Source organism: Cohnella luojiensis, from assembly GCF_004564235.1.
Taxonomy (GTDB): Bacteria; Bacillota; Bacilli; order Paenibacillales; family Paenibacillaceae; genus Cohnella; species Cohnella luojiensis.
The window spans coordinates 57,672-115,342 of the sequence record NZ_SOMN01000004.1; the positions used below are offsets into that span (position 1 = coordinate 57,672).

Below are 57,671 nucleotides of genomic sequence, written 5' to 3' on the forward strand. Positions count from 1 at the left end.
ATAGGAACGATTGCTGTCAAAATACGTGGTCTGGTACGGAATTCGCGCATGCATCGTTTCCGGAGCGGCCAGCAAAGCCGTCGCTGCCAGAAGCAGAAAAGCAAGCAATCTCTTCATTTCCCGACTTCCTTTGCTGGTGGAATTACTTGAATGACTTTGCATTACTTGATTCCGGAATGGATCATCGTCTCGAGCACCTTCCTCTGGAAGAGGAGGAAGATAATCAGATTCGGGATGAACATCAGCAAGCCCGCGGCGGCGGCCACGTTCTGCCCCGCAACGCTGTTCTGCAAACCGCTGAGCAAGCTATTTACATAGAAGGCAAGCGTTCTCATCGTCTCGTCCTGCATGAACAAGGTCGATGTCTCCACGTCCCCCCACACGCCCTGGAACGTGAAGATTGAGATCGTCGCGATCGCAGGCACGGCTAGCGGCAGCACGATCTTGGTGAAAATGCCGATGTGGCTTGCCCCGTCGATCCTCGCTGCCTCCATCAGCTCCCCGGGAATTTGGGAGATAAAACCGACGAGCATGAACACCGCGATCGGCGAGGCCAATGAAGGCAAGATGTGCCCGAGGTAAGTATTGTGCAAATGAATGCCGCTAATGATCAGGTATCTTGGAATGCCTACCGTCTCCGGAGCGAACATCAAGGATAACGTTATTAGGGACAGAATCAACTGCTTAAAATGAAATTGATATTTCGCGAGCACGTATGCGGCCATCGTGCTTACGACGATGACGCTGATTAACGTGAGCGCCACGACGAACACGCTGTTGAACACGTAACGGCTGAAAGGAACGGTTGCGTTCGTGGCGTGGAGGAATAACTGCTCGAAATTGCTTCCCGTCGGATTCTGCACGAAAAATCTCGGCGGAAACAGGAACAGCTCATTCGTCGGCTTGAAGGCGTGATTCAGAATAAAAACGATCGGCAGCGACATGAACGCGGCAAGAGCGGTAAAGACGGTAACCAGGATGACCTGGAACGGCGTTATTCTTCGAAGACGTCGAATCATCGTTCTACAGCTCCTCCTTCGACCCGAACAGCCGGTAAGCGAATCTCATGGCGAAATAGCTGACGAGCAGTAAAATGACTGAGATTGCGGATGCGTACCCGAGCTCGAAGCGGATAAAAGCGTAATCGTCGATATGGTTGATCACGAGATGTCCGGCATATTGCGGCGTGATCGGCAATCCCGTTAGTTGGGTCGAGATGCTCCCCGCCTTTAACGTCGTGACGATCGTCATGACGGCGCTGAACAGCATCTGCGGTTTCATCGACGGAATCGTGATAAAAAACACTTCTTGCAGCCGGTTGGAGATTCCGTCGATGCGCCCGGCTTCGTACAATTCCCGGTTTACCGTCTGGAGCCCGGCCAGCATCGCGAGGAAGCCGACGCTAAAGCTGATCCAAAGCGAGACGATGATCATGACCTTGAGCAAATATTCGGGCTTCTGCAGCCAGACGATCGGATTGTCGATCCAGCCCATCTGCAGCAGAAAGTTGTTAAGATACCCGACCCTGTCCCCGCTGAAAGCGGCGATCCATACGACGGATAGCGCCACGGCCCCCGCCATCGAAGGGGCGTAGAACGCTAGCGTGTAATAATCGCGGATTTTGATCGGAAGCTGGTGAATCAGCCAAGCAAACAGAAACGCTAGCAGGTAGCCGCCGGGTCCGACGATCAGCGCGAACAGAAAGGTGTTCGGAAGCGCCTTGGTTAGGAAAATAATATCTTGCGTGAACAAGGCGATATAGTTATCGAATCCGATGAATCTTAGAGATCCGAAGCCGTCGTAAGACGTAAACCCGAGCGTCGCGGCCATGACGACCGGAATCACGATGAACACCGCGAAGCAGATCAGGAACGGCGCGAGGAACAGGTAGCAGAAGCTATCGCGGCGAATTTCCGCCCAGAACCTGTTCCATCTTAAGCGAATGGAAGAAGGCGTCCCCGCTCGGGTCAAACCGGGAGTAAGCTCGGTATTCATCGCTCGGTTTCCTCCCATTCGTAGGGCTCTTGAATTTGCGGAATTCGCAGATCTTCATTGCCGGAGATGCCGAAATCCTTCTGTCTCCGGTTCATTTCCCTCTGAAGGGACAGCTGCGCTTTCTCAAGCGATTCCTGTGCGGGCATTCCGTCGAAAACGGTTCGATTCCACGCGAATTCCATCTCGCGGTTCAGGAAGTAATATCCCGGAACGTAGGGCATGTTCTTCGCCCATCTTGCTTGCTCCCTGAGCCCGAGCAGATCGTCGTTCGGCCAGGATAAGGTCTTCATGGCCTCGACGTTAGCCGTATTCCATCGGAACTCGATGCCGTAGAACGATTCGATATCCTTCGCGTACCGGGCTTGAACGTCTTCGGAGGTCCACCACTTCAGGAATTCCCAAGCGTCGTCCTGCCGCTCGCTTTTCTTCATGATCATAGCCGCCGATAAGCCTTGCGGCGACCATCTAGCCACTTCTCCATCGGTTTGCTCGATGCCCGGAAGCGGAGCGATCATCCAATGCCCGGTAATCTCCGGCGCAGCGACGAGCAGCTGCACGTACGTATTGAAATCGGCGACCCCGATAGGCAAATCCCCGTCGCGGAAATGCTGGAAGAAGGCGGGGATATCGATCGGCAGGTTGTATTTACGGAACATTTCGGTCCATTGCTTGAATGCTTTTTGTCCGTTATCGCTCGTCAGATTCGCTTTTAAGCCGCCCGGAGAATAGACTTCGGCTTCATTCTGGAAGAACATCGTCGCGAAATCGGCCTTCGGGAAATTCATCGTCATGCCGTTTTCTTGCAGCGTCGGCAGAATATCGAAGACGTCCTCCCAAGTGTCGGGTACTTTAAGGTTCAAGTTTTCGAAAATATCCGTCCTGTAGAAGAGCATCTGAAAGTTCTGCACCTCGGGAAGGCCATAGGTTCCTCCGTAGTAGGCCAATGCCCGCCCGACGCCGGGTATGAACCGTTCCCATACTTCCCGGAAGCCGGGAAAGGAAGACAGATCCTGCGCGGCGTCCCGCATCGCGAAATCCGCGGGTGTCGCTTCCCCGATGCCGAGCGCAACGTCCGGCACGTCTCCCGCCGCGTTGCCTAGCACGAGAACATTCGGATTGGGCATCAGGTTGATATTCACTTCGATTCCCGTCCTGGGCGTGAAATCCTGATCCACCATCTCTCGCAGCAGATCGACGTAATCGCGTCCCCTCTGCACCCATATCGTCAGCGCTTCTTCCTTGTTGTGCTTGCGGGTATCGTAATCCATGTAGAACGAGCGCCCGAAGTCTACGATCGAATAAGGCACCCGCGATAGAACCGTCGGCTCCTTCAGTCCCGTAACGGTATCCGGAGTACGAACGACGATGTAATCGAACAGGAGCGGTTGTTGCGTAAGGGTTGCCATCCATGTTCCGATATTGTTCTGGATCGTCGCGAAGTCGTTGATCTTGTTCGGAATGTCGTTCACGTCCTCCAGCAGATCCTCGAGAATCGTAACGGACACCCTGATCGCTTCCGACAGATCTGAATTCTTCCGGTTTAATCCGTTGATATAATCGCGTATCGCCGACAATCGCTCTATGAAGCCTTTCATTTTCTCTTCGATATCCGGATCGAATTTGACCATGTCCCACGTTCTCGTGGAATCCATGTTCGCGTCGAAGGCGTTTTTGCTGTAATTGCCCGTAATCAGCCTCACGTGCCTGTCGAAGTCCGCCAATTGGTCCAACGTATCCTTCAAGGCCAACGTCACCGGTTGGAGCTCCGAGGAGTCGGCCGTCATTCGAAGCGCGTGGTCGCCTTTTGTTAAATAGAACTTATACGGCTTTCCTTGAGAATCGGCAATCGTCGTAATGAGGAACTCTTTGTGGTAATCCAATCCGAAATGGTACATCTCCGAGAACGGCGTCTCGCCGTCGATTTCCAAGGTACGGTACGCCCGGAAGCCGTTGCGGTAATTCTGGAAATTCTTCAAGTCGATCTCGTACCACCCGTTCTTCGGAACCGAGAATTGCCATTCCACCCACTCGCCCGGCAATCGCCACCTCTGACCTCCGAGTACGTTATAGGTGATGCGTCCCTTTGGATCGGGAGAGATATACGGCTCCGACCAATGTTCCGTTTGGATGGCCAAGCTGGACTTGCGCTTGAAATTCTCCGCCTCGATGACGGTATACCATTCCGGTTGCGCAGCGAAGACCGGATGCGCCGCTTCGTAGTCCGCATAGGAAGCGGCGGGCTCCGTCTTTGGCCGGAATGACAGGTTACGCAAGGCAACCGGCTCTCTCTCTCCGATCAGGCGCAACGTATGCTCGCCTTGCTCCAACCGGTATAGAAGAGGCTCCGATGATACCGAAAAATCGGATAACGCTTTCGTCGACCAGCCGACGAGCTCCGTCTGCTGAGGACGGATCTGCATGCCGATCTCGTTGCGGTCATACGGGTACTTCGCATCTTTCCATAGCCGTTCGAGCTCGAGATTTTCCGATTCCTGGAAAGGATAGCGACCGTCGATCTGCACTCCCCGAACGACGGAGGCGTTTCCTCCCTCTAGCGGCTTGTAATCCACTTGCAGCTCATACCATCCGGCGGCTGCAGCGTTAAATGTCCACTCCACCCACCCCTGGGAGTTGCTCCAATGCAGCGATGGTCCTTCCGTGTCCCCTTGAATGGATAACTCAGCCTCTTTGGCGGCATTGGAGTAGTCGGCCACCGCAATATCGATCGGCTGACCGGTATCCCGCTGCCCTGCATCAGGGGATTCACCCATCAGCTTCGCGTAAGGCTGCGTTTCCTTGTCATCCTCATAAGAAAGCAATTCCGATGCGCTTACGTTCGATGCGTAGATCGCGGGCTCCGAACCGGAAATCCAGCGAATAGTGCCGAATAGGATAACGGCGGCCAATAAGAGTCGTAGGACGAGGCGAGGATAGTTAATCTTCCTCATTCCTCATCTCCTCCATCCGCCAATGAAATCCCCGTGTTTTCGTCGAAGAAATGCAGCTTGCTCATATTGAAACCGATTGCAGGTTTATCTTCGTTGCGGTAAGCCGTTCCCGGATCGGTTCTCGCGATGATCTTCGACTCGCCGACGGTCACGTAAACGTAGGAATCGGCTCCGGTAACCTCGGTCATCTGCACGGCCGAGGTGACGAATCCCTTCTCGTCATCGTCGGGTTCCGGCGTCTTCAGCAAGACGTGCTCCGGACGAACGCCCAGAACGACGTTTCGGACCGCCCGGTTCATCCGGTCGAATAGGCCATCGTAAGCACTCGGCAGCAAAAGCTTCATCCGCTTGTTGTTGAAGTAATAACGGCCTTCCTCGCGGGTGACGCTGCCTTCGACGAAGTTCATTTGCGGCGAGCCGATGAAACCGGCGACGAACAGGTTGGCCGGTTCGTCGTAGAGCCGCTTCGGAGGAGCGACCTGTTGGATCACTCCATCCTTCATGACCACGATTCTCGTACCCATCGTCATCGCTTCCACCTGGTCATGGGTGACGTACACCGTCGTGCGCTTCAAGTCGCTTTGCAATTTAATGATTTCCGCGCGGGTCTGGGCTCTCAGCTTGGCATCCAGATTCGAAAGCGGCTCGTCCATGAGGAACACTTGCGGTTCCCGGGCGATAGCCCTTCCTAACGCGACGCGCTGCTTCTGTCCTCCGGACAGCTGGCTCGGCTTGCGATCCAGCAAATGCGAGATCTCCAAGATCTTGGCTACCCGGTTTACCCTCAATTCGATTTCGTATTTCGGCGTCTTGCGCAGCTTCAGGCCAAGCGCGATATTCTCATACACCGACAGGTTCGGATATAACGCGTAATTCTGGAATACCATCGCGATATCGCGGTCCTTAGGCGAGACGTAATTCACGAATTTATCGTCAATATACAATTCCCCGCCGCTGATCTCCTCGAGACCCGCGAGCATGCGCAGCGTTGTCGATTTTCCGCATCCGGAAGGACCGACCAGCACCAGGAATTCTCCTTCTTCAATGGAAAGGTGGAAGTCGTTAACGGCTGGGCGCGACTCCCCTTTGTATTGTTTGAACACATGGTTGAACGTGATGCTTCCCACCTATTCTCACCTCTCGCTTTTTCTTTCCATACCTTGCCTTCATTCATGTTACCGCACTCCCAAGCGGGCAAAACAGGAGTGAAACTTGGCTTTTGCAGTCAAATATTAGCCTCTCGGACGCAAACGGCCTTGGTAGATTCGAAGAGTTCGGAACAAAGCTTTTTCAGCACTCCCGAAGCTGCTTTTTCACGGTCGAACATTGGTTAGGAGCTCACGCTAAAAAGCCGCCCTGTGCTGGACGGCTTGATCTAAATAAGCGTTTCTGGTGCGGATATTTGTTTAGTCGGAGGCACTTTTGGCGAAATAAGCGTTCCTGGCGCGGGTATTTGGTTAGTCAGTGGCACTTTTGGCGAAATAAACGTTCCTGGCACGGGTATTTGGCTAGTCAGAGTCACTTTTGGCGAAATAAACGTTCCGGGCGCGGGTATTTGGATTCCCAGGCGCTTTTGCTAACCCGGGAGCCTCTAAACAAAGTTACTGATGACTTGTCGGATGATTTACCGTTATCGGAATCTGCCCTTTGAACAGCCTGTTAATGTCCCCAGCCAGCCGGAGGTAGAAATCCGACGAGACGGCCACGCCGTCCGCGTCCAAGGTTAAGAAATATTGATCGGTCGGAATCATCGAGCTATTCTCCGCAGCCTTGGCGATGGCAGTACCTTCGTCATACTCGTCGAACATCGCGATATATCCGGTATTAATGCCTAGATTCTTCATGTTGTAAGCTTGCCTCCACATGAAATCGCCGTGCAACCGCGGGATCTCGTTCCTCTTTTGCCCCTTCATGTTGGACCATGCGAAACCCGGCCAGATAACCGGCTGATAGACGATATTACGTTGCTGCGTATAAGCAAAATCAGGCCCGTATTGATTCATTGAGTAATTGTCCACGTCGCTGATTCCACCAAGCCCGAAGCGTCCTACGAACCAGGGTGATAGCATGTCTAAGGATTCATATATGCTCATGAAGCCTGGCTTGGAATCGTTAATCCCCGTCCTCCAGTACGTCGGTACTCCACCGATGACGTATAGCCCTTGGTTCTTGAACCAACTGATAAGATCCGCATGCTCCGCCGCCGTACCGATGCGGTCATTAAAGCCTATGCCCCAGATGCAGACGACGGTTTTCCCGTTCTGCTTGGCATACGCGGCAGACCCCGTCAAGTTCATATTGTTAACGATATTCGTCGTCCAATCGTGCTTTATTGCGTTCACCCAATTGCCGGCGTTCATTCCCGTAATGTCGTACATCACGTAAAATTTGCGGTTGTAGATCTCCGCCGCGTTCTTGACTTTGATAGCTACGCTGTCCCGGTTCGTCTTCCAATTGTTCGGCGTATCGCTTTCGTCCGCTCCGAAACGCTGCAAGGCGGCCCCGTCGATGTTATACGTCTGCATCCATTCGAAATGCTTGTTGACCGTTTCCTGGTCGTAGGAGGAGAATAGTTTCGACTGTGTCCCGTTTCCGAAGTTCGCGAGATTCGTCTGATAGAGCTTTGAATACTCCCTGAGATCAGGATAGAGCTCGAAATTCACGTTTGAGTTCGCGGTCGGAATGTTGTTGTCCTTAGACCAATGAACCCAACCGTTATTCGGGGACCCGTCGCCGACCGCGTTAAACCAGCCTTGGTACCCCGCGAAGATTTTGCCGACCACGTCTCCTCCGGTAACCGGAGGGGTAGTGCCGAACTTAAACCAATTCACGTTGAACAAGTTGCCTGCCCCTCCCGTGAACTTAAAGTAAACGTTGTGGATACCCGTCGCGTTGGCTACGGCGCAGGTTACGGTGACCCAGTTTTGCCAGCCGCCCGTTCCCGGCACGGGGCAAGTTCCCGCCAAGGTACCGCCTAAGCTGTCCAGCCTGACCTCGATATTCCCCCCGCTAGCGTTACTGGCGACGCGAGCTTGCAACGAAGTAGCTCCGGCGCCGAAATCGATGCCGTTAAAAAGGACGTAGTCGCCGTTATCGATCCATCCTATATTCTGACCTCCCTCGCTGGAGGCTTCTGTTTGGATGCCGGATTGACTGTTATAGGCCTCCGCTTCGATCTGGCTGAAGGCTGACAGACCGCTGGCGAATTTGAACCATAGGATGTTAAAGAGGTTGCCGCTACCTCCCGTGAATTTCAGATACAGAGTATGAACTCCAGTTGCGTTGCCGCTTAAGGTGCAGGTTTGGGTCGTCCAATTCTGCCAGCCTCCGGTTCCGGGCACGGCGCAAATGCCTATGACCGTTCCGGTTAAGCTATCTAGCCTGATCTCGATATTCCCCCCGCTTGCATTGCTTGCGACGCGCGCCTGGAAGGATGTCGCCCCGCTTCCGAAATCGACGTTGGTAAACGCGATATAATCGCCGTTATCGATGAACGCGACGTTCTGTCCTCCTTCGCTGGAAGACTCGAGCTGGATTCCGGACTGGGAGCTAAACTCCGATGCGGCGGTCTGGTTAAACGCCGAAGCGGCGGAGGCGACGGACGGCGAGAACGTAAACTGGGTAAGAAGAAGAACTGCCATTAACAGCCAAACGACGATAACGTTTCTTTTGGATCTAGGGTTAAAGGTTTGCATAAATGAATACCCTCCTCGGTTTGATAATTCTTGCATTTCGGGAAAACGTATTCCGAAACGAACGAATGACGACGCTCCTCCTCTCCCTCCCTAATGATTGCTTAAACCGGTTGCAGCACTATTTTCCTCTCACCTCCCTTCCTGTTCCCTGATTTCATGAAAGGGCTTTCATAAATCTACTCACCATTTGGAACAATCTTATAATTACTCTCCCCCAGTGCGATATGAGACGATCTTATAATTTACCATGGAATTCCTATCCATTTTCCCGAAATTCTCCGCTCGCCAAGATCGCACCATAAAGTTTGCTATTCTCTCATTGTCCCGAACATGGCCGCTCCCTTACACTTACCGCGTATATCCTATTTCACCCAAAGAAAAGAGGCACCCCCATGAACACGCCGAAACGGGTTATCCACGTCATCTCCCATACCCACTGGGACCGGGAGTGGTATATGCCTTACGAAGCCCACCACGTTAAGCTCATCCAGACGATGGACGCGTTGCTCGAAACTTTCGAATCGGATCCGGAATTTCGCAGCTTCTATCTGGACGGCCAAACCATCGTTCTGGAAGATTACTTGCAAGTGTATCCGGAAAAAAGAGAGCTGCTGCAACGATTATGTAAAGAAGAGAAAATTTCGGCGGGTCCTTGGTACGTACTTCAGGACGAATTTCTGACGAGCAGCGAAGCCAACGTCCGAAATCTTCAGATCGGCCATCGCGACGCCTCGGGCTTCGGTCCGGTTTCCAAGTTGGGTTATTTCCCCGATTCCTTCGGAAACATGGGGCAGGCTCCCCAGCTTCTTAAGCAGGCCGGCATTAACAACGCCGTATTCGGCCGCGGAGTCAAAGCAACGGGCTTCAACAACCAAGTCGGCGAGGATTCCAATCTGGAATCCCCATTCTCCGAGTTGATCTGGGAATCGCCCGACGGCTCGCAGGTGCTCGGCATATTGTTCGCCAACTGGTACAACAACGGCATGGAAATTCCCGTTGATCCCGCGGAAGCCGAATCTTATTGGGAGCATCGGATCGAGAGCGCTTCCCGGTACGCTTCCACGCCGCACCTGCTGCTCATGAACGGATGCGATCATCAGCCCGTTCAGACCGATCTCTCGGAAGCACTTCGGGTCGCCCGCGAATTGTATCCGGAGCATGAATTCATTCATTCCAACTTCGACGATTACATTAATGATGTTCTTTCTTCCCTTCCGCCTAAGCTGAGCGTGACGCGCGGAGAACTCCTGGGGCAGAAGACCGACGGTTGGTTCAGCCTGGTCAACACGGCATCCGTTCGGGTCCCGATCAAGCAATTGAACCAACAAAATCAGACCCTCTTGGAGAAAGTCGCGGAACCTTTGGCTTCCCTTGCTTTCGGAGAAGGCAAATCTTATCCGCACGCTCTGCTACATTATTCATGGAAAACGCTCATGCAGAACCATCCTCATGACAGCATCTGCGGCTGCAGCGTCGACGAGGTATACCGCGAGATGGAGATCCGGTTCGCCAAGAGCATGGAGGTGGCCAAGGCTATCGTTCAAGAAAGCGCAAGGCACCTTAGCGAAAAGGTCGATACAACCGCCTTCGAGTCGTTCGGGTGCGATGCTTCGCCTTTCATCGTCTTTAATACGAGCAGTTACGAGGGATCTTCCGTCGTGACGTTGGAAATCGAGTGGTCCAGGCGATATTTCAAGCAAAGCGAGAATCCGGTTCAAGTAGCGGAGGAAGTTCGGCTTAGAACGCATGCGGACGGTTTCCTCATCAACCATCTGGGTGACAGGGTCGACTTCGAGGTCGAGGACTTGGGGGTGAGATTCGGTTATGACTTGCCGGACGATAAATTCAGGCAGCCATATATGGCCAGAGCGTTGAAAATTACCTTCGAGACGGGACTTCTACCCGCGATGGGTTATGCGACTTTCGCCTGGATTCCCGATTCCGATCATGGACGGATAGATAACGGAGGTTCGCTGGTTACGGGGCCCGCGACGATCGAAAACGACAGCCTTCGGGTTACGGTGGAAGCCGATGGCGGAATTACTTTGCTCGATAAGGTTAGCGGCCAACTCTTCGAGGGATTGGGGCATTACGAAGATGTCGGGGACGTCGGCAACGAATATATTTTTAGGCAGCCGGACGACGACATCCCCTTAACGACGAAGGGAAAACCCGCTCAGGTTCGGATCGTCGAGAACGCTCCGTACCGCGCAACTCTGGAAATCGCGCAAACGATGGAAATCCCGGAATCCGCGGACGAATTACTTGAGCAAGAGGTCCGAACGATGGTATCCATCCTCGACCGAAATTCCGGGCGTTCTAAGAAACTCGTCACTCTGAACATCGTTACTAGGGTTAGTTTAGAGCGATTAGGCAAAGGCGTCCGCGTAAGCGTCTCGTTCGATAACCCGGCCAAGGACCATCGGATTCGCGCTTTGTATCCGACGGACGTTCGGGCTTCGACACATTTCGCGGATTCGATCTTCGAGGTCGCCGAACGAGAGACCACACCTACCAAGGAATGGAAGAACCCGAGCTACTGCCAACACATGCAAGCTTTCGTAGACGTTCATGGGGATAACCGAGGACTGACGATAGCAGGAAAAGGCTTAAACGAATACGAAACGTTGCTTGACGGACGGAACACGATTGCCGTTACGCTTCTTCGGGCGGTCGGCGAGCTAGGTGATTGGGGCGTCTTCCCGACTCCGGAAGCGCAATGCCTTGGCGCGTATTCCGCGGAATGGACGATCCTTCCGCACCGTGGACACGACCGCATAGACGCATACCGGGAAGCTCACCGTTTCGCCGTCCCCTTGACTCCTTGCCAAACCGGCGTTCACTCAGGGATCCTTCCTTTTCGTTACGAGTTCCTGCAATGGGATGGGGAAGGCGTTCTGTTTTCCAACCTGAAGACGAACGAGGAGCGGGGAGATTGGATGGCGAGATGGTATAACGTTACCGGAGCGACTAGCGAAATACGAATTTCGGCGTCTAAGGACGGAAAGACATACCTTAGCAACATATTGGAAGACGAAATGGATGGAGAATTGAACGGGGCTGTCACCGTAACTCCCTATCAAATCGTGACCGTCAGGTTTCGGATTTAAGAGGCGAGGGCAGTTTATTAGCCTTGGCGAGAGTTAGCGTGGATGTTCGGGTGCGGCGAGGGCAGTTTATTAGCCTTGGCGAGGGTTCGGGTGAATGTTCGGTTTCGGCGAGGGCAGTTTATCAGCCTTGGCTAGAGTTCGAGTGGTTGTCGGGTGCGGCGAGGCCTTGGCGAGGGTTAGCGTGAATGTTCGGTGAGGCGAGGGCAGTTTTTTGCCTTGGCGAGGGTTCGGGCGGATGTTCGGGTGCGGTGAGGGCAGTTTTTTTGCCTTGGCGAGGGTTCGGGCGGATATTCGGGTGCGGTGAGGGTAGTTATTTAGCCTTGGCGAGGGTTCGGGTGGTGTTGGAGTACAGTGAAGGCAGTTTATTAGCCTTGGCGATAGTTGGGGTGGATGTTTAGGTGCGGCGAGGGCAGTTTATTAGCCTTGGCGAGGGTTGGGGCGGATGTTCGGGTGCGGTGAGGGCAGTTTTTTTGCCTTGGCGAGGGTTCGGGCGGATATTCGGGTGCGGTGAGGGTAGTTATTTAGCCTTGGCGAGGGACTGCCCTCCTCGGTCCCTAAAGACCGAAAGAAACAGCCCCTTTCCATAAACATAACTCTTGGTTAAGCCCCCTCTTTCCCCCTCGCCTCTTCTTCCCCGGCGGAATCCAAGACCGGATGCCGGATCGTGATTTTCGTCCCTAAACCTTCTCCGGTTTCGATGAGCAGCTTGTAATGGTTTCCGAAATAGAGCTTAAGCCGATCGTTTACGTTTCGAAGACCGACTCCTTGCCGCCTGGTTCCTCCTCTGCTTGCATTCTCGGAGTCGAGCTGCGTCAGAACCGTCTGGGGAATGCCTTTGCCGTTATCCGTAATATCGATGACGATATCCCCGTCTTCCACGTACCCGGATAAGATGACTTTTCCCTTCTCGAAATTATCCCTAATGCTATGTTGGATCGCATTTTCCACCAAAGGCTGCAGCAACAGCCTCATGAAAGGAAGAGCCAGCACCTCGTCGTCGAAAAAGTAAAGAACCCTGAGCGGCATCCCCATGCGCGCCTGTTCGATTTGCACATAAGCCTTCACCTGTTCGACCTCCCGGCCGACCGTCGTAATGTCCTTGCCTTGGTTCAAGCTTAACCGAAGAAGGTTGCCCAACGCGGACACCATTTCCCCGATGTCCGTGCGCCCATGGTTTTCGGCTTTCCACCGAATCGATTCCAGCGTATTGTACAGGAAATGCGGATTAATCTGGTGGCTCAAGACTTGGAACTCCAGCTCCTTCTTGTTTCTCTCGGACCTCGACTTTTGCTCGATCAACCCTTCTATTTTCTTCGTCATGCTACCGAACCCGCGGTAAAGCCACCCAATCTCGTCTTTACGCCCGGATAGGGGCACCTGATATTCGAAATCTCCCTCCTCGAGCTTCCTCATTAGGCGGACAAGCCGAACGACAGGGTGGGTGAAATTAAGCGTGATGTAGATGACAACCAATACGGAGCAGACAAGATACACGGCAAGGAAAAGAATCAGCAGCCGGTTCATCGCCTTCATGGGATGCGTCAACGTATGCAGCGGAGTCAGGCTGACGATGGTCCAGGGCTCGCTGTCCATTTTCACGTAAGTGATCAGCATGTTGTCGCCGTCCATCTCGAGCGTCTCCGCGCCTTGGGGGGAATTCTCGCGTATTTGCAGATATTTCTTAGACGGGATGATCGCGCCGGTCCATTCGTTATCGAACGAATCGAACAATACGTTCCCGTCCTGCCCTACGACGAGGAATTTCTGTCCGACCATGCTCTCCGAAGGGGAGAAAAATCGCTTAAGATGGTCCTCCGCCAAATCCGTTACGACCAACCCCCGAGGCTCCCGGTCATAAAGCCCCGTGAACCTCTTGACATAAGAAAGCAAAGGTCTCCCGTAGAGACCTTTTTTCGGCATCGATAAATGCCAAGTAGGAACGACGCTTGCCTTCGCAGTCCGGAACCATTCCTCTTCGCCGATTTGCGACGGCAGTCCCATCGTATTCATGTAAGTCGGATAGAGGGAAGGATCGAGCGGATAAACGCGTACCCTCAACGCGTCGATTTGCGGCATCTTCGCGTATACCAATCCCAGCATGTTCACCGCAAAGATCTCTTCCTCGTCGCCGTTGCTTGGCTCATGCTCCAACCAATCCTGCACAGACTTGTTTCCGATCACGTTGTTGATTTGATCGTTAAGCTGTCCGAGATACGTCTCGAAGTTCATCTTGGCTTGCTGCAAATAACTCATCGAGAACGTCGCGTTCGCGTTCTTGATCCCTTCGATCGATTTCATGTACGAGTAATAAGCGAAAATAATGAACGGAACGATCGTAATGGCAAAGAAAATCAAAATCATCTTGTTGCGGAACGAGGACGCCAGCCCCAAGGAAATCTTAATCATCAACGATTCCCCTTTGCTTCCTGAACTCTTTGGGCGTTAGTCCGGACTGCTTCTTAAAGAGCTTCGTGAAATGGACGGGATCCTTGTATCCCACTTGATATGAGATCTGGTAAATTTTGTGCCGCACGTCTCCTAGCATTTCCTTTGCCTTCGTGATTCGCACGTCCGTTAAATATTCGAGAAAGGTCATCCTTTTTTCCTTCTTGAAGAGCTTGCTTAACCAAACCGGCGTTACGTGAACTTCGTCTGCCACGGCTTGAAGGGAAAGGTTATCCGAGTACCTCTTGCGAATCATTTTCTCCGCTTCCAGCACGATCTGACCCGGAGACGCCGCAAGCTTGCGGAAATCCGATGCCATGTCCAGCAAGTACAGCTCAACCTTCGCCCTTAGCGACTGCAAATTATCGAACTGCTCCAATTGCTCCCAGATGGAGATCGGATTCCGTTCCCAGCTTCTGTTCGGCCATCCCGCCGCGGAAGCGCCCCGGAAAATTCCCATCAACCATTTGAAACTTTGCTGATGGATGTCCTTGAGGCTGCACAGCCCCCAAGCCTGAACCATCTCTACGAATTTATCCATGGAAGACCTTATATCTTCGTCCGAACCGTACCTCACGAGATCGAGAACCTCATTTGGCTCCATCAGCGATAGCTCCGTCCGCTCGCCGTCGAACTCGAAACCATGCTCCGTAAATATTCGATTTCCTCCGTACACGACCTTTTGGTCCAGCAGCTCTCCCGTATCCAGGAACATCTCGTGTACGCGCTGCAACTCACGCTGTTCCGTGCAAATTCCAATGCTTGCCTTCACCTTCACGAATTCATTGATTCTCCGGAGGCTGATCTGGGCTAACGACTTGCTTAAGGCGAGCTGATCTTGCTGCCTGCAGCTAAGGACGGCTACCCAGCGGGAATGGGAATCGTTAAATAGCGCAAACGGAAAAGGAAACTCTTCGGTAAGCGTTTGGTTAACAACATTCCCGATTCCGAACAGGACAAGCTCCTTCTCGTTCAAGTAACCTCTCTGATTCGTGATCGCCTTGAGGTCGTCAACCTCGACGATCATGAGCAGGATCGGCTGCTGCGTCATCCAATCGAGCTTCAACGCCTGCAACCGATGCGCGATCCGCGTCTCGCGATAAGGATCGTACTCGTGCTCTATGATCTCGCGAAGCAATTCTTCGCGTAATTTCGGGACCGCTAGCTGGTTTTGGTTTTTGAGCTGTACTTGATTGAGTTTATCCATTCTATCGCGAAGGATTTGGTCGGTCGCTTTGCATATGATGCGCCCAAGCTCTTCCGTATTGATCGGCTTAAGGATATAATCCATCGCCCCGAGCTGCATGGCCTGCTTGACCAACTCGAAATCATCGTATCCGCTAATAACGACGGCTTTCCAAGGATAATCGTCCACGCGGCACAACGCACCGAGAAATTCCAGCCCGGACATTCTGCTCATTTTAATGTCGGTTACGATTAGATCCGGCTTCTTCTCGAGAGCGATCGCAATCGCGGTGTCCCCGTCACCCGCGGCGAATACTTCGTCGATCCCGTACTCGCCCCAAGGAATTCGTTTACGCAAGCCTTCCCGAATCTCGAACTCGTCGTCAACGATAAGCGCGCGCAACATACCATCATTCCTCCTGCCGTCTTGGAAAGAAATCGCTTACAAGAATAATCATAACCGAATCCGGTTTAAGATTGTACGGGGGCAATCTTAAACTTTTTGGTTATTCTTTAATCTGCTCCCATGAGAACTCCGGCTTCCATTCCAGAATATTTTTGGCGAGCTCGTTGCTTACGAGCGCTTCCCTTCCGGAAAACGTCCGGCGTTGATCCGTGATTTCGGGGTAGAACTCGGCCAATAATCGTTCGGTAGGCCGATCGCTAAGCGTATCGTCGCTCGTTATATTCAATGTACGGTGGCCGCCAGCTTCGCTGCGAAGCGAAGCTATACAAGCCTGGACGGCGTCCCTGATGTCGATATAGCTCCATAGAATGCGCTTGTAGTTCTCTGGTTTGCTTATGGAGGAAAGCGAATACTCCTTCGGCGTCAAGATCAAGGAGAATCTCAAAGAGAAAATTTGCATACCCGTACGGCGATGGAACATTTCTCCCGTTTGCTCTCCAACGATCTTGGACAAACCGTAGCACTCCTGCGGCAATGCCGGATGCTTCTCGTTCACGGGCACGTAGTTCGGCGAGAAAGGCTTGGGCGCCCAACAGAAGCCGTACGCGGATTCGCTGGATCCGGTCACGACTTTCTTAATGCCGAGAATGGATGCCGCTTCCAGTACATGAAAGGTTGAACTGACGTTGTTCGCGAATATGTAATCGTTCGTATATCCTAGCGGAGCCGGAATCGCGGCCAAGTGTATGACGGCATCCGCTCCGTTGATCGCTCCGACGACTTGCCCGAAATCGGATAAATTAACTTTGATCTGCTTGCATTTTAGTTTGTCCGACGTCTTCTCGTCCAAAGATACGACTCGAAAGCCTTGACGAACAAGCTCCTCGACGACCCACACTCCCAATTTCCCGCTGCCGCCCGTGACCGCGATCGTTTGCATGACGCAATCCCCTCTCTTGCCGAATCTCATTGCGCTTTTATCATAATTCCGGAAGTCATCATGAACAAGGGGACGATATTAAATAAACAAGTCGGATATTAGCCATTATTTAAAAAAGAGCCCGAAGGCTCTCCTCAGTTAGGTTAGATTAGGTTTGATGGACGAAAGTCAGCTTAAGACCCTGCGGATAATCTCCGAAATGCTCCCCGAACAAGTTGAGCCCCCTAACGTTGGCCGCATCCTCCCGAACGCCGATGCGGACGACGACCGGCCGGCTAAAATGCAGGTCCAACTCCTTCAATGACACGGCAGAAGACGCTTGATCGTTAACGCTGCTTCCCTCGGGGCCGACCTTCCATTCCGTTATTTTCCCGTATTGCGTCATTCCGAGCCATCGGCTTGGCGTGAGCACACCTTTGCGGTCTCCGAAGTCGCTTGGACTCGTCCACTCTCCGACAAGGCTCCTGTTAATCCATACAGCAATGTCCGAAGGCCATTCCATGTGAAATCCAGGCGCCTCCGAGCAAAGCTCCGCGCTGAAGCGCAATTCCTTAAGCTCGACCCCGGGCGGAACCGGGTTGGGAAAATAATACTCCACGTAACCCGAACCTCCGAACCAAAGCAGCTCCGCGCTCCCTCTCTGGGGATCATAGAATACCCTAGGATCGTCCGGGCAGCCGATCATGTCATCCGGACCTAGCAAACCGCATGGAGAATCTACCTTGCAAGACGTATACATCCCGATCGCCATATGAATTTCTTCTGCGCCGTGAAGGCCTTCTCCCGGCTTCATCGGAAGGTCGAACACGATCGTGTCATAGGTTCGATAACAGATCTTCTCCCGGTTAACGCCCTGCTTCGATTCGACCAAGCCGGCGGACTCGAGCACCTGCACGTTAATGGTGACGGTCGGCTGTGCCACGCCCAATTCTTCTGCCAGCTGGGAGATGCTCATCTCCCGATCGCCGAGCGCTTCTATGATTCTGAGCCGCAAATCTCCCGCCAACGCCTTGGCGGTCTCCTGCACATTCATCTTCGCTATTCTTTTGATATTTTCCGGTACTCCGTTCATCCATTGCCCTCTCCATTCGCTAACCCAATTATTCTATTATATCAGGTATATGAAATTCATAAACAATATTGCGTTAATCATATACATATTATATTATAACTATAATAATCATTATGATTACACTATATACGAAGGATGTGTCGAGATGGCTCTTACAGGCAGCGCTTCACCAACGGTTACGATCCCAAGGCCGGAACACCCCCGACCGGATTGGCAACGCTCCAGATGGATGAACCTGAACGGAGAATGGGACTTCAGGTTCGATTTCGACGACGAAGGTCAATCGGAACGGTGGCAGAACGGAGAATCATCCATAGCCGGCGCGAAGATCAACGTTCCCTTCTCTTGGGTAAGCCCGCTATCGGGAATCGGCGAGAACCGGAAGGGCATCGCTTGGTATAGCCGTAACGTGAAATACAATGAAATCGTTTCCGGAGAAAAGCTGTTCCTGCATTTCGGGGCGGTAGATTACAGCACGATCGTTTGGGTGAATGGCCAGCAGGTCGGTACCCATACCGGAGGCTACGGCGCATTCTCCTTCGACGTCACGAATGTATGGAAAGCCGATGCCGACAATCGGATCGTCGTTCGCGCGGAGGATCAGGATCATGCCTATCAAACGCGCGGCAAGCAGGGTTACGGCGAAACCCGCGGCATCTGGCAGACGGTTTGGTTGGAAACTAGGTCGCCAAACTATATCGAAGCTGCGCGTTTCATCACGAAACTGGACGGCACGATCGAGATTACGGGCACTGTTCAAGCAAGCGGAGCAGCGGATGCGACGTTAAGCTTCGAGTTTGACGGAGGACGCGTACGGCATGCAGCCGCGCTTCGGCTGACAGCAGGCGGCAACTCGTTTAGCGTTACTTTCCAAGTCGAGGGGCCTCGTCATTGGAGTCCCGAAGATCCGTTCCTGTATGAAGGAACGATCACTCTGAAGGCGAACGGCTCATCGGATTCGATCGCAACTTATTTCGGAATTCGCGAGATCGGCTCCGGCCGGTTCGATGGCAAAAGCTATCGCTGGATTACGCTGAACGGTAAGCCGGTTTACTTAAGCGGAACGCTGGATCAAGCCTTCTATCCGGTCGGGCATTTTACCGCGCCTTCCGACGAAGAGCTTCAGGATGAAATCTGGCGACTCAAGAGATTGAACCTCAATTTCGTTCGCATCCATATTAAACCCGAAGAACCCAGAAAGCTGTATTGGGCCGACAAGCTTGGCATCTTGGTCATGGAAGACATGCCTTGCTTCTGGGGCGAGCCGGATGAAACCGCGCGCACTGCGTATGAAGCGGAAGCCCGGGAAATCCTTAATCGCGATTACAATCATCCGTCCATTATCTCTTGGGTCGTTTTTAACGAAACATGGGGATTATTCACCACCCGCGACGAAGTAAGGAGTTTCCTCCCCGAAACGCAGGAATGGGTCCGACAGACTTATCGTTGGGCCAAGTCGGAAGATCCGACGCGTTTGGTCGAGGATAACTCCCCATGTAACTGGGATCACGTGGAATCTGATTTGAATACCTGGCATTTCTATAAAAACGGCTACAAGATTCTGCGCGAGCATGTTCAAGAGGTGGTGGATAAAACGTTCCCGGGCTCCGATTTCAACTACATCGGAGGCAATGTGCAATCCGACGCCCCGCTTATGAACAGCGAATGCGGCGCGGTGTGGGGAATCGAAGGCAGCGCTGGGGACAGCGACCTCGCTTGGCAATACCGCTACATGATTAACGAATTGCGTCGCCATGACAAAATGTGCGGATTCATCTTTACGGAATTCCACGATGTCGTCAACGAATACAATGGGTACTACCGTATCGACGGTTCGGATAAGGACTTCGGCTATGATGCATTCGTTCCGGGCATGTCGGTCGCGGACCTACACTCTCCCGATTTCATCGTCATCGACGCGCCCCCTTGCGAAACGGTAAAAGTCGGACAGCAAGTCGAGATCGCCTTGCTGCGTTCCAGCTATTCCGATCGCTATCACGGGCAGTCCTTGCAATTGGAATGGGAGCTATGGCACGATCAATTCGGCAGCAAAGTCGTGACCGCGCAAGGGTCGCAATCTATCGTTTGGGGTGGATATGGCGTCGTTGCATTGGATGCCGTAAAAGTAAACATGCCGGCACTCGACTCGGTAGCCGTGTTCGCGGTCGCTTTACGGGACGGACAAGGAAAAGCGATTACCCGCAATTTTATTACTTTCGACGTTCGCAGCGGGGATTCCAACGGCTCTTACGATCTTGAAGGCCAATGGTTATCGGTGCCTGTCCATCAATATTCGCGCCAAGAATGGTCGTACGCATGGCATGCGCTGAACGATAACAAGATTAACGGCGGCTCGGAAGGTTTCGTGGAATACGAAATCAAGCTGCCCGCCGAGGCTGTCTCTAACCCACTAAGCAACCTTGAGATCGTCTTCGAAGCAGGCGCTAAAGTCATTCTGGTTAAAGATAGGGAAAAATCGGTCGAGAAAGCGATCGATCTGGATTTCATGAGCGGCTACACGCCCGATCCGGAGTTAAACCCGAGCACCTACTATATGACGGACGACAACAAGAAGCCGTCCCGAGCCACAGTATCGATCAACGGCGAGTTGGTTGACACTCTTAATCTGCTAGACGATCCGGCGGATAGCCGCGGCGTGCTGTCCTGGCATTATCAACAGAGGGATACCAAACTCGAGGAAGCCGGATCTTACGGTTATTTGTATAAGGTTTCGGTACCTAGCCGACTGATACCGTCCATTACCCGCGCGGGCGGATTCAACCTGCGGCTTGAAGTGGGCGATGAAATCCCGGCGCTAACGGGCGGACTTGCGCTATATGGTCGCAATGCGGGCCGTTATCCGATCGACCTACTCGTTCGATACTGGTAAGCTGTAATAAAGGGGACCGTTGGAAATTGACGGTCCTCTTTTTTGCACGTCCTCCCACGCTATCCACTCCAACCGGCACTTTTGGCGAAATAAGCGTTTCTGGCGCGGGTATTTGGTTGGCGGGAGGTACTTTTGGCGAAATAAGCGTTCCTGGCGCGGGTATTTAGTTGGTAGGAGGTACTTCCGGCGAAATAAGCGTTCCTGGCGCGGGTATTTAGTTGGTCGGAGACACCATCCTTCGATTTTAAACGGCATAGCCGCTCTATTTCCCCTCAAAGTACCTCGTACGTCGATTTAAAGCGGCGCAGCCGCTCTATTTCCGCCCAAAGTACCTCATCCGTCGATTTAAAGCGGCGCAGCCGCTCTATTTCCGCCCAAAGTACCTCATCCGTCGATTTAAAGCGGCGCAGCCGCTCTATTTCCGCCCAAAGTACCTCATCCATCGATTTAAAGCGGCGCAGCCGCTCTATTTCCGCCCAAAGTACCTCATCCGTCGATTTAAAGCGGCGCAGCCGCTCTATTTCCACCTAAAGTACCTCATCCGTCGATTCATAGGATTCGGACTCATATTGGTCTTCTTTTATCTCGTATTCTTTATCTGCTTGCTCCGCCGCCTCCGGAAGAACCGCCGCCGCCTCTGCCGCCGCCGCGGAAACCTCCTCCTCCCGAGCCGCCCCTTCTTCCAAGCAAATTGATTATGGAGAAGGTAATCATGCCGCCCGTAAACTTGAAATCAAGGAAGATAAGAAAAGCGACGCCCAGCCCCAGCAGCACCTTTATATAGCCTGGCATGCCGGCGAAAAAACCGCCGCCGCTATTCCCGTCAAGAGGAGGCATGCCTTCCTCCGCGATTCCCGACGCATCCAAGCCGTATTCCGCTGCGACCTCGTTCACGATCGCGCTTTGTGTTTGGGAAAACGCGAGATCAAGCTGGCCTGCGTCCCTGTTCGGGACGAAATATTGATCCAAGATGGCCCCGGCTTTACCGTCCGTTATGCGCCCCTCGAGCCCATAACCAACCTCGATTCGCACATGCCGGTCGGATGCAGAGTATAGCAACAGTACGCCATCGTTCCGTTCCTTGTCGCCGAGCCCCAGCTCCCGGAATTTCGAAACGGCGAAATCCTCGAGAGTTCGATCGTTCAACGAACTTACCGTGACTACGCCAACCTGTGCCGTTCCGGTTTTGTCATGAAGCCATAGGGCACGGCCGTAAAGCGCCGCTTTCGTCTGCGCGGAGATGACGTTGGCTTCATCCTGAACGTAAACGCCGTAGCGGGTATCTCCCTGTGCCAATGCGTTTCCTGCAGTTATAGGCAGGATCATGAGAAACAGGGCCGCGAGCAGGACCATCCATCTAGCGTTCAACCTTAGCCTTGCCATGATCAGAACTGTACGTCAGGCACGGTTTCCGCGCCCGGTGCCGCTTTGAAGAGGTCCTTCTTCTCGAAACCGAACATGGACGCGTAGATCGCGGCCGGAAACTTTTTGATTCTTGTATTATAGTTCGTTACGGAGTTGTTGTAGTCTTGGCGCGCGACCGCGATTCGGTTCTCCGTTCCGGAAAGCTCATCCATTAGCCGAGTAAATTGCGCGTCCGCCTTAAGATTCGGATAATTCTCGACGATAACCAGCAATCTGTTAAGCGCACCCTCCAGTTCGGCGTTCGCGTCCGCTTTTTCCGCAGTCGTACCCGCGCCGGCCAACTTGCTTCGTGCGTCCGCGATCGATTGGAATACCTCTTTCTCGTGAGCCGCGTATCCCTTGACCGTTTTGACCAGATTGGGGATCACGTCCTCGCGTCGCTGAAGCTGCGTGTCGATCTGCGCCGCCTTATTGTCCACTGCCGTTTCCGACGACACTAAAGCGTTATAGGATCCTACGGCCGAGAAAATCACGATCAATACGATCGCGCCGACCACTAGCCATGTAATCATTGAACGTTTCATACTCTTTCCTCCATCATTGCTTCGGCTTCATAATCTACTGAGTTCATTATCCTATTATGCCCAATTGAATCAGGTTGCGGTGCCGTAACCATCGCATATCAACTCAAGTCTTCCCGTTTCGGGATGCATGATGAAGCCATGTACGGGAATGAAGGACGGAACAAGCGGATGTTTGCGGATCATCTCGATGCTATGCCGAACGCCGTCTTCCGGACAATCGAAGCCCTTCAAGAAACGATCCATGCGGATGCCCGAGTTCTCCAGGGTGGAGATCACCTCGTCCGATATCCCGTTTTTCTTGAACTTTTCCACCAACGACGCCGAATCGAGCTGAGTCATTCCGCAGCCGTGATGCCCGATAACGAGCACCTCCTGCACGCCCATCTCGTGTATGCTGATCAGAATGCTCCGCATGGCGCTGCCGAACGGCTGAGTCAAGATCGCGCCTGCGTTTTTGATGATTTTGGCATCCCCGTTTCGCAAGTTTAGCGCTTTGGGCAGAAGCTCTACCAGACGTGTATCCATGCAAGTTAAGATGGCGACCTTCTTCTCCGGAAACCTGTCCGTTAAATATTTCTCGTATTTTCTCTGCTCTACGAATTGTTGATTATACTCCAGAATGTCGCTAACGATAGACAATATCCATTCCCACCTTCCATTTTTCCAATACTGCAACGCAATCAAAAGAGACCGCGTGTTGTCTCCTCAAGTGTAAATCATTTAATTGGATTTTCAAAATAACATGGCATACGCACACGTCAATATCGTACCGCCGGTTCAAGTAACGCAATCGTTCCGTTAGCGGCGTTCAAATTCGCGAGAGCGCCGATAGGTATGGCCGCTTTGTACAAACCGTGTCCCGAGGCAAGATTGGTGATCAACGGTTTACCCAGCGGCACGATGAAGTCGTCGATGAGATCGTCGTAAGTTTGACCGTAAGCTTCCGTGCATCCGGTGCATTCGCCCATGATGATTCCTCGGCAATCCCTGAATTTACCCGCGAGCTTCAGTTGCTCCACGTATCGATACACGGTATTCACCGGCTCATGGACTTCCTCGAGAAATAGGACTTTCCCTCTCGTATCGATTTCGAACGGCGTTCCTAGCGAACCTACTAACGAAGTCAGGTTTCCGCCGACGATCGGTCCGCTTACGATGCCCGGTACTCGGCCTATAAGCGGTTTTCCAGGCGGATTGTTGATGCTTCGAGGAACGATAATGGAAGAAGTCGCGTTAAAAAACCGTTCGAAGTTATAGGGAGGCGTCTCCGGTTTGAAATCAATAAGCAAGAGGCTGTGAAGGGTGACGATGTCCGAGAATTGCGCGAGAACGTTCAACAACACGGTGATATCGCTGTACCCGCTTATAATCTTGGGGTTCCGGCGAATATAATCGTAATCCAAATAAGGCAATATCCCTGCAACGCCTACTCCTCCGCGCGAAGGCAAGATCAGCCTTACGTTCGGATTCGCGAACATGGCCATTAAATCCTTCGCCCGCTCTTGATCGGTTCCGGCAAGATATCCGTTCTCCGCATACACGTAACGTCCCAATATCACGTTAAGCCCCATCGATCTTAAATACGCAACCCGCGCATTGATCGTTTCGGCCGCAAGAGGGCTGCCTAGCGTTACGATTCCGACCGTGTCGCCTTGCTGCAGTGCCAACGGTTTACTGGCCATCCGAATGCCTCCCCCCGAAAATGCTCGTTATTGTAATGGTATGAGCACGGAAGAGTGGATAGGCTAACAATATTATAATTTACTTTCTATAGTAAAATTTGTATAGTTACTTATACCAAGTAAGTAGAAATTCATTAAGGAGGAATTTAAAATGTCCCAATCTATACATGCGGATACCGTCCTAGGTCTGCTTAAACTTAAGGTGAGCGATCTGGAACGTTCGGTTAAATTCTACAGGGAAGTAGTCGGTTTTCAAGTGCTGAGCCAGGAGGGGCAAATCGCCAGATTAACCGTTGACGGGAAAAACACCTTCCTCATACTCGAGGAGATCCCGAATGCCGCCGCCGCACCTAGAAGATCAGTTGCAGGATTGTACCACTTCGCCATTCTCGTACCTACCCGAGAACAGCTCGGGCTATCTTTGCGTAAGCTAATCGAGTCGGGCATCCCTGTCGGACAGGGCGATCATTTGGTAAGCGAGGCTCTTTATATTGCGGATCCGGACCATAACGGTATCGAGATCTATCGCGATCGCCCTCGATCGGAGTGGAGGAAGGACGTGAAAGGAAATTACGTCATGGCCTCCGACCCCGTCGATATCGAAGGACTCCTGCAGCTTGCGGGAGATAAACCTTGGACGGGATTATCCGCGGGAACCATTCTCGGGCATATCCATCTGCACGTAAGCGAGCTGCCTAAGTCTAGGGCGTTCTATTGCGATATTCTCGGATTCGACATGGCAGCGGACGCCTCCGAAATGATGGGCGCTTATTTCATCTCCGCCGGCGGCTACCACCACCATATCGGGATGAATATCTGGGCGGGCATCGGAGCGCCCCTACCTCCGGCGAACAGTACTGGACTTGATTTCTACACGATCGTACTGCCTACCGTCGCCGAATTGGAGCTTACGCTAGGCAGAATCAAGGATGCCGGAATTTCCTTGATCGAGCAGGAAGGAATCTGGCTCGTGAAAGATCCCTCGGGCATTGAGATCAGACTGACTTCGGCAGCTTGAATCTATGTCTTAATCTAAAAAGACTTGCAGAAACTTCTCTCAACAGTAATGAGAAGTTCAGCAAGTCTTTTTTATAGTTATTCTAACTTATGAAGCAGCGGAAGGTTCCGCCGTTTCCGTTTCGGTTTCCGTAGTCGGTTTCTCGCCGCCGAAGCCCCGATCCTTACCTCCGCCATGATGACGGAATTCGCCGAAACCATTGCCATTGACGATTTTCTCGGCCATAACGGCAACCCTCCGCCAGATGCTTGTCCGCTTGCTCTTGAGTCAGCTTGCCGTCTTTCACGGCTTGGTCGATGCTGCTCTCTGAACGTTTGCTGAATGTTATTCCCGAACCCTGGAAAATCTATAAAGCGTCCATTTCTTCAAGGTGGTGAGTTAGATGGCAGTAACATTCCCAGAAATAAAACCAGCAAGACAGCCGCAACGATGCGTAGATTGTTACTGGGGAAGTTGGAACGGAAACCGACAGTTTTGTTCAAAACCTAAGTGCATTAAAAGATGATCAATACATATCAAATTGGAACATCGAATAGGCAGCACGTTGGCGGGCACAATACAGTCGATTCAACTATAAAGGAGGAATTTTTTTTCGTGGGAATTCTGAGCGGTAATCCGAAAGACGAACCTTTGCACTATGGCGAGATTTTTAATGTATGGAACTTTTCTCTGGCATCCAAAGGCGCTGTCTCCTGTTATCAGTCCTACCTTAACCATGCCGGCGACAAAGATTTAAAGCAGCTAATTAAAGACTTGATCGATGAGGCGAAGCATGAGGAAAAAGAATGCGATAAGCTGCTTAACGATAATGGTATTATTCCGGCACCGGCATTACCCGATAAACCGAAAGCAAATTTAGAGGATATCCCCGTTGGAGCAAGATTTAGCGATCCGGAAATCGCGGCGGCGATATCCATGGATAATTCGATCGGACTTGTTACCTGCAGCCAAGTGATGAGCTCTTCTATACGTGAAGATGTCGCAGCCCTTTTTGCCAAATACCATATCGCAAAGACAGCATTGGGCGTCCGGTTACTGGAAATGAATAAGGGCAAGGGATGGCTGATCCCACCGCCGTTGCAGATTAAAACACCCGAGCTGGTAAATGCTTAAGTAATAAAAGGAGACCTACCATTGACCGATAACATTCCAAATGACGAGAACCAGACTTATGATGCACAAGTAGCCGATTTTGCCGCCGACATGTCCGATGACGATGAAATGCCCGATATTCTTCAAGAGATCGAACAGAACGAAGGGTATCAATCGATTTGCCGAGAATAACCACCAGAAATAGGAGGATATTCGCATGGTCCAAGAGAAAGCTCAGGAGCCCACGATCGCTCCGGGCATGGATACCCATAACGCCCTTGAAGCAGAAGCAACCGAAATAGAGAAGGAAAGCGGCGATACTACCGAAGTCACGCATCTCTATCTTGATCGAACACCAGAGGATTAGTCCTCTGGTGTTTTTTAGTTTAAATCTTAAGAAATTCTTCAGAAGTTATTTCCAAATAATTAATGAATGAGCCATTATAATGATGGTTAGAAGAACGGAGGAGTACCCATGATCGAAATGATTCAAGTGAACCATCAATTCGCCATCGGCAAAAAAGGCAAGGAAAGAGTCGTCCCCGTGCTCCACGACATCGATCTGCATGTAAAACAAGGCGAGATCGTCGCCATCGTAGGACGGAGCGGCTCAGGCAAATCCACACTGCTTAACCTCATGTCCGGATATATCAGGCCTACTTCCGGGACTATCCGCGTAGCAGATCAAGAAGTAACCTCCTTGAGCGAAGGGGAGTGGGCGAATTTCCGCTTGGCCCATCTAGGCTTCATGTTCCAGAGCTTCCAGCTCATCCCGAGCATGACCGCCTTCGAGAACGCGGAGCTGCCTCTCGTTCTTAAAGGAATCGGGGTCACCCAGCGCAAGAAACGCGTCATGGAACTCTTGGAGCAGGTCGGCGTGGCCGAATATGCCGGCCATTACCCGGGCGAATTGTCCGGCGGACAGCAGCAGCGGGTATCCGTAGCAAGATCGTTGATATTGAATCCGCCCATCGTGCTTGCGGACGAGCCTACCGGAAGCTTGGACAGCGACAACGAACGCCAATTGCTTTCCCTTATCCAGCATCTGAACCAGGATCGCGGGACGACGTTCGTCCTCATTACGCACGACGAGCAAGTGGCTTCCATCGCGCATAGAACGGTCTCGCTTAAAGACGGGTACCTATTGAACGCCGATAAGAAAGAAGGAATATTCGCGCATGAAATTCACTGACCAATTCCGATTCGTCCGGCAGAACATGAAGAAGAATAAAACCCGGCTTTTCATGACGGTATTAGCAACGGCAATGGGATGTACGTTCCTTATCGTCCTGGCTTCCGTCGGATTCGGATTGCAGAAGAGTATCGTGGACCAAATGGTGGTAGACCGAATGGTTACGGCTATCGATATATACGGCATAGAATCGGAGAACGAGGTTGATCGGGTCATCGGCGCGAAGAACATCGAGTACCTGCGCTCTGTCGACCATGTCAAAGCGGTCACTTACCGCAACTACGTACAGCAGCCGCTAAATCCTACAGTTGATGGAGCAGCGGCTAGTAGTAACGGAACCGTTAATGTCGATTTCGATGCCGAAACCAAAGCCGGATTCGGGTTAAGCTCGGGACGTCTTCCGCAGAAGCCGGATGAGGTAGTCATCGGTTTCAACATTCGCGAGACGCGCGAAGGCGCGAGCGAAGGAGAAGGAAACAAACCGAAGGCCGATACACCTCCAGCGAAAGAGTGGCTGGGCAAAGTCATGAGCCTGCAGGTTCGTCAGCTTGCGGAAGACGGCACCGAACAGACTGCGACGATACCGGTTACGATTGTCGGAATTAGCGAAAAGCCGAGCCGAGAATGGGAAACGGATACCTTTGTCTATATCGGCAACGAAATCTTGACCCGGATAGAGAGCTTCACCCAAACTCAGTGGGGAGCCATGCTCCTACCCGCGGACAAAGACAATCCCGATTCCGCAAATGGCAATCAACCTCTTGGACTCCAGGACCCGCGCCAATACAATTCCGTTCAAGCCATTGCCGACGGCGCCAACCACGTGAAGGGCATTGCCGAGGAAATACGCGAGAAAGGCTACTACAGCCACTCCATCGCGAACGAGCTGAAGCAGGTTAACCTGGTCTTCCTTATTATGAAAATCGGGCTAGGATTCGTCGGTACCATTGCGGTACTAATCGCTTCCATCGGCATTTTCAACACGATGACGATGGCCGTTACGGAACGCGCCCAGGATATCGGCATCATGAAGGCTATCGGAGCCCACCCTTCCACGATTCGGCGCATTTTCCTGCTGGAAAGCAGCATGATCGGATTGCTCGGCGCAATCATCGGTACCGCCGTCGCATACGTCATCTCTATTGCCGTCAATATCGGGCTTCCGCTAGTCATCGAAGGTTTCATGGAAGAGAGGGTTCCCGAAGATTTCATTTTCTCCTTGATCCCGCCTTACTTGGCCGCAATCGCATTCCTGATCTCCCTTGGCGTTGCTTTGCTGTCCGGATCACGCCCGGCTAAACGGGCTACGCGCATCGATGTCCTTCGCGCGCTGAGAAGGGACATTTAAACGGTCATGAGAATCTCTCGTAGATATTGGCTATCCGTCGCTTTATTGATCGTGCTGCTTATTTTTTTCTACCAATGGGTGAAGAACTTAACGGAAATTTATCCTGCAGGGCGGTTCTCCGTCACGATAAGCAACAAGTCGGACTATGATCTCGTGAGCGTGGAAACAGGGATCGTATCGGGAGCTTCCAAAGATCTATACGATAAGAAGATCAACGCCGGCGCGAAAGCGAAAATCAAACCCGAGCTGCGGTTAACCGGAGAAGGCGCCATCTACCTCAAATATACCGATTCCAGAGGGGATACTAAGGAAGCCGTCGTTTGCGGATATACGGAATCGCTATCCGGACGTTCGATGGTAACCGTCTACAATGATCGGGTAGACGTTGAGCAAAATTGCATGTGACCGGAACGAAAAACCCTGCAGACTGCCATTTGGCAACCTACAGGGTTTTTCGAATTATTACTTAGCCCTGTCGGATGGAAGCATGAGAGCGAAGAGTCCGACTAGCGGCAAGAAGCTGCAGAATAGCATGACGTCCGGCAAACCAAATACGTCTGCGGCTTTACCCAACGCAACCCCGCCGATGGCTCCCATTCCGAAAGCCAACCCCGTCGTTAAACCCGAGGCCATCCCAACGTTGGCGGGCATGAGGAACTGCGCATACACGACGCTCACCGAGAAGCCCGACAAGACGACGAAGCCGAGCACCGTTATAACCGGATATACCCAGAACAAAGGGAGGTGCGGGAGAATGAGCGCGATCGGGGCAGCGCCCCCTATGGAAAAGACGATCATGTTTTTAAGCCCGAACCGATCTGCCAGCACCCCGCCGAAATACGTTCCGAGCACGCCCGCCGCGAGAAACAGAAATACCGGAATCTGCGCTTGCTGGGTTGTCAAGCCGTAGTGCTCCTTCAGGAAAAATTGATAGAAGCTGCTGATCCCCGCATGGTACCAAGAACGGGCGAATACGAGGAACACGAGCATTCCCATCGCGAATTTCACGCGAGGATGACTCATTTTTTCGATCAACGTCGAGCCGGCCTTGCCTGCAGCCGACACCTTGCGCGTCTCTTCCCACTCCGCGAGCTTGCGTTTGTACCATGGCAGCAGCCCTAGCAGGACGGCAATTGCGAATCCCGCGAACAACGTCCCCCAGATGGCGCCGAATTGACCGAGGGGTACGAAGATGAACACCGTCATGAGCGGGGCTAGCGAGCTTCCCGCATTCCCGCCGACCTGGTAGACCGATTGGGCGAAGCCGCGCTTGCCCCCGGCCGCGAAATACACCACCCTTGAGCCCTCGGGGTGGAAGATCGCCGAACCCAGCCCGATGAACACGACTGCGATCAACAGATACCAGAATTGCGGTGCGAAGGCTATGCCCACCATTCCGATGAGGCTTAACCCCATCCCGATCGGCAGCATACTCGGCCTCGACCGTCGGTCCGAATACGCGCCGACAACGGGCTGCATCACCGATGATGTCATGTTAAGCATGAAGCCGATCCACCCGACTTGTACCAACGATAAATTCAGCGATTCTTCCAGAATCGTATACAGCGCCGGCACGACAGCCTGCATGGAATCATTCAGCATATGTACCAGGCTTATGGTAAAAAGAACGGGCAATACGGCTTTGGTTCCCGGATCCGAAGCCGCTGATTTCGATCCTGCAAATGATGCCAAGACGGTCCCTCCGATGCGATAACACTTATGAACTCCAAGTTTAGAAGGGGAACGCTATGAAGTCAAGGCAACTTTGCAGAACCGATATATAATTCTTTCATAACGACTTCTATAGGCAACGGTTCAATAGACATATCGCGAATGCCGTAGGTTTCGTTGAAATAACGGATAAAGCCTTTAAGCGGCGTAATCTCCAGATCGATCTCGAGCTCCGCTTCCGATTCGTGAATTCTCTTTATCATTGCAACGCCAGGCATAGGCATATCGGGAAGCGGAATATCGGTCGTCACGCGGACCGCCTTTTTCTCCCCTAGCCTGCCCCTTAATACATTCAGTCCGTCATCGAATACGATCTCTCCCTGGTTAATGACGATAACCCTTTCCGCAAGCATCTCCACATCGTCCAAATCATGAGTCGTCAGAATGAAGGTTACTCCTTGGCGGTTCATATCCCGAATGAAGTCCCGAACATTTTCCTTGGCGATAACATCAAGTCCAATCGTTGGTTCATCCAGAAATACAAGCTCCGGACCGTGCAGCATCGCCATGATGAATTCGCACTTCATCCGTTCGCCCAGCGAAAGCTGGCGGGTCGGCTTTCGCATGACGTCGCCGACTTCCAGCAGCGTCGTTAAGCGGTCAAGCGTTCGAATATAGTCCCGATCCGGGACTCCGTAAATCGCTTTATTCATATAGAAGGCATCGACGGGAGGAATGTCCCAGAGCAATTGGGATTTCTGCCCGAACACCGCCCCGATGCGCTTGACATACTCGCTGCGCTGTTTCCAGGGAGTCAGCCCCAAAGCTTTGACTTCCCCGGATGTGGGATGCAATACGCCGGTTAGCATTTTAAGAGTCGTCGACTTTCCCGCGCCATTCGGCCCAAGGAAAGCAACCATCTCCCCCTGCCCTACGGAGAAGGAAATCTCTTTGACTGCTTGAACCTCTTTCATCGGCCTGCGGATTAAGTTAGCCGTTATTTCCCGCAAGCTGTGTCCCCGTTCATGGGTCATGTAGGTTTTCGAAAGATTACTGACTTCGATCATAGGCGACCTCTCTCACTCCTCATCCGCCAGCGCTCGTATAGCCTCGCAACATCCGATGCCAATAGGCGATACCTGCGGCTATAAACAGCGCAGCTGCAGCTGCCGCGCCTAACGTTCCCCACCCAGTGCGGCCTAGCAGTGCCGAAGCCGGTACGAAAGCAATGATGCCTACCGGTATGACATAGGTCAACAGCTGTTGGAAGGATTTCGCGTAAATCGTGCCCGGGTACATTCCGAAGCTCGTAATAGAATCAAATATGTCATACACCCGGCTGCTCCCTACCCAACGAAACAGTAGGCCGGACAAAAAAAGCGAAAATGCACACAATACGGCCAATGAAGCTGCGAATAGAGCTGCAAAATGGATCCATCCGTTAAACGTCGGCGTGGGCAATCCCGATAGCGCATAACCGAAAAGCACTCCTCCGCTAAGCAGCCTGCCGAAATCCTCTGGATCCAGACCGTTTAGCATGGTCATGAATAAAGCGGGACGAGGTTTAAGCAGCAGTAGATCGAATGTGCCCTCCCGAACTAAGGACAACGTGCTGCTGACCATTCCGAAGAATAGAGGGAATGCGATTCCTTTGGCAAGCCCGAATACTCCTTGAATAAGAAGGGCCTCGTGCATGGACCAGCCTGGAAAGGAAGCACCCGAGCGATAGACAAGAAGCGTAATCATCGGAACGAGCAAATCACCCGCGATCAACAGGATTACGCTCAGGAAGAAATGGCTTCGGTATGCCATCTGTTCGGCAACTTTCGTTCGGAGCACGGAAGCTATGCAAGCCCATACCCCCTTCATACTCCCACCCCCGTGAAGCGCCTCATCGCGGAACGATAAAGCGCCAGCATCAGGAACGCCATAATCGCCGTAGCGCCTGCTTGCAGCGCAACTAAAGCCGGGATTCCGATAGAATAACCGGCTAATTCATAATGACCAATGAAAACCCTGGTAGGCACGTAGGTAATAAATTGAAAGGGAAGGAAAAATAACGCTTTCTGCGTCCATTCCGGAAAAAAGGTCAGGGGTACGAACAGTCCGGCGCTAATGTCCTTGAGCAGCAAAAACACCCTTCGCACGCCCTCCGCGCGAACAAGCCAGAAGGCGGTTAATCCGACGCAATAATTAACCATGAAATTCATTAAAAAGCTGAGCGATACGGAAAGCAAGGCCCACCACGGCAGCGTAGGCCAAAGTTTGATCCCGAAGATAAACAGAAAAATCAGCGAGACGGGAACAAACTCGATAAGAAAGCCCAGGGACCGATGACCGAGCTTTTGCGCCAAAGCGAATAGCCAATGCGGTATGGGCCGCAGCGCGAAAGTAACGAACTTCCCCGAACGCACGAGCATTTGCAAATTCCAATCCGCAAAATCGAACGTTAGGTAATTGATGACCGCCGCGATGCCGAAGTAAGAAAGCATTTGCTCCAGCGTAAAGCCGTTTAAGGAAGTCGTTCCTTGAAAAACAGCGCTCCATATGAAAAATTGCACCAAAAAATAAACGGGTCCGACAAGGAGCGATACCGCCATATGCGAGCGGTAGGCTGCCCACTCCTTGTAGGTAGCAAAGCCGATCGCTCTCATGGAAACAAGTATTCCGTTCACTGCCAACCGGACCAAATCAGCTGTTGAGGATGGATGATCGATTCCGGCACCCAATCCAAATTAGTAGGTACGAAATAGACGATGACGGCGTTAAGCTTTGGATCGATCATGAGTTTACAACGACCTGCCCCCTCGTGGCCGTAAGAACCCTCGGACATCCATTCATTCTCCGCCACCACTCCCGGACCCATGCCATAGGACAGGGCAGAAATTTTGGAACCCCAATGATAAGCGAACAATTGCCGTCCTTCGAAATGGTTCCGGGTCATCCGTTCTATCGATTTACGAGAAAGCACGCGTCGGCCGTTATAGCTCCCGTCGTTCAACAGCATTTGACCGAACCTGAACAAATCCCCTAGCGTAGAGTACAGCCCTCCGCCCGTTCTTGGCGGCTCATATGTTCTATCCCGTTTGACCATCCGGGATTCATCCCAATCGTTGGTTACGCATACTTCTCCTTGGAGCTCTTCCGGAACGTCAAAGAATGTACGGGTCATCCCGAGCGGCTCCGCAATGCGCTCTATTACGTATTGCTCGAAGTGAAGGCCGCTCGCTCGCGTTACGATTTCGCCTACTAAAGCATACCCGGCAGAGCAATAGTTCCAACTCTCCCCAGGCTTGCACACCGGCTTCATGGATAAAATAGCGCGAATCCATGCCGATTTGCGAAGCTTTAGCAGTTCTTCCTCATCCTTTACGGCATGAGGTCCCTCCGTCTCCGGATCAAAGGCGAATCTAACGTCCCAATGGCCGAAAGGGTTAGGTTCGGTATAATAGCCGGGGTCCGGCCACAGCCCGGAAGTATGCGTAAGCAAGTGCCAGATTTGGATTTTCTCGAACATCGGGTGTTTGAATTCTTCGATCCATTCGGCCACCGGCTGCCGCAAGTACAGTTTTCCTTGCTCGACCAGTTGAAATATAGCCGTTGCCCCGAACAGCTTCGAAATGGAGGCGATTCTGCGAATGGTATCCGTAAGCATGGGAGATTCATTGTTCTCCCTATATGATCGGCTTCCGAAAGCGTTGCTTGCGAAAATCCGACCGTCTTTAGCCAGCAAATAGGATGCGGCCTGCACTTTATTATCTTGAACTAACTTCCTGAAATGGTCTTCCAGACTAGCAAGTGCCTCGGGACGATAAGAGGCCTCCTGCAGCGTCGAGGTTTGTATTGTCTCGGTTACAGTCATTCTTAGTCTCCTCCTCTTATAATCCCGACCACACGATCGCTTTGGGAACCTGTACGGACTCTGCGGTATAACCCCGCTTGCTTGGCACGAAGAACGCGAAGACTAGCTGCTCCGCCGGATCGACATAAAGACCGCTGTGACCGAATCCTTCATGGCTGAAGGTGCCCGGCGAGCATAGGTCGAAGTCATCGATCGATAGGCCTAGCCCGAACCGGAAATCAGGTTCGTCGCTTCCCCAGCCCTGCATTCGAACGCCGGTCAGATGATTTCTCGTCATCATTTCCACCGCGCGTGCAGAGATAATGTGTACGCCGTCCAACGTTCCTCCTTGAAGCATCATTTGGCCCAAGCGCAACAAATCCGCCAGCGTGGAATATAAGCCGTTTCCGGCTTTGGGAGGCTCGTCGGAATCAAACTCTGCAGCCGATAATCTTTTCTCTTCCCAGGGGCCGGTAACGCAAGTCTCATCTCTCCATTCCGGAGGAACATGGAAGAAGGAATGTTCCATCCCCAGCGGAGACAAGATTTCTTTCTCAATATATTGATGATAGGCTGTGCCTGAAACGCGAGCGATGATTTCTCCAAGAATGGCATAACCAGCCGTCGAATAATGCCACTCCTTGCCGGGCTCAGCCATGACGGGGCCTGTTAATAAGAGCTGAATCCAATCGCTCGCGGGATCGATTTTCTTCCTCTCCCGGTAAGCCCATTCGAACCAAGGCAATTGATGCGGCTCGAAATAATATCCTGGATCCGCTCGTAACCCCGATGTATGGGTTAATAAGTGAAAAATAGTAATATTGCGATGCATGGGAGTATCGAACTGCTTCAATAAACTGCTAATGGGCTGATGAAGATAAATCGCCCCACGCTCGCATAGCTGCATGATGGCTACCGCAGTAACCATTTTGGTAATGGAATACGTCTTGCGGATCGAACCCGGCAGCAAATCCGGGCTATTCTCATTGTGCGTGAGTTTACCCATCGCCGTATGAGCGAACACTTTGCCGTAACGCGATAGTGCATAAGAAGCTCCCTGAATCGTCTCTTTACCGATTAACGATTCATAGTGGCCGTTTAATCGCCGCAAGACGTCCGAGTCGAATCCCACTTCATCCGGATTAGCTTGCGTTCTCCCTTGATGTAACGCGATCGTCTCCATCATGACACTCCATAACCTCCTCGAATACATTGGTTAAATGTGGAAGAAATTTAAGAATGTCACTATTGTAAGCGATCACAAGTTCGAATGTCTATCTAAATTAATGCGTTTTCACGGAGTCATCGATATGGGGAAGGTAGCGTAATCAAAGCATGAGCTAAGATTAGACCTTTGTAATTTTCATTAGCGATAATTATCATCTTACTTTGAACGTCAACGAGGTTGAGAAGGGTGAATAACATTGATTTTCATCGCTTTTGGTGCAACTTTTCCCAGAACGGTCAATAACGCCACTCAACAGAGATGTTTTTCATCGTTTTTTGAACCCCAACGGGGTTGTGCTGAGTGAATAATAATGTTTTTCATCGCTTTTCTAATATTCTAGCGAGGAGCAGTCATTCCCATGGCGAGCATGAATCCCGTTAAAGTCCATTGCACCGAACTCAATGTCGTGTCAAAATGATCCGTAAGGATCTCAAGCGCAAGATTAATCGTGGCGGAAGCCTATATCTTGCTTAACAAAGCCTTGCTGACTTGCCGGACCAACATCGAATGGTGCAAATGGGTGCTCTCCATCATTCCGGCAGAGAACATTAGAATGGATGAACCCTCCTATGGAACAAATAAAACCTAACGTTGAGCGAGCCATCATCATAGGAGCCGGCCCTTGCGGCTTGTCCGCGGCGCTAGAGCTGCAAGCCATCGGGATCGAGCCGCTCCTCATCGAGAAAAATGCCGTCGTGCATTCTATCTACCAATACCCGACTTATATGCAGTTTTTCAGCACGTCCGAATTGCTGGAGATCGGCGGTATCCCTTTCACCACTCCGAACGACAAACCGACCCGTCGCGAAGCTTTGCAGTATTACCGCGATGTCGCGCTGCGTCGCAAACTCCGCATCCATGCTTACGAGAGCGCTGCTTCTATTTCCCGGCTGGAGAACGGCTCCTTTCGGGTTGAGACGGTCGATCGGTTTGGCTCTGCGGCAGCTTACGAAGCCCGCTTCGTTGTCGTTGCAACCGGCTACTTCGACCATCCTAATCTTCTTGGCATACCGGGAGAAGAGCTTTCAAAAGTAACCCACTTCTTCCAAGAGGCCCATCCGTATACGGGTATGAAAGTCGCGATTATCGGCGGCAACAATTCCGCGGTGGATGCGGCGATGGAGCTGCTTCGCGTAGGCGCGGACATCACCGTCGTCTATCGCGGAGACGATTATTCGCCAAGCATTAAACCCTGGGTGAAACCTTTATTCGCAAGCATGGTAGCCAAGGGCAAAATACGCATGCTTTTCTCTTCGCGAGTCATTCGGATCGATGAAAGCACCGTCACCGTTCAACCCTCCGATCCAACCCGTCCGTCTTACCGGCTGGACAATGATTTCGTGCTGGCTTTGACAGGCTTTCAGCCCGAGCGCACGTTGCTTACGGATGCCGGGGCGCATGTCGATGCCGAATCGACGATCCCGGAATTTAATCCGGAGACAATGGAGACGAACATTCCGGGACTCTTCATCGCGGGAGTCATCGCCGCCGGCCGTGAAGCGAACGAAATCTTCATCGAAAGCGGCCGCCATCATGGAACGTTGATCGCTCGGCGAATTCAGCAAATCGTCTGAAACAAAGCTAATCTCCTGATCGCCGCGCTGATTCTATTCGCTATCCTGCTCGTCGGTTGCTCGCAAGAAAACGGAAATGAGGCTAACCCGCCAATGGGTTCGGTTGCCGTGCCATCGGATATGCCCGCCACATCCTCAGCGGAGCCTTCTTCGGGTGCTTCGAATTCTCCGAATTCGCCAAGCGCCGAAGGCTCCGGGAACGCGGAAGAGGAACCGACCGCTACTCCTCCATCCCCATCGGATAGCATGGCTCCCCAAGGAAAGGTGACCGCCTTGCGGTTGGCGGATTTCAAGACCAGATGGGCCGGGGGCGAGGGTTGGATCGCCAGAACGGACGATAGCGGCAAGAGCTGGAAGTCTCAGCTAGAACATAAGCATATCGTTAATCAATTATTTGCACTGAACAACCTCGAAGTATGGGCGACGCTCGATATCGGCGACTCCAAACAACTTAAACTCCTCCACTCCGTTGACGGAGGTGCGAAATGGGCGGAAATCGGTTATGTCCCGAACTATAGCTTCCTTCATTTCGTTTCCTCCGAAGAGGGCTTCAGCGGAAACGCTCATACGAAGGACGGCGGGAAAACATGGTCCAAGCTCCCGCAGCCTGCAGTCATCGCCGGAGACGCATATTTTCATGACCGCAACAACGGCTGGGCAGTCACGCAAAACAAAGATAAGAACACTCTAGATATCGTACGTACGACTGACGGCGGAAAAACCTGGACAACGGTGCTGAAGCGGACAACGGCTGCTTCGGTGACCGGAACCGTCATTCGTTCCGCAGGCAAGAAGGATGCTTGGGTAGAGCTCATTGGCGACTCCGGCATGTCCCAAACTTCCTACTCCCTGTTCCACACCATGGACGGGGGGAAATCGTGGATACCCGTCTTGGCCAATAACCAAGCCGGATCGGGTCCCGCTCCGGGATACAAGACCGGTCAAGAATCCAAAGTTCCGAGCAATACCGGCTCCAGCCCCGGCGCTCTCTACGTCGTGAATCCCAAAGTCGCGTTCATGGGTGGACAATGCATGGCCTGTGATCTCCCCAACACGATGGGCAAGACGACGGACGGGGGCAAAACTTGGATCAACCTCTCCTCCAAGTTTCCGGGTTACGGAACTCAACTCATCGCGGCGGCGGATGCGGAGCATCTGTGGTGGATCAACACCGATAACGCGGAGCCATCCATCATATATACGTCGACGGATGGCGGGGAGCATTGGAAAGTCACGCATACCTTCGATAAGCCGCAGCCAACAACCGAGTAGCAGGCTTCATGAAAACAGGCACCGTTCCTCTATTGGGAACGGTGCCTGTTTATTTACTTGCGGCTACCTTATCGGTTATCGATTTTCTCCGGATAGAGATCATGATTCATCAGTCGATGCTCCGCCATTTTCTCATACTTGGTTCCCGGTTGTCCCCAATTGCAGTAGGGATCGATGGATATGCCGCCGCGAGGGGTAAATTTTCCCCACACCTCGATATAACGAGGATTCATCAAGGCAATGAGATCGTTCATGATGATGTTCATGCAATCCTCGTGAAAGTCGCCGTGATTGCGGAAGCTGAATAGATACAGCTTGAGGGACTTGCTCTCTACCATTCGCGCGTCCGGTATATAGGAGATGTACAAGGTGGCGAAATCCGGTTGACCCGTCATCGGGCATAGGCTGGTGAACTCCGGGCAGTTAAACTTCACGAAGTAATCGCGACCCGGATGTTTGTTGTCGAACGCCTCCAACACACCCGGATCATACTCGAACACATACCGGGTACCTTGATTGCCAAGTAGCGTAATATCCTGCATTTCTTCTTTGCTGCGCATTAGAAATCCCCCTTCTGGATGAGAAGAAAGAGATTGGCGTAAATAAGCCGAGGGAGTTCGCGAACCTCTCCTGGCCGCCGATCAGGTGATCGCGCGTCCCAGATTTTCTTCTTTAGTTATACATCCGTACTATACCACAGAGAACTTCGGCAGCCAATCCCCGTGCGCTTCGATAAGATCGTCGCACATGGCGATAATGTCGTCCATCGATAGCTCCGCCGCCGTATGCGGATCGAGCATCGCCGCATGGTAGATGTGCTCTCTCTTGCCTGTAATGGCAGCTTCGATCGTGAGCAGCTGCGTATTGATATTGGTTCGATTAAGAGCAGCCAGTTGCGGAGGAAGGTTGCCGATATAAGTCGGGTTGACGCCGGAGCGGTCGACCAGACACGGAACCTCTACGCAAGCTTCGCGAGGCAGGTTGGAGATAAGCCCGCCCGTGTTCATGACGTTGCCTCCTATTTTGAAAGGCACGTCCGTTTCCATCGCTTCGAAGATGTACGAAGCGTATTCATGGGAGCGATTATGCTCCAAGTTCGCATCGTTAACGAGCTCGTCGCGCATTTTTTTCCAATTGCCGATCTGCTCGATGCAACGGCGCGGATATTCGTCGAGCGGAATGTTGAACCGTTCGATAAGCTCCGGATAATTGCGCTTGATGAAGTAAGGATGGTACTCGGCGTTATGCTCGGAAGATTCCGTGATGTAATAGCCGAATTTCAGCATCATCTCGAAGCGTACCATATCGCCGTGCTTCTCGTTCTGTTTCGCGGCCGCGCGCTTCTTGATTTCCGGATACAGGTCGACTCCGTCCTTCCTTACCTCGAGCAGCCAAGCCATGTGGTTGATGCCCGCGATCTTCGCTTGAACGCCTTCCGTTTCCAAGCCCAGATGCCGAAACATATCAGGGACGCACGCTTGAACGCTATGGCACAAACCAACCGTTTTCACGCCGCCGTAAGTATTCATAACGTTCGTTAGAACAGCCATTGGGTTCGTATAGTTAAGGAACCAGGCATCCGGGCAAACCTCGCGAATGTCCGCTGCGAAGTCGAGCATAACGGGGATCGTACGCAAGTTGCGGAAAATGCCTCCGATTCCCACGGTATCGGCGATCGTCTGACGCAAGCCGTATTTCTTGGGAACCTCGAAATCGGTAATCGTGCAAGGATCATAACCGCCGACTTGGATCGCGTTGACCACGTATTTCGATTCGCGAAGCGCCTCCTTGCGATCGGTGAAGGCCTTGATCACGCAGGTGCTTCCGGATGTCTTTTTGATGTTATTCAGCATGTTCTCGGAATCTTTCAATCGTACGGGATCGATGTCGAACAGCGCAATTTCAAAGCCTTGCAATGCTGGCGTAAGCATAACGTCGCCAAGTACGTTTTTGGCGAATACCGTGCTTCCCGCCCCTAGAAAAGTGATTTTGGACACGATGATTACCTCCGAAGATTAGAGTCGACTCCTATCCTCAATGTAATGCAAGCGCACTCAAAAAAGTATGGAAGGTTCGCGCAACAATATGGACATTTGTCGTTTATTTGTTAAAGTAATAGGTAAGATCGATAGGTAGGTGACAGACGATATGGATCCGGAACATCGTTATCTCTCCGTGGGCATGAACCCCTCTCCCTCCGACGGGGAGCTCTCCGTTCTGTTCAGCGGCGAAGGCCAACCGCAGCCGTTGCACCAAATGGGTCCTGCCATTCATGATTACTACCTCATTCACACCGTACTTTCGGGATACGGGCAGTTCGTTATTCGCGATAAAAAATACAATTGCGTGAAAGGCGATACGTTCGTGATTTTCCCTGGCGAGCTGTTCTTTTATCAAGCCGACGAATGGCAGCCTTGGCATTATATTTGGGTTGCTTTCGTCGGTCATGGAGCTAAGGGCTTGCTAACTTCGTTAGGCGTCACTCCCGAGCAACCCTTCATATCGGGCTGCTTACATCCGAAAATCCCGGAAATTTACCGCCAGCTTCATGACTGCTTCCATAGCGACTACGTGCCTGATCTCTCCAATCTGGAGGCCGGCGGATGGGTTCGTTTGCTGTTACGGCAGCTCGGGGCGGCGAAGCGCCAGCTTGAAGTCGTCGATCCCGTTCGGGATAACGCAACGGAACATATTATCAAGCAGGCCATTCAATTCCTTTCGCTTCAATACACCCAGTCGATCTCCATAGAGCATATGTCGAATATGTTGGGCTACCATCGTACCCATCTATGCAAGCTATTCAAGCAATCAACCGGCGTATCGCCGATGCAATATTTGCTGAAAATCCGCATGCAGCGGGCAGAGGCTCTACTTGCTACCTCTATGACGGTCGATCAGGTTGCCTCTTCCGTGGGTTATGGCGATGCGCTTTATTTCTCGAGAAAATTCCGGAAATGGAGCGGGCAATCCCCTTCAGAATACAGGCAAACGCTCCGGACTAGTCCGAAGCGTTAGTTTACTTTCTCGCTATCCCTTTCGTTCAGTAGGCCTTCTCCAACGATGGAGGTGAGCTGTAGTTGGGTTTGGTCGAACTACGGATTCTCCTGATCGAAAGGGATAGCGGCAAAAGGGAACAACAGAGAGAAGTCGAAAAAGGGGTGCCGAAAAACTCTCGGTACGCCCTTCGCCCTCCAACACCAAACTCCTATTGCACAACCGCGATCGGAACAGGCTCAGGCTCCTTTTTCTCCGTGCTGATCCAGACTAAGCCCGCCCCCATGCAAACGGCTCCTACCATCTGCCATAACGTGATGCCTTCATCGAAGAAGACGAGCCCCGCGATGACGGCTGCCCCAGGCACTACGTAACGAAAGAAATTGGCTCTTGCCGCACCGATCTTGAACATGCTCGCATTCCAGACTACGAAAGCAAACACCGTACAAATAAGAACGTTATAGACGATTGCGGTGTAATGACCTGCCTCAAGCCCGCTCCAGTCCACTTTGCTCCAGCTCCCCATCGTCAGTGGCAGCATGAATAGCGCACCAAAGAAAATAAACCAAGTGCTGACGCGAAGGGAAGAATATTTTTTCATCAACGGCATGCAAGAGAGATTAAATAAAGCGCCTATTATGCTTACTCCGAATGCCAACAGATTGCCGATCATATGGTCGGACGAGAGATTAAAGCCCTCTTCCCCGCCCAAAATTATGAACGTAACGCCTATGATCGCCCCTGCCCCGCCAACGGCTAGACGTCTAGTAAACTTCTCCTTAACGAATAAAGGAGCGAACAAGGCTGCAAATATCGGCCACGGAGCTACGTTGAGCAACGAAGCATTGGCCAGCGTCGTGTATTTGATCGAGTACATCACAGCGATTTCCAATCCCGTTACTCCGATAAGGCCGATGAAAGCGAGTTGAAGCATTACTTTCCATGGAAGCCCTATGCTGCCCTCTTTTATTTTCAAAATGAGAAAAAAGAACGGTACCGCGAGACCGAACCTAAGAAAAGAGAACAGAATCGGGTCAAACGTCTCCATGGCGGAACGCGATACTCCAAAATTCGCGCCCCATATCGCGGCAACTAATGTAAGGCCTAAATAATAGATCCATTTCTTGTTCATAATGCGCTGATTCTACCCCATTCCTATCCGTATAACTCCAGAACAGTGTGAATGATATTCCGAAGTTAATCAACTACAAATTAAATAACCCCTCCGCGCGGGAGGGGCAGAAAGCGATGAGACTATCTATCCAATCCGAAGTCCGCCAAGCCAAGCGGCAACGGAGCCGGACGCTCGCAAGTGCTCTTCATGACGTAATGAGCCCCTTGCTCGGAGGCGTCGTGGAAGCCATGCATCGCTTCCAGCACGTGATAAGCCATCTCTCCGTTGGCACGGTGCTTGCGCCCCGTTTGAATGGCCCGTGCCATGTCGGCGGCTCCAACTCCGCGAGCGTTCGCAGCCTTCCCGTGCGTAAGAGGGATTTCAGACCATTCCTTGGAACCCGCGCGCCAGATGCTGATCGGTCCTCCGAAGCCGTTCGGATCCGGAACGATAAGCGTTCCTTCGCTGCCATACAATTCGATGCGCGGGAGAAGGGAGTTGCCTTTCACGTCAAAGCTCGTCAGGATCGTAGCAATCGGACCTGAAACGAAGTCCATGATTCCGGCTACATGGGTAGGAACCTCCACCTTCACCTTCTCGCCGAATTTCGGCTGGCTCGTGATCGTCCGTTCAGGAAAAGACATTCGGGCGGAACCGGTAACTCTGGAAATCGGCCCCAACAAAGCGATCAAAGCCGTCAAATAATAAGGTCCCATATCGAACATCGGACCGCCGCCCTTGTGATAGTAGAACTCTGGAGCCGGATGCCATGACTCGTGTCCGCCGCATACCATAAACGCGGTCGCTCCGATCGGAGTCCCGATCCATCCGTCCTCCACGAGCTTGACGCAGGTTTGAATTCCTCCTCCGAGGAACGTGTCCGGCGCGCTGCCGACGAGCAGACCTTTGCGCTTCGCCAACTCTAACACTTGCAAACCTTCCTCGCGAGTAACCGTGAAAGGCTTCTCCACGAAAACGTGCTTACCCGCTTCAAGAGCTTGCAGCATAACCGAAGCATGGGCTTGAGGGATCGTCAGGTTAATGATCATTTGAATTTCAGGATCGGCTAGAAGCTCCTCGACCGAGCAGCCGCGAAGTCCATGCTCCTCTGCCTTTGCTTTCGCGCGTTCAACGTCGAGATCCGCGCAAGCGACGACTTCCATGGATTCGAACCTTTTTCCATTCTGAAAATAAATGCCGCTAATGTTACCCGTACCGATAATGCCGACTTTGATTTTCTCCATGAATGATCCTCTTCTCGGGATTAAAGTTGGTTATCCGCCATGCCTGTATAGGCGCCCGCGTTTAAATCGGAAGGAGCAAGCGCCTTTCCTTCCGCACACCAGTTGAAGCCTCTGCGCATCAGTTCCTTCACGACGGGAATTTCCATGATGTTGGCCTGATGTCCGAGCGAATTGTAATATACGCGACCGTGTCCCCATCGTTTCGTCCAAACGACGGGCATATCCACCGTCTTGTTAGGGGAATGAGGTCCCGGGGCCACCGGGAAGCGGGTCGTCGCCAGCACTTCGTTAGCCGGATCGACATGCAGGTAATACTGCTCCGTCGAAACGGTAAAATCTTCGATTCCCTCTACCAGAGGACTGGAATTGTACTTGATATTGACTGTATATTCCGTACCGTCGTTGCCCGGATGCGCGATCCATTGCCCGCCGGTCATGAACTGCCAATCCGTGTTCTCGCGGAACGCGTCGCACATGCCGCCGTGGCAGCCCGCCAATCCGACTCCGCTCTGCACCGCCGCGGAGACGTTGTTCACCCATTCCTGCGAGATGCGATCCATGGTCCATACGGGAATGATTAGATCGAGCCCCTTCAGTTTTTCTCCGTCGGCGAATGATTCAAGCGTATTGGACACTTCGACTTCGAAGCCTTCCTCCACGAGCTGTCCACGGAAAATCTCCGCAACCTCCTTCGGCTGATGGCCATCCCATCCGCCCCATACGATTAGCGCTTTTTTCATCGTTGCATTCCCCATTCGGCTTAGCTTCCGCTAGATTTTCTTACTTTGAGCTCGGTTTGCAATTTCTCGGAGATAATAGGCTCGGAGTTTTCCTTGTCCGCCAATAGGGCCAGCAATCGTTCCGCGGCCAATCGTCCCATTTCAAAGAATGGCACTTTGACCGTCGTTAACGGAGGCTCCGTGAGACTTGCCGCATCGGAATCATCGTAAGACACGATCTTGAGATCCTCCGGCAATCGGCAGCCTTTTTCCCTTAGTCCTTGCATGAGCCCAATAGCCATTCGGTCGTTGCCTACGAAGATAGCATCCAGTTCATTCAGATCGCGATAGACGTCTTCCGCAGCATTTTTACCGCTGGTTCTACTGTAATTTCCTTGATAAACAATAGATTCGTCAAACTTTATTTCCGCTTCCTCCAGTGCCCGGAGATAACCGGACATCCGATCCCAGCTGTTGGAGTATTGCATAGAGCCGTTAAGAAACCCGATTCTCTGGCAGCCCTTGCTAATCAAATGCTTTACCGCGTCGTAGCTGCCCTGTTCATGATCCGCCGCGACTATGCTAACAAGCGGATTATCGAATTTCTGGTCCATGACGCAGAATGGCAATCGTTCCTCGGCCAGCCGGTTAATTCCTTCCAATTCCGTTTCTGCGGTATTCGTCCCAAGCACGATACAGGCATCGACCCGTTGCGTGCGATATAAGGACGCATAATCATAGACAGCGGACGGGTCGCGAAACAATAGAAGCAAGCCGTAACCCTTCGAGCGGACGGCTTCTCCGATCCCGCTTAGCAATTCGGAGAAATAATACGTGGAAAATAGATGGACCTTCGGCACGTACGGCAATACGACGCCTAAGTTCCCGCTTTTACCCCGGGCGAAGCTCGACGCGACGGCATTCAGCTCGTAATTTAACCGCTTCGCCGCATCCAATACCCGCTCGCGCGTTGATTCCTTCATCGGTCCAACGCCGTTGAGCACCCTCGACACGGTCGCTTCCGATACGCCGGCAAGCTTAGCTACTTCCTTGCGATTCGTCAAAGGCTTAGACATCCTGTCTGTTCCATAATAATGTACGCGTGTACATTATGGCACGGGGATTAGGCGGAGTCAAGCCAAAATCATACGATGAAATCTTAAAAAAATACCCGCTCCTCGTCCCGTTTAAGGGAGAGAATCGGGCTCGCATGCAATGAACGGTTTTTAAGGGGAGGATATTACGAATTCAAGGCTTGATCCGGAGAAGTGATGACCTGATCAATGATCCCGTATTCGAGCGACTCTTGGGCGGACATGAAATAATCGCGGTCCATGTCTTTCTCTACCTTCTCCAACGGTTGTCCGGTACGTTCCGCCGTTAGTCGGTTCAACCTCTCCCGGGTTTCCAATATTCGCTTGGCGCTTATCGCGATGTCGCTGGCTTGCCCCTGCGCCCCGCCGTGGGGCTGGTGAATCATGATTTCGCTATTCGGCAGCGCGAAGCGCTTGCCTTTAGCCCCCGCTAGCAGTAAGATTGCAGCAAACGAAGCCGCCATTCCCATGCATATCGTGTGTACCTGAGGTTTAATGAACTGCATCGTGTCGTAAATAGCGAATCCAGACGTTGTGACGCCTCCGGGAGAGTTAATGTATAGGCTGATTTCCTTCTCCGGATCCTCTGCCGCAAGGAACAGCAGCTGAGCGATGATGCTGTTCGCGACCTGATCGTCGATCGCGCTTCCCAAGAACACGATTCTGTCCTTCAATAACCGGGAATAAATATCGTAGGACCTTTCGCCGCGGTTCGTTTGCTCGACGACATACGGAACGTAATTGCTCATGGGTATTTCCTCCGCTTCCTGAGTTGTTGTTCACTTTCCCCTTGTAAACGAACAAAAGACGCTCGGGGATACGGATTAAATTTTTGTTGAAATCCCATGAATTGCGTATCTTCTGATCAGCTTTGTTCGTTTACAATAGAAGGATAAGACTCGGTAAGGGAGGATTCTCTATGCCTTTCGTTGATGACAAAGTTAATATCGCGCTCGCCGAAGACAGCCGCAAAGTGGAGCGGTTGCAACACACGCTAAAGCGTTATTGCCTGTCCCTCACGGAATCCCCATGGGATGCGGAGGACTTGGCTCAGGATGCCTGGCTCAAAGCCATAAACGCAATATCAAGCTTCGATCACCGCAACCTCGAGGCCTATTTGCTGCGAATCGCCAAAAATACCTGGATAGACCATACGAGGAGAAAAACGACTCTTACCCGCATCCTAAAGGCGGAACGACCGATAACGCTGCTGCCTGACAACGGAATCGTCGAAATAGAGCTGGCTTTCCAAGCTTTGATCAAACATCTGTCTCCCCACCAACTTGCCGTTTTCCTGCTTCGGGACGTTTTCGAGTATTCTATCGCCGAAACGGCCGGCATGCTGGAGACGACGGATGGTGCGATTAAGGCTGCACTTCATCGTGCGCGTCTGATGCTGCCGACGGTCATGAACGAAATAGAAAAGGGATTACTTCCCTTGCCTGAGGACGAAAATTTAAAGACGTTCTTAAGAATTCTTGCCACTGCCTACCATGCTGGGGATATGAATACGATGATCGAGTTGATTCAGAGGACAGAAATGGAACCTTCCATGGCGATCGGATTGTTCCAGAGTAGGAGAATTCGGACCGCTACGATGGCGCGTCGCTCGGAAGACAAAGCGATTGTACCTCGGATGTCGATGGCTGCTTAACGTAAAGTCCATAGATAGAACTATCTCCTTCCGTCTTATACAGCTCTTATAATGGTTATCATCTTTGGAAAAGGGGACTCCTATGTCATTCCGCACGTTGGACGATTTGTTGCCGACAGTGAACTTCGCAAGCCGAGCCACTGCTATGCCGGGGGCGGATTGGGGAGTACGTCTTATTCCGGACTGCCAGCTTGTCTATGTTGTCTCCGGGCAAGCGGAACTAACCGTTGGACGGCACACTTACGACATTCGCGCCGGGGAGTGCGTCTACTATGACTCGGAAATTCCCCATCGGCTGCTCTCCGTCGGCACGACGGATTATTATAGCGTTCACTTCGTCTGGCGGCAGACTTCTTCCCTGCCTGTCCATCCCGGCCATAGCATTCAATATTTAGATCGGCAATTTTTAGACGGCGAGCCCAGATACCCCGAGATTGAGATTCCTCCTTATGGGGAAGTTACGTTTCCTACCAAATTAACCATATCCGGGCTAGAACCGATTCTTACGAAGTTAGTAAAAGAATATGAGCTTGAGCAACCCGGCTACACGGGTATTCTTCGCGCATTGATGCTGCAGGCCCTATCGATTATATTCAGGCAATTGCTAGATAAAGACTCGACGCATAAATCCTATGGACGAATCGATCCCGCCATTCAAGCCATGCAAGAGCAGCCGGGCAAGAACTGGGCAGTATCGGAGCTAGCCGCCATGTGCGGGTATCATCCGATTCATTTTGCGAAGCTGTTCAAAGAAGAGATCGGTTTGCTGCCCAAACACTACATCATCGGGGAAAGAATCAAACGGGCGAAGCGCGCGCTATTGCAGGGGGAGAAGGTCGAGGCTATATCGGAGCGGCTCGGATTCACGAGCATTCATTACTTTAGTCATCAATTCAAGAAGCTAACCGGATTGACGCCCACCGAATTCAGGATGCATGGGCGCCCTCCTAATTGACTAGTCTTATTGCTCCTTCTTCTGAACGACCGGCATCATCATGCCGTCTTCCATCCCCATCATCCGGACGCTGTCCGACTCGTCGTCCGCCTCGGATAAATAAACCTCCGTGCCGAAAGCAGGCGCTGCATAGGGAAGGTGGGTTCGACCGCGGGCTAGGATCTGCCGGTAATTGCCCGTCTCTCCTTCATAGCCGTCATGATCCCAAGGAATCCATGAGCGAGCGTTGCAGTAGTGGCATACGTAGGAGCGGCGATAACGGTCTGCCGTCCGATTCGGGAAAGAACGATGGAACAGGTGGGAGTGAAAAAACAGCACGTCTCCCGGCTTCATCGGTACGGGAATCGGAGGCGGATAGTTCGCGACCACCTTGGACAGCGTATTGACCTCGTCGTCGAGATGGCTAACGTTCGCAACCGCTTTTAGATCCTTGAAGGCGTCAAGAGCGTGAACATTGCCTCCGCCATAACCTTCCGGAGGATAGATCGGCTCATGATTGGAACCCGGAACGACCCACAGGCAGCCATTATCTTCGTCCACTTCTTCAAGCGCAATCCAAGCGCCGATCATCGTATCGGGATGCGTCTTAATATAGTAAGAGTCCTGATGCCAGCCTTGACCCCCGCGGCCGGGAGGATTGAGAAACATCATAGACTGCAGGGCATATACGTCGGGTCCGATGATGGCCTCCGTCACATCGAGTATGCGGGGATGAAGCATGCCCCATTCCGCCGTTGCATCCAGCCTGGATACCATGTGAACCCGCGTTTGTTGCACGAACTCCGCCTTTAAGGGGTCTTTGTTTTCCTCGTCTTCTGGTTGATACGACGATGTCGTCTCTTTGGGCTTAATGCTGCCAGCCCTCGTTCTCTCCGCAAGATCATATAGGCGGTCGATGTCTTCTTTTGATAACAACCCTCTTACGATCAAGTAGCCGTCCCGGTGGTACTGCGTATATTCCTTCACGCTAACCAAGTAGCGGCCGTCCCGATTTCGCGACTTCGGCGTATAGGTAATCCCCATGCTGCGAGCCCCTCTCTATGATTGGTTTTACACTCATTTTGCGTGAAACGTCGGGGTTGCTCAATGGATGAAACCCGGAAAACGATATGTTTATTTGATATACTCATTCACTAGAATGTGACGGTTAACGGGATAAGGCGTCTCCGGGTCCGGAATCGCGGTCGCATGCCGGAACAAGGAGCTATCGCATCTTTCTATATAAGTCGTGGCCGTGAATCCGCGGATGCGTTTGTACATTTTGGAAAAATGGTGCTCGTCCCCGAAGCCCACCCGATACGCGATTTGTTTGACGGTCCATTGACCGCTCATCATCAGCTGCTCCGCGAGCAGCAGTCTGCGTTCAAGGAGCGCGCGCTTGGGCGACATGCCTACCGTAGCGACGAACATTCGGGTAAAATGCTCATGCGACCACCCCGATTGCTGCGCGATCAACTCGATGGTGATAGGCTTCTCGAGATGCTCCTCCATATAAGCGATCGCCCGGGCAATCGGAATCGGCAGCGGATGCGCGAGTTCTTCGATCGCATTGTCCGCAGAAGCGCAAAGTTCTTCCAAAGCGGCGGCCATTAGAACGGATACCCGTCTCTTCCAATATGGGGATTGAAAATGCGCTATCCGCAGAATCTGTTTCATGAGCGCCGGCAGTAGACTATTGCTGCTGACGGGAAGCATATTGCCTGTTTGAAGCAAGGTACTGAACCGATGATCGGATCGACGAAGGCAATCGTAATCGAAATGGATGAAGAGGTGACGAACTTTCCGCGCCGGATCGAACAGATATCGATGTTCCTCATTCGGCCGGGTGAAAACAAAGCATGGTTTGTCCAACTCAATGGGCACGCCTTGGAGCTCGTAAACGGTTTCCGTTCTTTCGGGAAAGTACACCAACTCGTAATCCTTAATACTCCTCGTCCCGAGTATAGTCCCCGCTTGAGCCCAAACGTCCCCCATGCTATGAACGAACGGCCAACACACTTGCTCCATCTCCGCCATTTTCTCCCCACCGCCTCGTCTATCGTCTAATGATTTGTATTGTAAGGCTGCTCTCTCCTCGGCGCAATGGCAGATAGGATTACCTACGTGGTCGAGTAGGCGAGGCCTCTCCTTCGTGGATTGTGCCCCATACCCCTCACAGATCCGTACGTGCGGAATTCCCGCATACGGCTCCTCACATCATCATTCGCAGATTGGTTATTCGTAGATATTGACGTAGATACGCGGCTTGGGTAACTTGAAGTCATTTAGGACTTCGCAGAATCTCTCCCGTGTAAAGCTATTGCGCTGACCTCTTCGATTTCGCCACTTAAACATGAGGTTAATCGTTTGGATGTAGAAGGACTTCATCTTGTCAAAGTTGTCAGTAACTCCGTAGTATCGGTAGTGTCCTGACAATTTAGAGCGGATAGTCTTCAGAAACTCCTGCTGTTCCATGTGTCGATTGAACCGAATCCAGGACTTCATCGCTTTGACTTTCTGCCTGAATTTCTTTCCGCTTGTCTTCCGTTTCACTCGGAAAGCGCCTTTTTGGCTCTTAGAGCAGTAGTGGGTAAAGCCTAGAAAGTCGAATGTCTTCGGCTTACCTCCACCCTCTTTCTTGCTCTGTTCCTCCGCAAAACGTCCAAACGCGATGATTTTCGTTTTCTCTTCCGCTATGTTCAGCTTGAATTTCTCCAACCTGAGCAAGAGTGCGGCATAGAATCGCTCCGCATCTTCTTTGTATTGGAAGCAGCATACGAAATCATCGGCGAAGCGTACGATTTCGGCTTGCCCTTTGCATTGTTTCTTCACCGTGACCGTGAACCAGGTATCCAATACGTAATGCAAATAGACATTCGCAAGTATCGGCGATGCAACGGAACCTTGAGGAGTCCCCTCCTCAGTCGGTTCAAATTCGCCATCCTCTTGTATGCCCGCTTTCAGCATTCGTCTAACGAGGCGATGGATGTTCGGGTCTGCAATCCGTAGTTCGAGAAATTTCATTAGCCATTCGTGGTCGACATGATTAAAGAACCCTTTAATGTCCGCATCCACTACATAACTAATCTTCCCGTACTGAATAATCTCGGTTAGTTTCTTCAACGCATCGTGCATGCTTCTTTTCGGGCGGAATCCATAGGAGAAATCCATGAAATCTTGCTCGTAGATGGCGTTTAACACGCGCTTTAGCGCGTGTTGCACCAGCTTATCCTCGTAAGCAGGTATGCCGAGCGGGCGCATGCTTTTCTCGTCCTTGGGGATGTAGGTTCTTCTAGCCGGTTGCGGTCTGTAGCTTTTCTGTTTTAGTCGTTCCACTAGATTCGCTACATTTGCCTCCAAGTTCAACGCGTAGCTCTCTTTCGTAACCCCGTCAACTCCCGTTGCCTTTCCCGGCTCCATCTCTTCGTGGCTCTCCATCAACGCTTGCGCATCAATGAAGTGTCCGATGGACGTGAATCTTACTTTCGGGTCGGCTTTGGCCATTTCTGCTATTCTTGCTAATTTCGTTTCCATTTCTTCTCCACCTCGGCGTGCGGTAAATGTGTCCTTACCAAGATTGATGCTGTGTCGTCTGCCTTCCCTCCACCAACATTACATCGGCTTCATCGGTACTATGCGACGATCCGACTCCCTGACTACTGTTTTTGCCATCCTTGCGTTTTACGGCTTGTCTGACATACTCCTGCAGTGGTTCCTAAAGAGTACTTGACTCGCAGAAGAAGCGTCAGGGCCTCCCGAGTTGCTGAGTAACCATGGGTATACATGCCTGGCTCTTCGACCCCGGGGAAGCTTCTCCATCCTTGCCCTTGTCGTCTGGAGTCGTGTTGTCTTCCGGGATTCTGAACCCGTCGACCTTCCCAATTTGTGCATTTCGAGGCTCAATCACATTTCAGGCCTGCATCCTAACTGTCTACGCTTAAACGTTAATGTTGCCATTCCCGTTCCAAGACTCGCTATTGGTGATGTGGCTAGCATCTTTCCAAGCAGGGTTTACACCTGCTAAGTTACTCAACCTAGGCTCGGTCGCTTCCAGAATATACACTTAGAAACTCAGAAACTCTTCATTTGTTGTAACTCCTTGCACAATGTACATTTAGTTACAGGCCAAACCGTACTACTATTGAGCCGATTCTTTTTAACTAATTGCATGTTTTGCAACTAGACTTATATAAGTCGACTTTTTCAGGAATCTAATTGACTATTTTACACTTAGAATTTCCGAAAGTGGTGGTTGGGAGCAAGTTGAGTGTACTGGGCCGGTTCGCGTCAACAACCGGGGCTCGTTATGACCGCCTAAAAAGAAAAAAGTCCCATTCTGGGACTTTTTGCCGCTATCATCGAACGTCCGCAGGCGCATATACGACGGGGAAATGCTGGCCTTGCATGATATCGCCTTTATTAACCGTTACATAGGAAAGCATGACATGGTCGCTCGTTGGTTCGTAACGGGTGTGGCCCGGCATGTAATGTACGGCAATGGCCCGGCGCTTCAACTCGGAGCGATTGTTCGGACTGCCGTGCCACGTCAGGCTGTGGTGATAACCCACTTGACCCTTCTTGATCTCGAACGGAACGGCTTTCACGTCGGCGCCTTCCGGAAGCAGCTCCGGATGACGGTGGCAAGGCATGAAATCCTTGTCGCTGGCCAGGTGCTTCTGATGATTGCCCCACTTATGGCTGCCCGGGACCATCCACATGCAGCCGTTCTCGATGACCGCGTCGTCAAGCGCGACCCAAGCGCTTACAAGGTCTGCCGGCTGAACGATCGGCCAGAGCGGATGATCCTGATGCCATGCCGTAGGTCCGCCCGTAACCGGGGGTTTGTACTGGATTTGATCGTGCCAGATTCTCAGCGTATCGGTATGACAAAGCTGTGCAACCTCTTCGCAGATCGTCTTGTTCGCGGCATGCTGGAAGTACGCGTCGCTGGCCATCCAGATGTTGACGATCTGGACGACCTTCTCGTTCGATGTCATCTTCATGCCTTCGTACAGGGAGCCGCTTTCTTTGTTATCTTCGTCACCAAGCAGATTGCGGTTAAGAACCGGCTTTTTTACCGACTTGCCCCGCATCACGTTGTCCAGTTCTTCCCGCAGCGCCTCCACTTCCTCATCGCTCAACACGACGCTGCCCTTCAAAAATCCGTTTTTCTCGAATTCGGCTAATTGATTTTCGTTCAACATCCGGCAACACTCTCCTATAAACTGTTTATGATTAGGGGTTGATGGCTCAATCATAAGCGTTCGGAATGCCGATGTATTTCCGATAAACCAACAATCGTTTGCGTTTTTCTTTGATTCTAAGAATTATCCGTTTACGATATGAAAACGAGGCTTCACTTTGTCGAAGTTGGGATTTTCACCGCTCACCATGAGTCCCATTCCCCAATCGATATGCACATTTTCCGTAGGGAAGTCTTCCGGATCCTTGTATTGGAATAAGACATTCCTTCTTGTCCGTTCGCTGCAGTTAGACGAAGATCCGTGAATCGTCAAATAGTTGAAAAACAACACGTCTCCGGCCTCCGCTTCGCAAATCGTGCCATCGGAAATCGGGTACTCCTTGTGATTCAAATAATGCGACCCCACATGCGGCAGCGAACCCTGAGCATGCGATCCCGGAATAACCCGCAAGCATCCGTTCTCCTCATCGGCGCGGTCCAGATGAACGCTGGCTGCCAGCATCGTGTGCTTCTCGTGCGGGAAATAAGGATAGTCTTGGTGCATCGGGAATGCGGCGCCGTTCTCAGGGGGCTTAACGAGCATTTTGGAATGGTGGAGCTGTACGTTAGGTCCGATCAAACGAGAGAGGACCGATGCCATGTTCGGATGAATCGCCGCCCGCATGAAGGAAGCATCGTGATAATGGACATCGTGAAACCCTTTAAGCACGAGCTTCTTCAACTGTTCTGCCGGAAGGAAGTCTCCTTGCCAAGCCGCGTTGCTGTCCTGCTTCGCTATGGCTGCCCGGCGAATGATCGCTTCTACCGCCTCTCTCATACGTTCTACCTCGTCCTGATTAAACACCTCTTTGACCAACAAATACCCCTTATCTTTATAAAATTGCACATCCTCTTCGCGAATCATCTTTGTGCCTCCCATGTAATTAAAGTTTGAAAACCTTACTTATATCCACTATTGTAGAGCTATACCGCCTCCATCGTCTTTGTTAACAGCAGACACGTTTTTGCACTTTCACGACATGATTACGCTAGTGAAAGGAAGGTGCTAGCCAAATGTATCTTTGCAAAGAAACGCAATCGATGCTGAATGATCAGGCGCTTCTGCTCTCCGGAGCCGGCGCTGCTTTTAAAGTTCACTACTGGGGCATCGTTCCCCGTCTGTACGACAATCCGGTGCATAGACATTCCTTCTTCGAGATCTGTTTCGTTATGGACGGCGAGGGGGAGTATACCGATCATGGAATCGATTATCCGTTGCGCAAAGGGACGCATTTCTGCTCCAAGCCCGGGGTGACGCATCAGATCCGCTCCCGAAATGGCCTTTTCCTGCTCTATGTAGCATTTGATATTGATGAAAGCTTGTCTCAGGAATCCATCGTGGAAGCCTTTCACGCTCTCGCCGAACATGGAGAGGTCTGCGTAACCGGCGAAGACGATTGCCCTTCCGAGCTGTTATGGAAGACATTGCTTCTGCATGAAAATAGAACCGGAAACTTGCCTACGCCGGCCGTTCTGTCCGTCGCCCATGCGCTCTTGCTCTCCTTCCTGAATCTGTTCGGAAACCATGAGCCCTCGGCTGCGGCCAGACAAGATTCTACGTTCCTACTGCGGCAAGCCAAGCTATATATCCGGGATAATTTGTCCGAACCTTTGACATTGCGAGACATCGCCGGATATTTGAACGTATCCGAGAGGCATCTTTCCCGACTATTCTCGACGGGCATTCACGAGAATTTCACGAATTTCGTTCGCGATGAACGAATACGCAAAGCTGCAGGCTTGCTCGCTTCAAGCGATCTCTCGATAAAAGAAATCTCCGAAGCCACGGGATTCTCTTCCGTTCACTACTTTACTCGGGTATTCACGCAGCAAAAGGAGCTTCCGCCCGGGCATTTCCGCAGGAAGTTTAACGATTCTCCTCGGGTATAGGAAAATAGGCCCGCACCGAAATCGGTGCGGGCCTGACTGCTTACTTATATCCGATACTATCATTACTCGGAAATCGGCTTACCCCGCGTTAGACAAATCTTCCGAATCATCCACTTCTACTTCCACTGCTTCCACAATTTCCACGCCGTCCACGCTGGTCGTTTGGTATACGATAATCCGCCGGGCCAGCTCCACTTCTCCGTTCTGTGCGGCGCCTTCCGATATAGTCGCTTTGTCCCCGTCTTCGGATAGTGCCGGAGATGGCGCGATGTCCGCTCTCCATGCTACGAATAACGACCAAATCCCGATCAAGACTACTATAACCGCGCCTACGATGAAGGTTTTTAAACCGCTACCCTGTTGTTGTTCCCGCTCATTCATTCCAATCTCTCCTATTCGTTTCCATTCGGATAGTTACATTCAAAGTGTAAACGAAGGAAGAATATCGCGTTAGTGACCGCGGGCATGCGTTTTTGTCATTTTGGTCATGATTAGATCATTTTCGCCGCCCACAAACCCGCATTAAGAATGAGCTTCCGGTACGCCTCTACCTTAAACGACGATAATTGATGTCCGGGCATTAAGTATACGATCCGCCCCAAGCCGAATTCATGCGTCCAAGCCGCGGGCCACTTCTCCCCTTCGTGCTCGTACTCGGCAAGAACGGTCGTACGAATAAACGGATCGAATTCGAACCTGTAAGGTTCGTCGTCCACGGTGAAAGACTCGACGCGATCCATGATCCGATGGTTCGGCTGGCGAATGCTAACCGGCAACGACGTGAAATCCGGATGGCCCGTAAACTTGCCGCCGATCATGACCGCCAGCTCCTGATTCCTCTGCAAGGAGATGCCGTTGTGGATGGCCAGGAACCCGCCGCCCCTCGCTACGAACGAGAGCAATGCGGCCGTGCGCGCCGGAGAAAGCTTCTCCTCCACAAACTCCGTATACGAAATGAACAATCTGTAAGGCTCCAAATACTCCTCTTTCAACATTCCGTAGTCGCCCGTGCTCCGAACGTCTATTTTCTCCCGAAAGATTTGTTCGATCTCCTTATCGACTCCCTCGAAAGGATGATAAATCGCATCCGAGTAGTTCCCTAATGCCAATGCTCGAATAATGGCCATTGAATCACTTCTCCCTTCTCACCTATAAGAGTACCATTCTGGTTGATCATCCGGTAATATCGATTGTTCCGCCCAAGTTTCCGTCCGGACCGCCACCGCTTCTTCTTCCTGGCAGCTCACGCCCGGCGCGACGAACGAGAAAGATGACCCACAGATTCGCGATGAAAAAAACAGCGGTTAAAATGAAAGCGACGCCTATCCCTTCACTCGTCGTGCGGTTAAGCTGAAACGGCAATAGTAACGAGATCACCGTACCTAATACGAAAATAATGTACCACCCGTCTCTAGCGGATTTTGCGAGCGCCCACTTTCCTTTACCCAGCGCACTCGCCCGGATACCTCCGCAGATCCCGAATACCATGACAAGTTCGGCTGCTATTATGATTCCGGTTAACGCCAAAACGTCAATGTTCGGAGTTTCATTGCTCGTCAGCGAGAATCCTGCCTGTATGCCTAGCAATTGCAATACTGAACCGACTAGCAGAACACCGGCTGCTCCCCGAGCCAATTGGAAGCAACGATGACCTGGGGTCATTCGGGAAAGGCCTAGCATGATTAGAAAATAACCAAGAACATCCGGTAAAAGATCAAATCCCCCGATGCGAAAATCGATTAATTCAAGCCCTAGTCCCCAAGCGATTCGTGAATAGTTCATTCTCATTTTGCCTGCCTCCTCTTCTCCCGTACATACGCTCTCATCTGGGATTCGGTCGGATAAGGCAAGTAATGCGCGAAAACCGTGTAGGAAACGTCTTGCCCGTCCGGTTCCTTAAAGTTCTCGCGAAGCAGCAGGTTATAGACTTCCATCGCTTGTTTACTCTCTCTCGGGATTCGGAATTGGTAGTTTAATGTCAGGGATTGGCCGCGTTTAACTGTCACCGGAGGTGCCTCGGTTCCCTCCGAGGGCAACCCTCTATTGGATTTCGGTACCGTCTCGTAATGAAAAGAGTCACCCAGCTTTTCCAACCATCGGGACGAAACGCCTGTCAGCGTCAAAGGCCTCGTTATGCGAACCGTAACCGAGCCTTTGTGATCCGAGCTTCCGCTCGTCGAACTCATCTGGATCGGAGATTTTTCAGCGTGAATTGGCCAAGCGTCGTCACGAT

The 57,671-nt window shown here is 51.9% G+C and carries 53 protein-coding genes (2 of these 53 cut by a window edge); 15 read left to right on the forward strand and 38 right to left on the reverse strand.

Annotation, left to right across the window (positions count from 1 at the left end):
• The 6 genes from E2980_RS05275 to E2980_RS05300 all read right to left on the reverse strand — a co-directional run.
• Nucleotides 1-117, reverse strand: the start of a protein-coding gene (locus E2980_RS05275; RefSeq protein WP_167746985.1) for a YIP1 family protein. Its footprint begins 1,899 nt before the window's first position; 117 of the gene's 2,016 nt are visible here — the first part of the coding sequence; it begins with the start codon at nt 115-117; its stop codon lies off the left edge, out of view.
• Nucleotides 118-161: 44 nt separating this feature from the next.
• A complete protein-coding gene (locus tag E2980_RS05280) occupies nt 162-1,019 on the reverse strand; it encodes a carbohydrate ABC transporter permease (RefSeq protein WP_135151100.1) in 858 nt (285 codons plus the stop codon).
• A gap of 4 nt (nt 1,020-1,023) precedes the next feature.
• Nucleotides 1,024-1,995, reverse strand: coding sequence for a carbohydrate ABC transporter permease (locus E2980_RS05285; protein WP_240702896.1), 972 nt, complete (start codon nt 1,993-1,995; stop codon nt 1,024-1,026).
• A complete protein-coding gene (locus E2980_RS05290; RefSeq protein WP_135151101.1) occupies nt 1,992-4,943 on the reverse strand; it encodes an extracellular solute-binding protein in 2,952 nt (983 codons plus the stop codon). Before E2980_RS05290 ends, E2980_RS05285 begins: the two co-directional genes overlap by 4 nt.
• Nucleotides 4,940-6,070 (reverse strand): ABC transporter ATP-binding protein, encoded by a 1,131-nt coding sequence (locus E2980_RS05295; RefSeq protein ID WP_135151102.1) that lies wholly within the window; start codon nt 6,068-6,070, stop codon nt 4,940-4,942. Before E2980_RS05295 ends, E2980_RS05290 begins: the two co-directional genes overlap by 4 nt.
• A 474-nt stretch (nt 6,071-6,544) precedes the next feature.
• Entirely contained in the window at nt 6,545-8,638 is a 2,094-nt protein-coding gene (locus E2980_RS05300) for a carbohydrate-binding protein (protein ID WP_135151103.1), read from the reverse strand.
• Between the two features lie 392 nt (nt 8,639-9,030).
• Between E2980_RS05300 and E2980_RS05305 the strand changes: the two genes are divergently transcribed.
• Nucleotides 9,031-11,748 (forward strand): alpha-mannosidase, encoded by a 2,718-nt coding sequence (locus E2980_RS05305; RefSeq protein ID WP_135151104.1) that lies wholly within the window; start codon nt 9,031-9,033, stop codon nt 11,746-11,748.
• A 600-nt stretch (nt 11,749-12,348) separates the two neighbouring features.
• On the opposite strand, the gene E2980_RS05310 is transcribed toward E2980_RS05305, so the two are convergent.
• The 4 genes from E2980_RS05310 to E2980_RS05325 form a co-directional block, all read right to left on the reverse strand.
• The gene (locus E2980_RS05310) at nt 12,349-14,154 is read right to left on the reverse strand and encodes a cache domain-containing sensor histidine kinase (RefSeq protein ID WP_135151105.1); all 1,806 of its coding nucleotides are present in this window, start codon (nt 14,152-14,154) and stop codon (nt 12,349-12,351) included.
• Complete coding sequence (locus tag E2980_RS05315; RefSeq protein WP_135151106.1) at nt 14,147-15,784, reverse strand: response regulator transcription factor; 1,638 nt, start codon at nt 15,782-15,784, stop codon at nt 14,147-14,149. Before E2980_RS05315 ends, E2980_RS05310 begins: the two co-directional genes overlap by 8 nt.
• A 100-nt stretch (nt 15,785-15,884) precedes the next feature.
• On the reverse strand, nt 15,885-16,724 hold the full coding sequence (locus E2980_RS05320) for an NAD-dependent epimerase/dehydratase family protein (RefSeq protein ID WP_135151107.1): 840 nt from the start codon (nt 16,722-16,724) through the stop codon (nt 15,885-15,887).
• 148 nt (nt 16,725-16,872) lie between these two features.
• Nucleotides 16,873-17,796, reverse strand: coding sequence for an ArsR/SmtB family transcription factor (locus E2980_RS05325; protein WP_135151108.1), 924 nt, complete (start codon nt 17,794-17,796; stop codon nt 16,873-16,875).
• A gap of 145 nt (nt 17,797-17,941) precedes the next feature.
• On the opposite strand from E2980_RS05325, the gene E2980_RS05330 reads away from it, so the two are divergent.
• A complete protein-coding gene (locus tag E2980_RS05330) occupies nt 17,942-20,686 on the forward strand; it encodes a glycoside hydrolase family 2 protein (RefSeq protein ID WP_135151109.1) in 2,745 nt (914 codons plus the stop codon).
• 272 nt (nt 20,687-20,958) lie between these two features.
• Here E2980_RS05330 and E2980_RS05335 read toward each other — a convergent pair whose 3' ends face one another.
• The 5 genes from E2980_RS05335 to E2980_RS05355 form a co-directional block, all read right to left on the reverse strand.
• Nucleotides 20,959-21,213: a hypothetical protein gene (locus E2980_RS05335; protein WP_135151110.1), complete on the reverse strand. Its 255-nt coding sequence runs from the start codon at nt 21,211-21,213 to the stop codon at nt 20,959-20,961.
• Nucleotides 21,214-21,280: 67 nt separating this feature from the next.
• The gene (locus E2980_RS05340) at nt 21,281-22,054 is read right to left on the reverse strand and encodes a TPM domain-containing protein (protein ID WP_167746986.1); all 774 of its coding nucleotides are present in this window, start codon (nt 22,052-22,054) and stop codon (nt 21,281-21,283) included.
• A 17-nt stretch (nt 22,055-22,071) separates the two neighbouring features.
• Nucleotides 22,072-22,635: a LemA family protein gene (locus E2980_RS05345; RefSeq protein WP_135151112.1), complete on the reverse strand. Its 564-nt coding sequence runs from the start codon at nt 22,633-22,635 to the stop codon at nt 22,072-22,074.
• 69 nt (nt 22,636-22,704) lie between these two features.
• The gene (locus E2980_RS05350) at nt 22,705-23,274 is read right to left on the reverse strand and encodes a beta-class carbonic anhydrase (protein ID WP_135151113.1); all 570 of its coding nucleotides are present in this window, start codon (nt 23,272-23,274) and stop codon (nt 22,705-22,707) included.
• A gap of 119 nt (nt 23,275-23,393) precedes the next feature.
• Nucleotides 23,394-24,317, reverse strand: coding sequence for a S66 peptidase family protein (locus tag E2980_RS05355; protein ID WP_135151114.1), 924 nt, complete (start codon nt 24,315-24,317; stop codon nt 23,394-23,396).
• 151 nt (nt 24,318-24,468) lie between these two features.
• On the opposite strand from E2980_RS05355, the gene E2980_RS05360 reads away from it, so the two are divergent.
• Nucleotides 24,469-25,335 carry a VOC family protein gene (locus E2980_RS05360; RefSeq protein ID WP_135151115.1) on the forward strand — a complete coding sequence of 289 codons (867 nt, stop codon included), beginning with the start codon at nt 24,469-24,471 and terminating at the stop codon, nt 25,333-25,335.
• A gap of 87 nt (nt 25,336-25,422) precedes the next feature.
• Here the strand turns inward: E2980_RS05360 and E2980_RS24070 are convergent, their stop codons facing one another.
• On the reverse strand, nt 25,423-25,560 hold the full coding sequence (locus tag E2980_RS24070) for a hypothetical protein (RefSeq protein WP_167746987.1): 138 nt from the start codon (nt 25,558-25,560) through the stop codon (nt 25,423-25,425).
• A 369-nt stretch (nt 25,561-25,929) separates the two neighbouring features.
• Between E2980_RS24070 and E2980_RS05365 the strand changes: the two genes are divergently transcribed.
• The 6 genes from E2980_RS05365 (at nt 25,930) to E2980_RS05380 (ending at nt 29,372) form a co-directional block, all read left to right on the forward strand.
• Nucleotides 25,930-26,448 (forward strand): DUF3231 family protein, encoded by a 519-nt coding sequence (locus tag E2980_RS05365; RefSeq protein ID WP_135151116.1) that lies wholly within the window; start codon nt 25,930-25,932, stop codon nt 26,446-26,448.
• Nucleotides 26,449-26,469: 21 nt separating this feature from the next.
• Nucleotides 26,470-26,619 (forward strand): hypothetical protein, encoded by a 150-nt coding sequence (locus E2980_RS24075; protein WP_167746988.1) that lies wholly within the window; start codon nt 26,470-26,472, stop codon nt 26,617-26,619.
• A gap of 25 nt (nt 26,620-26,644) precedes the next feature.
• Nucleotides 26,645-26,794, forward strand: coding sequence for a hypothetical protein (locus tag E2980_RS24080; protein WP_167746989.1), 150 nt, complete (start codon nt 26,645-26,647; stop codon nt 26,792-26,794).
• 108 nt (nt 26,795-26,902) lie between these two features.
• Entirely contained in the window at nt 26,903-27,619 is a 717-nt protein-coding gene (locus E2980_RS05370) for an ABC transporter ATP-binding protein (protein ID WP_135151117.1), read from the forward strand.
• Nucleotides 27,606-28,967 (forward strand): ABC transporter permease, encoded by a 1,362-nt coding sequence (locus E2980_RS05375; protein WP_135151118.1) that lies wholly within the window; start codon nt 27,606-27,608, stop codon nt 28,965-28,967. Before E2980_RS05370 ends, E2980_RS05375 begins: the two co-directional genes overlap by 14 nt.
• Before the next feature lie 6 nt (nt 28,968-28,973).
• On the forward strand, nt 28,974-29,372 hold the full coding sequence (locus E2980_RS05380) for a hypothetical protein (RefSeq protein ID WP_135151119.1): 399 nt from the start codon (nt 28,974-28,976) through the stop codon (nt 29,370-29,372).
• A gap of 57 nt (nt 29,373-29,429) precedes the next feature.
• On the opposite strand, the gene E2980_RS05385 is transcribed toward E2980_RS05380, so the two are convergent.
• The 6 genes from E2980_RS05385 to E2980_RS05410 all read right to left on the reverse strand — a co-directional run bounded on the left by E2980_RS05385 (nt 29,430) and on the right by E2980_RS05410 (nt 35,665).
• A complete protein-coding gene (locus E2980_RS05385) occupies nt 29,430-30,659 on the reverse strand; it encodes an MFS transporter (protein WP_420808608.1) in 1,230 nt (409 codons plus the stop codon).
• A gap of 62 nt (nt 30,660-30,721) precedes the next feature.
• Nucleotides 30,722-31,705, reverse strand: a complete 984-nt coding sequence (locus tag E2980_RS05390) for an ABC transporter ATP-binding protein (protein ID WP_135151120.1) — start codon at nt 31,703-31,705, stop codon at nt 30,722-30,724.
• A 19-nt stretch (nt 31,706-31,724) separates the two neighbouring features.
• Nucleotides 31,725-32,507 carry an ABC transporter permease gene (locus tag E2980_RS05395; RefSeq protein ID WP_135151121.1) on the reverse strand — a complete coding sequence of 261 codons (783 nt, stop codon included), beginning with the start codon at nt 32,505-32,507 and terminating at the stop codon, nt 31,725-31,727.
• The gene (locus E2980_RS05400) at nt 32,504-33,292 is read right to left on the reverse strand and encodes an ABC transporter permease (protein ID WP_135151219.1); all 789 of its coding nucleotides are present in this window, start codon (nt 33,290-33,292) and stop codon (nt 32,504-32,506) included. Before E2980_RS05400 ends, E2980_RS05395 begins: the two co-directional genes overlap by 4 nt.
• A gap of 17 nt (nt 33,293-33,309) precedes the next feature.
• Complete coding sequence (locus E2980_RS05405; protein ID WP_135151122.1) at nt 33,310-34,500, reverse strand: serine hydrolase domain-containing protein; 1,191 nt, start codon at nt 34,498-34,500, stop codon at nt 33,310-33,312.
• A gap of 16 nt (nt 34,501-34,516) precedes the next feature.
• Nucleotides 34,517-35,665 carry a serine hydrolase domain-containing protein gene (locus E2980_RS05410; RefSeq protein WP_135151123.1) on the reverse strand — a complete coding sequence of 383 codons (1,149 nt, stop codon included), beginning with the start codon at nt 35,663-35,665 and terminating at the stop codon, nt 34,517-34,519.
• Between the two features lie 611 nt (nt 35,666-36,276).
• Here E2980_RS05410 and E2980_RS05415 point away from each other — a divergent pair.
• Nucleotides 36,277-37,281 (forward strand): YpdA family putative bacillithiol disulfide reductase, encoded by a 1,005-nt coding sequence (locus E2980_RS05415; protein ID WP_135151124.1) that lies wholly within the window; start codon nt 36,277-36,279, stop codon nt 37,279-37,281.
• Between the two features lie 93 nt (nt 37,282-37,374).
• Nucleotides 37,375-38,553: a WD40/YVTN/BNR-like repeat-containing protein gene (locus E2980_RS05425; protein WP_167746990.1), complete on the forward strand. Its 1,179-nt coding sequence runs from the start codon at nt 37,375-37,377 to the stop codon at nt 38,551-38,553.
• A 68-nt stretch (nt 38,554-38,621) separates the two neighbouring features.
• Here E2980_RS05425 and queF read toward each other — a convergent pair whose 3' ends face one another.
• Both queF and melA read right to left on the reverse strand, forming a co-directional pair.
• Nucleotides 38,622-39,113 (reverse strand): preQ(1) synthase, encoded by a 492-nt coding sequence (gene queF, locus E2980_RS05430; protein ID WP_135151127.1) that lies wholly within the window; start codon nt 39,111-39,113, stop codon nt 38,622-38,624.
• Between the two features lie 129 nt (nt 39,114-39,242).
• Entirely contained in the window at nt 39,243-40,550 is a 1,308-nt protein-coding gene (melA, locus tag E2980_RS05435) for an alpha-glucosidase/alpha-galactosidase (protein ID WP_135151128.1), read from the reverse strand.
• Nucleotides 40,551-40,701: 151 nt separating this feature from the next.
• Here melA and E2980_RS05440 point away from each other — a divergent pair, with 151 nt between their 5' ends.
• Complete coding sequence (locus tag E2980_RS05440) at nt 40,702-41,568, forward strand: helix-turn-helix transcriptional regulator (protein WP_135151220.1); 867 nt, start codon at nt 40,702-40,704, stop codon at nt 41,566-41,568.
• Between the two features lie 190 nt (nt 41,569-41,758).
• On the opposite strand, the gene E2980_RS05445 is transcribed toward E2980_RS05440, so the two are convergent.
• The 5 genes from E2980_RS05445 to clpP all read right to left on the reverse strand — a co-directional run bounded on the left by E2980_RS05445 (nt 41,759) and on the right by clpP (nt 46,467).
• The gene (locus E2980_RS05445) at nt 41,759-42,679 is read right to left on the reverse strand and encodes a DMT family transporter (RefSeq protein WP_135151129.1); all 921 of its coding nucleotides are present in this window, start codon (nt 42,677-42,679) and stop codon (nt 41,759-41,761) included.
• Nucleotides 42,680-42,801: 122 nt separating this feature from the next.
• On the reverse strand, nt 42,802-43,905 hold the full coding sequence (locus E2980_RS05450) for a Gfo/Idh/MocA family protein (protein WP_135151130.1): 1,104 nt from the start codon (nt 43,903-43,905) through the stop codon (nt 42,802-42,804).
• 20 nt (nt 43,906-43,925) lie between these two features.
• Complete coding sequence (locus E2980_RS05455) at nt 43,926-44,645, reverse strand: ThuA domain-containing protein (protein WP_135151131.1); 720 nt, start codon at nt 44,643-44,645, stop codon at nt 43,926-43,928.
• 20 nt (nt 44,646-44,665) lie between these two features.
• Nucleotides 44,666-45,700, reverse strand: a complete 1,035-nt coding sequence (locus E2980_RS05460; RefSeq protein WP_135151132.1) for a LacI family DNA-binding transcriptional regulator — start codon at nt 45,698-45,700, stop codon at nt 44,666-44,668.
• A 164-nt stretch (nt 45,701-45,864) separates the two neighbouring features.
• Nucleotides 45,865-46,467, reverse strand: coding sequence for an ATP-dependent Clp endopeptidase proteolytic subunit ClpP (clpP, locus tag E2980_RS05465; RefSeq protein ID WP_135151133.1), 603 nt, complete (start codon nt 46,465-46,467; stop codon nt 45,865-45,867).
• Nucleotides 46,468-46,637: 170 nt separating this feature from the next.
• Here clpP and E2980_RS05470 point away from each other — a divergent pair, with 170 nt between their 5' ends.
• Nucleotides 46,638-47,372, forward strand: a complete 735-nt coding sequence (locus E2980_RS05470; RefSeq protein WP_135151134.1) for an RNA polymerase sigma factor — start codon at nt 46,638-46,640, stop codon at nt 47,370-47,372.
• 82 nt (nt 47,373-47,454) lie between these two features.
• Nucleotides 47,455-48,327 (forward strand): helix-turn-helix domain-containing protein, encoded by an 873-nt coding sequence (locus tag E2980_RS05475; protein WP_135151135.1) that lies wholly within the window; start codon nt 47,455-47,457, stop codon nt 48,325-48,327.
• A gap of 6 nt (nt 48,328-48,333) precedes the next feature.
• Here the strand turns inward: E2980_RS05475 and E2980_RS05480 are convergent, their stop codons facing one another.
• The 5 genes from E2980_RS05480 to E2980_RS05500 all read right to left on the reverse strand — a co-directional run bounded on the left by E2980_RS05480 (nt 48,334) and on the right by E2980_RS05500 (nt 54,413).
• Nucleotides 48,334-49,350, reverse strand: a complete 1,017-nt coding sequence (locus E2980_RS05480) for a phytanoyl-CoA dioxygenase family protein (protein ID WP_135151136.1) — start codon at nt 49,348-49,350, stop codon at nt 48,334-48,336.
• Nucleotides 49,351-49,440: 90 nt separating this feature from the next.
• On the reverse strand, nt 49,441-50,343 hold the full coding sequence (locus E2980_RS05485; protein WP_135151137.1) for an AraC family transcriptional regulator: 903 nt from the start codon (nt 50,341-50,343) through the stop codon (nt 49,441-49,443).
• 198 nt (nt 50,344-50,541) lie between these two features.
• A complete protein-coding gene (gene ltrA, locus E2980_RS05490) occupies nt 50,542-51,840 on the reverse strand; it encodes a group II intron reverse transcriptase/maturase (RefSeq protein ID WP_135151138.1) in 1,299 nt (432 codons plus the stop codon).
• A gap of 821 nt (nt 51,841-52,661) precedes the next feature.
• Entirely contained in the window at nt 52,662-53,510 is an 849-nt protein-coding gene (locus E2980_RS05495; RefSeq protein ID WP_135151139.1) for a phytanoyl-CoA dioxygenase family protein, read from the reverse strand.
• Between the two features lie 123 nt (nt 53,511-53,633).
• Nucleotides 53,634-54,413 (reverse strand): phytanoyl-CoA dioxygenase family protein, encoded by a 780-nt coding sequence (locus tag E2980_RS05500; RefSeq protein WP_135151140.1) that lies wholly within the window; start codon nt 54,411-54,413, stop codon nt 53,634-53,636.
• Nucleotides 54,414-54,562: 149 nt separating this feature from the next.
• Here E2980_RS05500 and E2980_RS05505 point away from each other — a divergent pair, with 149 nt between their 5' ends.
• A complete protein-coding gene (locus E2980_RS05505) occupies nt 54,563-55,438 on the forward strand; it encodes an AraC family transcriptional regulator (protein WP_135151141.1) in 876 nt (291 codons plus the stop codon).
• Between the two features lie 78 nt (nt 55,439-55,516).
• Here E2980_RS05505 and E2980_RS05510 read toward each other — a convergent pair whose 3' ends face one another.
• From E2980_RS05510 to E2980_RS05525, 4 genes are all read right to left on the reverse strand, one after another.
• Entirely contained in the window at nt 55,517-55,819 is a 303-nt protein-coding gene (locus E2980_RS05510) for a hypothetical protein (protein ID WP_135151142.1), read from the reverse strand.
• 110 nt (nt 55,820-55,929) lie between these two features.
• Complete coding sequence (locus tag E2980_RS05515) at nt 55,930-56,565, reverse strand: ThuA domain-containing protein (protein ID WP_240702897.1); 636 nt, start codon at nt 56,563-56,565, stop codon at nt 55,930-55,932.
• Between the two features lie 46 nt (nt 56,566-56,611).
• Nucleotides 56,612-57,226, reverse strand: a complete 615-nt coding sequence (locus tag E2980_RS05520) for a hypothetical protein (RefSeq protein WP_135151143.1) — start codon at nt 57,224-57,226, stop codon at nt 56,612-56,614.
• Nucleotides 57,223-57,671, reverse strand: the 3' portion of a protein-coding gene (locus E2980_RS05525; protein WP_135151144.1) for a hypothetical protein. It continues 409 nt past the right edge of the window; the window shows 449 of its 858 coding nt (coding positions 410-858); the start codon falls outside the window, past its right edge; it ends in the stop codon at nt 57,223-57,225. Before E2980_RS05525 ends, E2980_RS05520 begins: the two co-directional genes overlap by 4 nt.

Coding starts and splice junctions, on each gene's coding strand:
- E2980_RS05320 (WP_135151107.1), bottom strand. CDS start 16,724: ATGCAAACGATCGCGGTCACGGGCGGCAGCGGGAAATTGGGAGTGTGG.
- E2980_RS05395 (WP_135151121.1), bottom strand. CDS start 32,507: ATGAAGGGGGTATGGGCTTGCATAGCTTCCGTGCTCCGAACGAAAGTT.
- E2980_RS05410 (WP_135151123.1), bottom strand. CDS start 35,665: ATGATGGAGACGATCGCGTTACATCAAGGGAGAACGCAAGCTAATCCG.
- E2980_RS05480 (WP_135151136.1), bottom strand. CDS start 49,350: ATGGGGATTACCTATACGCCGAAGTCGCGAAATCGGGACGGCCGCTAC.
- E2980_RS05375 (WP_135151118.1), top strand. CDS start 27,606: ATGAAATTCACTGACCAATTCCGATTCGTCCGGCAGAACATGAAGAAG.
- E2980_RS05325 (WP_135151108.1), bottom strand. CDS start 17,796: ATGAACGGAGTACCGGAAAATATCAAAAGAATAGCGAAGATGAATGTG.
- E2980_RS05495 (WP_135151139.1), bottom strand. CDS start 53,510: ATGTTGAACGAAAATCAATTAGCCGAATTCGAGAAAAACGGATTTTTG.
- E2980_RS05305 (WP_135151104.1), top strand. CDS start 9,031: ATGAACACGCCGAAACGGGTTATCCACGTCATCTCCCATACCCACTGG.
- E2980_RS24070 (WP_167746987.1), bottom strand. CDS start 25,560: ATGGCCGAGAAAATCGTCAATGGCAATGGTTTCGGCGAATTCCGTCAT.
- E2980_RS05425 (WP_167746990.1), top strand. CDS start 37,375: ATGGGTTCGGTTGCCGTGCCATCGGATATGCCCGCCACATCCTCAGCG.
- E2980_RS05285 (WP_240702896.1), bottom strand. CDS start 1,995: ATGAATACCGAGCTTACTCCCGGTTTGACCCGAGCGGGGACGCCTTCT.
- E2980_RS05355 (WP_135151114.1), bottom strand. CDS start 24,317: ATGGCCAGTAAACCGTTGGCACTGCAGCAAGGCGACACGGTCGGAATC.
- E2980_RS05345 (WP_135151112.1), bottom strand. CDS start 22,635: ATGAAACGTTCAATGATTACATGGCTAGTGGTCGGCGCGATCGTATTG.
- E2980_RS05475 (WP_135151135.1), top strand. CDS start 47,455: ATGTCATTCCGCACGTTGGACGATTTGTTGCCGACAGTGAACTTCGCA.
- clpP (WP_135151133.1), bottom strand. CDS start 46,467: ATGAGCAATTACGTTCCGTATGTCGTCGAGCAAACGAACCGCGGCGAA.
- queF (WP_135151127.1), bottom strand. CDS start 39,113: ATGCGCAGCAAAGAAGAAATGCAGGATATTACGCTACTTGGCAATCAA.
- E2980_RS05360 (WP_135151115.1), top strand. CDS start 24,469: ATGTCCCAATCTATACATGCGGATACCGTCCTAGGTCTGCTTAAACTT.
- E2980_RS05515 (WP_240702897.1), bottom strand. CDS start 56,565: ATGGCCATTATTCGAGCATTGGCATTAGGGAACTACTCGGATGCGATT.
- ltrA (WP_135151138.1), bottom strand. CDS start 51,840: ATGGAAACGAAATTAGCAAGAATAGCAGAAATGGCCAAAGCCGACCCG.
- E2980_RS05450 (WP_135151130.1), bottom strand. CDS start 43,905: ATGGAGAAAATCAAAGTCGGCATTATCGGTACGGGTAACATTAGCGGC.
- E2980_RS05405 (WP_135151122.1), bottom strand. CDS start 34,500: ATGACTGTAACCGAGACAATACAAACCTCGACGCTGCAGGAGGCCTCT.
- E2980_RS05455 (WP_135151131.1), bottom strand. CDS start 44,645: ATGAAAAAAGCGCTAATCGTATGGGGCGGATGGGATGGCCATCAGCCG.
- E2980_RS05510 (WP_135151142.1), bottom strand. CDS start 55,819: ATGAATGAGCGGGAACAACAACAGGGTAGCGGTTTAAAAACCTTCATC.
- E2980_RS05460 (WP_135151132.1), bottom strand. CDS start 45,700: ATGTCTAAGCCTTTGACGAATCGCAAGGAAGTAGCTAAGCTTGCCGGC.
- E2980_RS24080 (WP_167746989.1), top strand. CDS start 26,645: ATGGTCCAAGAGAAAGCTCAGGAGCCCACGATCGCTCCGGGCATGGAT.
- E2980_RS05500 (WP_135151140.1), bottom strand. CDS start 54,413: ATGATTCGCGAAGAGGATGTGCAATTTTATAAAGATAAGGGGTATTTG.
- E2980_RS05415 (WP_135151124.1), top strand. CDS start 36,277: ATGGAACAAATAAAACCTAACGTTGAGCGAGCCATCATCATAGGAGCC.
- E2980_RS05400 (WP_135151219.1), bottom strand. CDS start 33,292: ATGAGAGCGATCGGCTTTGCTACCTACAAGGAGTGGGCAGCCTACCGC.
- E2980_RS05290 (WP_135151101.1), bottom strand. CDS start 4,943: ATGAGGAAGATTAACTATCCTCGCCTCGTCCTACGACTCTTATTGGCC.
- E2980_RS05505 (WP_135151141.1), top strand. CDS start 54,563: ATGTATCTTTGCAAAGAAACGCAATCGATGCTGAATGATCAGGCGCTT.
- E2980_RS05310 (WP_135151105.1), bottom strand. CDS start 14,154: ATGATTAAGATTTCCTTGGGGCTGGCGTCCTCGTTCCGCAACAAGATG.
- E2980_RS05390 (WP_135151120.1), bottom strand. CDS start 31,705: ATGATCGAAGTCAGTAATCTTTCGAAAACCTACATGACCCATGAACGG.
- E2980_RS05470 (WP_135151134.1), top strand. CDS start 46,638: ATGCCTTTCGTTGATGACAAAGTTAATATCGCGCTCGCCGAAGACAGC.
- E2980_RS05280 (WP_135151100.1), bottom strand. CDS start 1,019: ATGATTCGACGTCTTCGAAGAATAACGCCGTTCCAGGTCATCCTGGTT.
- E2980_RS05315 (WP_135151106.1), bottom strand. CDS start 15,784: ATGTTGCGCGCGCTTATCGTTGACGACGAGTTCGAGATTCGGGAAGGC.
- E2980_RS05440 (WP_135151220.1), top strand. CDS start 40,702: ATGGATCCGGAACATCGTTATCTCTCCGTGGGCATGAACCCCTCTCCC.
- E2980_RS05520 (WP_135151143.1), bottom strand. CDS start 57,226: ATGAGAATGAACTATTCACGAATCGCTTGGGGACTAGGGCTTGAATTA.
- E2980_RS05300 (WP_135151103.1), bottom strand. CDS start 8,638: ATGCAAACCTTTAACCCTAGATCCAAAAGAAACGTTATCGTCGTTTGG.
- E2980_RS05370 (WP_135151117.1), top strand. CDS start 26,903: ATGATCGAAATGATTCAAGTGAACCATCAATTCGCCATCGGCAAAAAA.
- E2980_RS05445 (WP_135151129.1), bottom strand. CDS start 42,679: ATGAACAAGAAATGGATCTATTATTTAGGCCTTACATTAGTTGCCGCG.
- E2980_RS05485 (WP_135151137.1), bottom strand. CDS start 50,343: ATGGCGGAGATGGAGCAAGTGTGTTGGCCGTTCGTTCATAGCATGGGG.
- E2980_RS05380 (WP_135151119.1), top strand. CDS start 28,974: ATGAGAATCTCTCGTAGATATTGGCTATCCGTCGCTTTATTGATCGTG.
- E2980_RS05330 (WP_135151109.1), top strand. CDS start 17,942: ATGGCTCTTACAGGCAGCGCTTCACCAACGGTTACGATCCCAAGGCCG.